Origin of the sequence: Algoriphagus antarcticus (genome assembly GCF_002150685.1) — a bacterium.
Lineage (GTDB): Bacteria > Bacteroidota > Bacteroidia > Cytophagales > Cyclobacteriaceae > Algoriphagus > Algoriphagus antarcticus.
Genome location: NZ_MSSW01000013.1, coordinates 1 through 57,671 on the forward strand (window position 1 = coordinate 1; position 57,671 = coordinate 57,671).

The 57,671-nt window shown below is 40.8% G+C and carries 53 protein-coding genes and 1 riboswitch (1 of these 54 running past the window's edge); of the genes, 28 read left to right on the top strand and 25 right to left on the bottom strand.

The window, feature by feature from the left end:
- Positions 1–228 precede the first annotated feature (228 nt).
- The 7 genes from BVH04_RS26060 to BVH04_RS07380 all read right to left on the bottom strand — a co-directional run bounded on the left by BVH04_RS26060 (position 229) and on the right by BVH04_RS07380 (position 6,882).
- Complete coding sequence (locus tag BVH04_RS26060; RefSeq protein WP_086540834.1) at positions 229–1,494, bottom strand: M56 family metallopeptidase; 1,266 nt, start codon at positions 1,492–1,494, stop codon at positions 229–231.
- On the bottom strand, positions 1,491–1,865 hold the full coding sequence (locus BVH04_RS07355) for a BlaI/MecI/CopY family transcriptional regulator (RefSeq protein ID WP_086540835.1): 375 nt from the start codon (positions 1,863–1,865) through the stop codon (positions 1,491–1,493). The genes BVH04_RS26060 and BVH04_RS07355 overlap by 4 nt, the downstream gene beginning before the upstream one ends.
- A gap of 238 nt (positions 1,866–2,103) precedes the next feature.
- A complete protein-coding gene (locus BVH04_RS07360) occupies positions 2,104–2,727 on the bottom strand; it encodes a low molecular weight phosphatase family protein (RefSeq protein ID WP_086540836.1) in 624 nt (207 codons plus the stop codon).
- 10 nt (positions 2,728–2,737) lie between these two features.
- Complete coding sequence (locus BVH04_RS07365) at positions 2,738–3,208, bottom strand: DUF6428 family protein (RefSeq protein WP_086540837.1); 471 nt, start codon at positions 3,206–3,208, stop codon at positions 2,738–2,740.
- A 47-nt stretch (positions 3,209–3,255) separates the two neighbouring features.
- Complete coding sequence (locus tag BVH04_RS07370; protein WP_086540838.1) at positions 3,256–3,594, bottom strand: ArsR/SmtB family transcription factor; 339 nt, start codon at positions 3,592–3,594, stop codon at positions 3,256–3,258.
- A 47-nt stretch (positions 3,595–3,641) separates the two neighbouring features.
- Entirely contained in the window at positions 3,642–4,478 is an 837-nt protein-coding gene (locus tag BVH04_RS07375) for a DUF4249 family protein (protein ID WP_086540839.1), read from the bottom strand.
- 1 nt (position 4,479) lies between these two features.
- The gene (locus BVH04_RS07380; RefSeq protein WP_240510866.1) at positions 4,480–6,882 is read right to left on the bottom strand and encodes a TonB-dependent receptor; all 2,403 of its coding nucleotides are present in this window, start codon (positions 6,880–6,882) and stop codon (positions 4,480–4,482) included.
- Between the two features lie 143 nt (positions 6,883–7,025).
- Between BVH04_RS07380 and BVH04_RS07385 the strand changes: the two genes are divergently transcribed.
- From BVH04_RS07385 to dprA, 13 genes are all read left to right on the top strand, one after another.
- Positions 7,026–7,991 (top strand): VWA domain-containing protein, encoded by a 966-nt coding sequence (locus BVH04_RS07385; RefSeq protein ID WP_086540840.1) that lies wholly within the window; start codon positions 7,026–7,028, stop codon positions 7,989–7,991.
- A complete protein-coding gene (locus BVH04_RS07390; RefSeq protein WP_086540841.1) occupies positions 7,992–8,636 on the top strand; it encodes a hypothetical protein in 645 nt (214 codons plus the stop codon).
- Positions 8,626–9,246, top strand: coding sequence for a hypothetical protein (locus BVH04_RS07395; RefSeq protein ID WP_086540842.1), 621 nt, complete (start codon positions 8,626–8,628; stop codon positions 9,244–9,246). The genes BVH04_RS07390 and BVH04_RS07395 overlap by 11 nt, the downstream gene beginning before the upstream one ends.
- Positions 9,247–9,339: 93 nt before the next feature.
- Positions 9,340–10,518: an acetyl-CoA C-acyltransferase gene (locus BVH04_RS07400; protein ID WP_086540922.1), complete on the top strand. Its 1,179-nt coding sequence runs from the start codon at positions 9,340–9,342 to the stop codon at positions 10,516–10,518.
- A gap of 54 nt (positions 10,519–10,572) precedes the next feature.
- The gene (locus BVH04_RS07405; RefSeq protein WP_086540843.1) at positions 10,573–11,658 is read left to right on the top strand and encodes a toxin-antitoxin system YwqK family antitoxin; all 1,086 of its coding nucleotides are present in this window, start codon (positions 10,573–10,575) and stop codon (positions 11,656–11,658) included.
- 59 nt (positions 11,659–11,717) lie between these two features.
- Positions 11,718–12,668 carry a phosphoribosylaminoimidazolesuccinocarboxamide synthase gene (locus BVH04_RS07410; protein WP_086540844.1) on the top strand — a complete coding sequence of 317 codons (951 nt, stop codon included), beginning with the start codon at positions 11,718–11,720 and terminating at the stop codon, positions 12,666–12,668.
- Between the two features lie 114 nt (positions 12,669–12,782).
- Complete coding sequence (locus tag BVH04_RS07415) at positions 12,783–13,163, top strand: STAS domain-containing protein (RefSeq protein ID WP_086540845.1); 381 nt, start codon at positions 12,783–12,785, stop codon at positions 13,161–13,163.
- Positions 13,160–14,077 carry a ribonuclease Z gene (locus BVH04_RS07420; RefSeq protein ID WP_086540846.1) on the top strand — a complete coding sequence of 306 codons (918 nt, stop codon included), beginning with the start codon at positions 13,160–13,162 and terminating at the stop codon, positions 14,075–14,077. Before BVH04_RS07415 ends, BVH04_RS07420 begins: the two co-directional genes overlap by 4 nt.
- The gene (locus BVH04_RS07425) at positions 14,074–14,865 is read left to right on the top strand and encodes a queuosine precursor transporter (protein WP_086540847.1); all 792 of its coding nucleotides are present in this window, start codon (positions 14,074–14,076) and stop codon (positions 14,863–14,865) included. The genes BVH04_RS07420 and BVH04_RS07425 overlap by 4 nt, the downstream gene beginning before the upstream one ends.
- An 856-nt stretch (positions 14,866–15,721) precedes the next feature.
- On the top strand, positions 15,722–17,503 hold the full coding sequence (locus BVH04_RS07430; protein WP_086540848.1) for a DEAD/DEAH box helicase: 1,782 nt from the start codon (positions 15,722–15,724) through the stop codon (positions 17,501–17,503).
- 78 nt (positions 17,504–17,581) lie between these two features.
- Positions 17,582–18,286 carry an RsmE family RNA methyltransferase gene (locus tag BVH04_RS07435; RefSeq protein ID WP_086540849.1) on the top strand — a complete coding sequence of 235 codons (705 nt, stop codon included), beginning with the start codon at positions 17,582–17,584 and terminating at the stop codon, positions 18,284–18,286.
- Positions 18,287–18,374: 88 nt separating this feature from the next.
- Positions 18,375–18,728 carry a MerR family transcriptional regulator gene (locus BVH04_RS07440; protein WP_086540850.1) on the top strand — a complete coding sequence of 118 codons (354 nt, stop codon included), beginning with the start codon at positions 18,375–18,377 and terminating at the stop codon, positions 18,726–18,728.
- Positions 18,709–19,827 (top strand): DNA-processing protein DprA, encoded by a 1,119-nt coding sequence (dprA, locus tag BVH04_RS07445; RefSeq protein ID WP_086540851.1) that lies wholly within the window; start codon positions 18,709–18,711, stop codon positions 19,825–19,827. Before BVH04_RS07440 ends, dprA begins: the two co-directional genes overlap by 20 nt.
- Positions 19,828–20,137: 310 nt before the next feature.
- Here dprA and BVH04_RS07450 read toward each other — a convergent pair whose 3' ends face one another.
- Together BVH04_RS07450 and BVH04_RS07455 are read right to left on the bottom strand one after the other, a co-directional pair.
- Positions 20,138–20,350 (bottom strand): hypothetical protein, encoded by a 213-nt coding sequence (locus BVH04_RS07450; RefSeq protein ID WP_086540852.1) that lies wholly within the window; start codon positions 20,348–20,350, stop codon positions 20,138–20,140.
- 112 nt (positions 20,351–20,462) lie between these two features.
- Complete coding sequence (locus BVH04_RS07455) at positions 20,463–21,314, bottom strand: hydroxymethylglutaryl-CoA lyase (protein ID WP_086540853.1); 852 nt, start codon at positions 21,312–21,314, stop codon at positions 20,463–20,465.
- A 333-nt stretch (positions 21,315–21,647) separates the two neighbouring features.
- Between BVH04_RS07455 and BVH04_RS07460 the strand changes: the two genes are divergently transcribed.
- The gene (locus BVH04_RS07460; RefSeq protein WP_140160542.1) at positions 21,648–22,169 is read left to right on the top strand and encodes a hypothetical protein; all 522 of its coding nucleotides are present in this window, start codon (positions 21,648–21,650) and stop codon (positions 22,167–22,169) included.
- Positions 22,170–22,225: 56 nt separating this feature from the next.
- Here the strand turns inward: BVH04_RS07460 and BVH04_RS07465 are convergent, their stop codons facing one another.
- The 6 genes from BVH04_RS07465 to BVH04_RS07490 all read right to left on the bottom strand — a co-directional run bounded on the left by BVH04_RS07465 (position 22,226) and on the right by BVH04_RS07490 (position 31,398).
- Complete coding sequence (locus tag BVH04_RS07465; protein WP_086540855.1) at positions 22,226–22,717, bottom strand: energy transducer TonB; 492 nt, start codon at positions 22,715–22,717, stop codon at positions 22,226–22,228.
- 278 nt (positions 22,718–22,995) lie between these two features.
- Positions 22,996–23,949: a methylenetetrahydrofolate reductase [NAD(P)H] gene (gene metF / locus BVH04_RS07470; protein ID WP_086540856.1), complete on the bottom strand. Its 954-nt coding sequence runs from the start codon at positions 23,947–23,949 to the stop codon at positions 22,996–22,998.
- 124 nt (positions 23,950–24,073) lie between these two features.
- A complete protein-coding gene (metH, locus tag BVH04_RS07475) occupies positions 24,074–26,770 on the bottom strand; it encodes a methionine synthase (protein ID WP_086540857.1) in 2,697 nt (898 codons plus the stop codon).
- 4 nt (positions 26,771–26,774) lie between these two features.
- Positions 26,775–27,827: a homocysteine S-methyltransferase family protein gene (locus tag BVH04_RS07480; RefSeq protein WP_086540858.1), complete on the bottom strand. Its 1,053-nt coding sequence runs from the start codon at positions 27,825–27,827 to the stop codon at positions 26,775–26,777.
- 66 nt (positions 27,828–27,893) lie between these two features.
- Positions 27,894–27,992, bottom strand: a riboswitch (SAM riboswitch).
- Positions 27,993–28,082: 90 nt separating this feature from the next.
- Complete coding sequence (locus tag BVH04_RS07485; protein ID WP_240510868.1) at positions 28,083–29,399, bottom strand: hypothetical protein; 1,317 nt, start codon at positions 29,397–29,399, stop codon at positions 28,083–28,085.
- 67 nt (positions 29,400–29,466) lie between these two features.
- Positions 29,467–31,398 (bottom strand): PAS domain-containing hybrid sensor histidine kinase/response regulator, encoded by a 1,932-nt coding sequence (locus BVH04_RS07490; protein ID WP_086540859.1) that lies wholly within the window; start codon positions 31,396–31,398, stop codon positions 29,467–29,469.
- 246 nt (positions 31,399–31,644) lie between these two features.
- On the opposite strand from BVH04_RS07490, the gene BVH04_RS07495 reads away from it, so the two are divergent.
- Positions 31,645–31,965 (top strand): YbjQ family protein, encoded by a 321-nt coding sequence (locus BVH04_RS07495; protein ID WP_086540860.1) that lies wholly within the window; start codon positions 31,645–31,647, stop codon positions 31,963–31,965.
- 18 nt (positions 31,966–31,983) lie between these two features.
- On the opposite strand, the gene BVH04_RS07500 is transcribed toward BVH04_RS07495, so the two are convergent.
- The 4 genes from BVH04_RS07500 to BVH04_RS07515 are packed head-to-tail and all read right to left on the bottom strand — an operon-like array spanning position 31,984 to position 34,859.
- Complete coding sequence (locus tag BVH04_RS07500; protein WP_317045489.1) at positions 31,984–32,262, bottom strand: (2Fe-2S) ferredoxin domain-containing protein; 279 nt, start codon at positions 32,260–32,262, stop codon at positions 31,984–31,986.
- Positions 32,226–33,479 (bottom strand): DUF819 family protein, encoded by a 1,254-nt coding sequence (locus BVH04_RS07505; protein WP_086540862.1) that lies wholly within the window; start codon positions 33,477–33,479, stop codon positions 32,226–32,228. The genes BVH04_RS07500 and BVH04_RS07505 overlap by 37 nt, the downstream gene beginning before the upstream one ends.
- A 56-nt stretch (positions 33,480–33,535) precedes the next feature.
- Positions 33,536–34,174 (bottom strand): NUDIX hydrolase, encoded by a 639-nt coding sequence (locus BVH04_RS07510; RefSeq protein WP_086540863.1) that lies wholly within the window; start codon positions 34,172–34,174, stop codon positions 33,536–33,538.
- Position 34,175: 1 nt separating this feature from the next.
- Positions 34,176–34,859 (bottom strand): hypothetical protein, encoded by a 684-nt coding sequence (locus BVH04_RS07515; RefSeq protein WP_086540864.1) that lies wholly within the window; start codon positions 34,857–34,859, stop codon positions 34,176–34,178.
- A 316-nt stretch (positions 34,860–35,175) separates the two neighbouring features.
- Between BVH04_RS07515 and aceK the strand changes: the two genes are divergently transcribed.
- The 4 genes from aceK to BVH04_RS07535 all read left to right on the top strand — a co-directional run bounded on the left by aceK (position 35,176) and on the right by BVH04_RS07535 (position 40,779).
- On the top strand, positions 35,176–36,903 hold the full coding sequence (aceK, locus tag BVH04_RS07520; RefSeq protein ID WP_086540865.1) for a bifunctional isocitrate dehydrogenase kinase/phosphatase: 1,728 nt from the start codon (positions 35,176–35,178) through the stop codon (positions 36,901–36,903).
- 77 nt (positions 36,904–36,980) lie between these two features.
- Positions 36,981–38,111, top strand: coding sequence for an alpha/beta hydrolase (locus BVH04_RS07525; RefSeq protein ID WP_086540866.1), 1,131 nt, complete (start codon positions 36,981–36,983; stop codon positions 38,109–38,111).
- A 20-nt stretch (positions 38,112–38,131) separates the two neighbouring features.
- Entirely contained in the window at positions 38,132–39,559 is a 1,428-nt protein-coding gene (locus tag BVH04_RS07530; protein ID WP_086540924.1) for a leucyl aminopeptidase family protein, read from the top strand.
- Positions 39,560–39,561: 2 nt separating this feature from the next.
- Positions 39,562–40,779, top strand: coding sequence for an ATP-grasp domain-containing protein (locus BVH04_RS07535; RefSeq protein WP_086540867.1), 1,218 nt, complete (start codon positions 39,562–39,564; stop codon positions 40,777–40,779).
- Between the two features lie 49 nt (positions 40,780–40,828).
- Here BVH04_RS07535 and BVH04_RS07540 read toward each other — a convergent pair whose 3' ends face one another.
- From BVH04_RS07540 to BVH04_RS07550, 3 genes are all read right to left on the bottom strand, one after another.
- Complete coding sequence (locus BVH04_RS07540) at positions 40,829–41,596, bottom strand: TIGR02757 family protein (RefSeq protein WP_086540925.1); 768 nt, start codon at positions 41,594–41,596, stop codon at positions 40,829–40,831.
- Positions 41,596–42,150, bottom strand: coding sequence for a hypothetical protein (locus BVH04_RS07545; RefSeq protein ID WP_086540868.1), 555 nt, complete (start codon positions 42,148–42,150; stop codon positions 41,596–41,598). Before BVH04_RS07545 ends, BVH04_RS07540 begins: the two co-directional genes overlap by 1 nt.
- A 224-nt stretch (positions 42,151–42,374) precedes the next feature.
- Positions 42,375–43,469, bottom strand: a complete 1,095-nt coding sequence (locus BVH04_RS07550; protein WP_240510869.1) for a LysM peptidoglycan-binding domain-containing protein — start codon at positions 43,467–43,469, stop codon at positions 42,375–42,377.
- 317 nt (positions 43,470–43,786) lie between these two features.
- Here BVH04_RS07550 and BVH04_RS07555 point away from each other — a divergent pair, with 317 nt between their 5' ends.
- The 9 genes from BVH04_RS07555 (at position 43,787) to BVH04_RS07595 (ending at position 53,946) form a co-directional block, all read left to right on the top strand.
- Positions 43,787–45,142 carry an NfeD family protein gene (locus tag BVH04_RS07555; protein ID WP_086540869.1) on the top strand — a complete coding sequence of 452 codons (1,356 nt, stop codon included), beginning with the start codon at positions 43,787–43,789 and terminating at the stop codon, positions 45,140–45,142.
- 22 nt (positions 45,143–45,164) lie between these two features.
- Positions 45,165–45,539 carry a globin domain-containing protein gene (locus BVH04_RS07560; RefSeq protein WP_086540870.1) on the top strand — a complete coding sequence of 125 codons (375 nt, stop codon included), beginning with the start codon at positions 45,165–45,167 and terminating at the stop codon, positions 45,537–45,539.
- On the top strand, positions 45,532–46,263 hold the full coding sequence (locus BVH04_RS07565) for a lysophospholipid acyltransferase family protein (RefSeq protein WP_086540871.1): 732 nt from the start codon (positions 45,532–45,534) through the stop codon (positions 46,261–46,263). Before BVH04_RS07560 ends, BVH04_RS07565 begins: the two co-directional genes overlap by 8 nt.
- Entirely contained in the window at positions 46,260–46,547 is a 288-nt protein-coding gene (gene gatC / locus BVH04_RS07570) for an Asp-tRNA(Asn)/Glu-tRNA(Gln) amidotransferase subunit GatC (RefSeq protein ID WP_086540872.1), read from the top strand. The genes BVH04_RS07565 and gatC overlap by 4 nt, the downstream gene beginning before the upstream one ends.
- A gap of 5 nt (positions 46,548–46,552) precedes the next feature.
- Positions 46,553–49,336, top strand: a complete 2,784-nt coding sequence (locus BVH04_RS07575; RefSeq protein ID WP_086540873.1) for a tetratricopeptide repeat protein — start codon at positions 46,553–46,555, stop codon at positions 49,334–49,336.
- Positions 49,337–49,412: 76 nt separating this feature from the next.
- Complete coding sequence (locus tag BVH04_RS07580) at positions 49,413–50,129, top strand: ABC transporter ATP-binding protein (protein WP_086540874.1); 717 nt, start codon at positions 49,413–49,415, stop codon at positions 50,127–50,129.
- Between the two features lie 61 nt (positions 50,130–50,190).
- Entirely contained in the window at positions 50,191–50,742 is a 552-nt protein-coding gene (locus BVH04_RS07585; protein ID WP_086540875.1) for a cob(I)yrinic acid a,c-diamide adenosyltransferase, read from the top strand.
- A gap of 37 nt (positions 50,743–50,779) precedes the next feature.
- A complete protein-coding gene (locus tag BVH04_RS07590) occupies positions 50,780–51,847 on the top strand; it encodes a branched-chain amino acid aminotransferase (RefSeq protein ID WP_086540876.1) in 1,068 nt (355 codons plus the stop codon).
- A 314-nt stretch (positions 51,848–52,161) separates the two neighbouring features.
- Entirely contained in the window at positions 52,162–53,946 is a 1,785-nt protein-coding gene (locus tag BVH04_RS07595) for an arylsulfatase (protein WP_086540877.1), read from the top strand.
- A gap of 350 nt (positions 53,947–54,296) precedes the next feature.
- On the opposite strand, the gene BVH04_RS07600 is transcribed toward BVH04_RS07595, so the two are convergent.
- From BVH04_RS07600 to BVH04_RS07610, 3 genes are all read right to left on the bottom strand, one after another.
- Positions 54,297–55,709 (bottom strand): sulfatase family protein, encoded by a 1,413-nt coding sequence (locus BVH04_RS07600; protein WP_086540878.1) that lies wholly within the window; start codon positions 55,707–55,709, stop codon positions 54,297–54,299.
- A 75-nt stretch (positions 55,710–55,784) separates the two neighbouring features.
- Positions 55,785–57,338 (bottom strand): sulfatase family protein, encoded by a 1,554-nt coding sequence (locus BVH04_RS07605; protein WP_086540879.1) that lies wholly within the window; start codon positions 57,336–57,338, stop codon positions 55,785–55,787.
- A gap of 205 nt (positions 57,339–57,543) precedes the next feature.
- On the bottom strand, positions 57,544–57,671 hold the final stretch of the coding sequence (locus tag BVH04_RS07610; RefSeq protein WP_205635815.1) for an alkaline phosphatase D family protein. It continues 2,488 nt past the right edge of the window; the window shows 128 of its 2,616 coding nt (coding positions 2,489–2,616); its start codon lies beyond the right edge, outside the window; the stop codon is at positions 57,544–57,546.

Sequence of the window (57,671 nt, forward strand, 5' to 3'; positions counted from 1 at the left end):
ACCGGAGTAAACCAGAATTTAAGGTGTCATTGAATTTTTGATCCTATAAATTTTTTACTGGCAAGATTCCGTATAATAACATTTTGGTTTAAGTATAATTTTTCATGACTTTCAAAAATCTCTTGACTCCTGGATTCTTGAAGAGTCTTTTTATATACGTGACTTGTTCAGGAACTTAGAACTCAAGTTTCTAAACGTCATTTTTATCCTTATCGTCAAGTTTAAATCTTAGTCAAGTTTAAATCTTACTGGAAGTCTCATTCTAGTATTAACAACTGTCCCATGTTGTTTACCAGGGTTCCAGTCGGGTGCATTTTCGATGATACGAACAACTTCCTCATCAGCGCCGCCTCCGATTCCTCGAAGAATCTCTATGTCAGAAAGGCTGCCGTCAGTATTGACCACAAAGACTACAATCACTGTTCCCTCAACACCTAACCTTCTGGCTTCGGCAGGATATCTCAAATTATTTTTCAAGTAGTTATTCCAACCTTCCATATCTCCCGGAGGATTTGGCTGCTCTTCTACTACATCAAAAATTACTTCCCCATCCTTAGCCATTTTTCTTGCAGTAATATCAGTGGGCCCTATCTTGGGAGCTGCTGATTCGCCCATCATGGTAGGGCCCTCGATGTCTTCTTCGGGCGTTATTTCACATGAAAACACGAAAAATAGTGCCGCCATTACGGGAATTGCAAGCAGAAATCTGCGCATTTCCTTTTTCTGAGATTGTGGTTTACTCATCATAATGATTCGTTTTTTGGTTTGAAATTGATTAAAGTTATTCATGAAGTGCCAGCCCTGTCCTCCAGTGATCATCTGCAGTAAAAGTCCTGAATACTCCTTCTTTGAATAGGTAGAAGTCACTCCCTGATCAGCTTGATATTCATGCACCTCACGTAGTGATCTTTCGAATTGATAGATCAGCGGGTTGAACCAAAAGATGATTTTGGCAAACTGAATCAACAGCAAATCCCAGCTATGCTTCAAGCGCACATGAATCGATTCATGCAGCACGATTTGCTTTTGCTCAGATCTATTCGGATCGAAATCCGGTAGCAAAATATAGCTGAAAAAGGAAGCCGGAATAAACTTAGGATGCACCGCAATCCAGTAATTCTGATAGCGCATCAATCTCGACTTGCCAAGCAAGCGCTGGGAAGTAAGAAAGCCCAAAATCAAATGAACCGTCATCACTACCACTCCAGCGAGGTAAGTATAAAAGACAATTTCCTGCCAGGAAAAGCTAACCGACTCCTGGGCAACTTCTTTGCCCACTAGAAATTCTGGGAGTAGAATCTCCCCAGTACCTATTGATGTGATCCCCACATTAAAAGACAACATAGGAATGACAAATGAAAGCATCAACATGCCGATCAATAACACACGATTCAGGGTGAAAAATGTCAATTCACTCAAGACAAATCGATAAAAAAGGACTGTGATAGCGACGCAGATACTTGCCTCGACAAGATAAATTAGGATAGCATTCATGACTCATTAGGTTTGTCCATATCATCGATCATCTTCTGTAAATCTTCAATTTCCTTATCAGAAATCTTATTTTCCTTCACCATGAAAGAGAGGAAATTTCCCACCGAACCTTCGAAATAATGCTTTACCAATTGATTCACGCTTCTTTTGCTATAGTCAGCCTGTGAGATCAATGGAAAATACTGGTGTGTGGTGCCATAAGCTTTGTGATCCAAATACCCTTTCTTCTCCAGTAGTTTGATAGAAGAAGCCAAGGTGGTATAGGGTGGCTTTGGGTCTGGCAGCTCTTCGAGTACATCTCGGACTAGCGCTTTTTCAAGTCTCCAAAAAATTCGCATGATCCTTTCTTCGTTGCTATTTAATTCGTTCATATCCCTAATGTAAAAACGAATTTTTAATAATCCTACGAATTTTTCGTATTAGTACGGTAGAAGCGTACCCTGAGATAATAGAACAAGATTGTTTGATCACTTTTACCCAGGCGTTTATGCTAAGTTTGAGTAGTATGGGCTTACAGTTTCTTTCAGCATAAGGCTAAATCATAGGCCGTGCTCTCTGTGAAAACTCAGCGTCCACCGTGGTTAAAAGATTTTTAGCACAAATCGGTAATTAAATAGTAAACACTTGCCTTACTCTGCGAAAAGCAAAAAATAACTCTGCGCCTATCTGCAATGATCTTTCTAAATATTTTTCAGCCTCTTGAGCTGTATCATCAAAAGCTTTTGGATCCTCATATCGTAGCGGAATGCGTATATCAGCACCTGGGATAAAAGGGCAATTCTCATCTGCATGATCACAAGTCATGATGGCAGCAAAGCCTTGGTGAGGATTTTGTTTATCCTCGTAAATCTTAGAAAAAACAAGGATCGGTAGTGCATCAGCACTTGAATAGATAGAATAAACTGGGTTTTGCTCTCCTTCTTTTATTATATCAAAACCTGAAGTTTCTAAAGCTTTGACTGCTCGCTCATTGAAAGCCGTTGCCTCCACACCACCAGAAAAGCTTCGGACAGGAATTCCGAAATAATCAGCAGCTGTTTGAGCCCACACCTGAGCCAATTGACTACGACGGCTATTGTGCGTGCAGATGAAATTCAAAGATAGGTTCCGGTCAGTAGTCAGCTTGTCAAGAATATACTCAACCAGTTGAATAAGTACCTCCTCCCGTTCTTTGGAAGGAGAATACTCAGAATAACTATCAATTACGGCTTCAAGCTTCGGGTATATTTCCATTGGGAATTACTTAACAACAGCCAGAGCCAGGTGTACAAAAAGTATCTTTTTCAGCCAGCGTAGCTAGTCTGATTTTTGGTTTTGACTGGGGAATCCCACACTTTTCTTTCGCTAGACAATCTGTCATCTTGGAGGTTAAGACAAAAGCCTCTCCATCAAAATCAAGTCCGTACTTACCAATCGTATCACTTTGGTACTCCACCTCTACTTCCAAATCCTCCAAGTCAAGAACTTTTTCTGAAAGCGAGATGATATCCAATAGTTTCTTTGCTCCCAGTCTATGGTCAAAATCCCCATCTTCCCACAATTGGAAAATGACAGCTTTTTCATCTCGGACGGTACCACCACAATCGATAAATTTCTTGTTGATTTGTCCCACTTCAGTAATATGGAAATGAGCAGGAACCTTTGCTCCAGAAGGCAGAACAAATTGAAGTTCTGAAAGCTCCGGAAGTTTGGATTTAATTTCTGATAGTTTCATGGCCTTGTATTTAATTGTAATATTACGATATATAATTTCAAATTTTTTTAACAGCAATCTTCTTCAGCACATGCAGATACATGCTGATCGAATAGACCATTAAACAATGTTTTGACGGATTCCCACTTTTCTGAATTGATGCAGTAACTCACAGATACTCCTTCTACAGTGCCTTGGATCAGCCCGATTTCTTTCAACTCGCGAAGGTGCTGCGAAATGGTAGCCTGAGCCAAGCCAAGTTCATGTACCAAAGTCCCGTTTATACAGGACTTCGCTGCCAGCAAATACTGCAAAATCGCTATCCGTGCAGGATGACCCATTGCTTTTGCTAGCTGTGCCAGCTCATTTTGCTGGGCGGTAAAAAGATCTGATTTTGTGATTCCCATAATTACATTGCAATATTACGATACAATTTACTTTTCTCCAAAATAAATTAATCATCTTTTGCCTCTATCAAGACAGTTTTGGCAATCACCGAGGCTACATTAAAATAGCCCAAAACATCTGAATCACCTTTTACGACGCTGATATTGGAATCCGGATTTTGTGGGGGCGGCGAGAAAAGTCCCCCGTCATTAAATAGCAAACTGACTAGTTGATTAAGGTATTCGTAGCTGCTCTTATTGATTCTGAATAATTCAAGTCTTACCCTATCTTTTTCGGCGAAAGAATAATTCAACTCCAAACCTTCCTCAAAAAACGATAAACCAAATGTATCATCGAATAGCAAATAATCACCGCGGTCATTTTTCAGTGTATCATTTTCTATCACTCTGATTCTATAATAATTATCCTCTTCAAAAGTGATTTCTCCATACACTTTTATGTAATATCCTTCATCCCGAAAAAGACGCTCTTCTTGGTATTCATAGGCGACACTATCGACTGTGGGTGGGGCCAAAAGTATTCCGGAAGACACGAATTCATTTTCATTCCAGATGACATTTAACTGATACGTCACTCCTACTTTGGCTACTTCTCCTGAATTAAGGGGTAGGTAACTTTGTGTATTTATATTGAATACAAATGGTATCTGTCGTGCAGTACCAGGTGCGGTGATAGAGACCTTGGCGTCAGAGATCACTTTAGTCTCTACTGAATCAAAATAATTTCTAGCTAGTGAAATAGTTATTTCATTGTAGAAGGGATTATCTGTCCAAATAGCTTCGATAACTGGCGTATCAGCTTCAATAACAACCAGTGGCAGGTCAACTTCCTCTTGGCAAGAAAAACTCAGGATTGCAAAAAGGACAATACTTAATCTCTTCATATCAAAACTCAAAATTATAGGTGATTGATGGTAAAAATGTAAACAAATACGTCATTACTATGCCTTGCCTTGTGGACACGACAGGACCATCCTCAGCACTATCATATCGAAAATCATTGTTGTAGATCTCTCTGAATTCATAGGCGAAAGGATTTTTCCTTCCATAGAGATTATAAACGGAGAAATTCCAGCTCCCTCTCCATTTTCTTCCTTTATCAGCATTTTTGTAGGTAACCGATGCATCCATTCTATGATAATCCGGAAAACGATCCTCGTTCCTGAAATCTGAATACAATGGAACTGCCTGATAATCCAACTCATAAACACCGATAGGAAATGAAACTGCCTGCCCAGTGGTATATATAAATGTGAGACCGGCAGACCAAGAAGGTGAGAATTCATGATTCAGCACCAGCGTGATATCATGCGGTCTATCGAATCGAGGGTTATATTTTTGCCCCAAAGAGATCCCTGGAATCTCCCTCCAAGTCCTCGAATAGGTATATGCCAACCAGCCTGTTGTCTTACCTATGTTTTTCCTCAGCAAAAATTCAGCACCATAAGCCCAACCATTACCGGTGAGAAGTTCGGTTTCTACATTATCTGTGAAAAGTACCTGAGCACCATTTCGCAAATCGATCACATTTCTCAAATCCTTGTAATATCCCTCTACAGAAAACTCCCATCGGTTTTCATCAAAATTGTGAAATAACCCGAGCGAAATTTGATCAGATCGTATTGGAGGCACATAAGTTCCTGCCAAAATCCAGCGATCTATAGGCAAACCAGCAGAGCTATTGGATGCTATTTGCACATATTGGAAATTGCGATTATAAGCTGCCTTCACAGAAAACTCCTCATTGATCAAATATCGAAAAGCTATCCTTGGCTCTAGACCCTGATAAAACTTAATATTCTCAAGCACCTTGAAATTGACGGTATCTGTGACAGGTATGTCTGGCCCTACCGTATTTCCTTCATATATATAGTCAACTCCATTTCCTATTTGATTGAATAAACCCCACCGAACTCCTGCTTCAGCACTCAGTTTAGGGGTGATTTCGTAGGTGAGCCCTCCAAAAACACTATTCAACAATCCGTTTTTTGGATTAGTATTGATTGACTCTATGCTGCTGTTTTCGGCAGGATTCAATTCTATCGGGGCAAAGTGATACAGCTGGCTTTGGAAACCCCAATAACTTTGAAAGTTATCACTCTGTAGCCATGTCCACTGAGCTTTTGCACCAGTTTCAGAAAGTTTATTTTTCCATTCAAAACCTGTATCAGGATCCACAAATTCTACGCGGTAGTTATATCGGGAATGATAACCCTGAAGATCAAAAAACACCTTGTCAGAAATATTCCTGCTCCACTGAGCTGAAGAAATCCAATTTGTCCATCCCAAACCAAATTCATCGTCAAGCCCAAGAAAATCACTTCCCTGATAGCTGGAAATAGTGAGCTTATCTTTTTCGCTGAGAATAAAAGATAATTTCGCACTCAAATCATGAAAATTAAGTTTGTTGTTTCTAAGATCTTCATCCTTTGAAAGCTTCAGAAACACGTCTGCATAGGTCCTTCTTCCGGAAATTACAAAAGTGGATTTATCCGAAAAAAGTGGCCCATCCAGCGTCAATCGCGAAGAAATACTGCCAATTCCTCCTTCACCGTGAATTTGCTGATTGTTGCCTTCCCGCAAAGTCACATCAATCAACGAGGAAAGTCGCCCGCCAAAAGACGCCGGCATGTTCCCTTTATATAGCTCCACCTGATCCAAAGCATCCGGATTGAATACTGAAAAGAACCCAAAAAAGTGAGAAGCATTGTATATGGGTGCCCCGTCCAACTGTACCAAATTCTGATCTGCAGACCCTCCGCGGACGAAAAGACCAGTAGTGCCCTCTCCAGCTGTCTGTACCCCAGGGAGCAACTGCAAACTTCTCAGCAAATCTACTTCGCCGAAAAGAGCAGGGATGTTTTTAATAGTAGCAATGGGAACAGTCACTTTACTGGTTTCCATGTTTCTGACTTGCTCATCAGGCCTTCTCTCCTGGATAATTATCTCATCGAGAGACATCTCTTCGGGTTTGAGAAAAAAACGCTGTGACTTTTCCAAATCTTTCGCAGTAATCACTCGCATGGAAGTCTCAAAACCTATAAAAGAAACTACTAAACGAGCAGGCAAGGATTTGACATCTATTTGAAATCTCCCTTCTACATCGGTTACCACTCCACTTTGCACATCTCCTTCCCAATAAACACTTCCCCCCAGGAGAGGTGACGAATCAGTTACATCAAAAACCTGAGCGGTAAAAACGCTTGTTTCCTGGGCGATAACCTTCGAAAATGATAAAAAGGAAAGGAACAGAAATATGAATTTGCTCATTCTGGCAGTAGGCCTCATGTTGCATTAATTAGAAATATAATTCCAAAGCTAGACGATTCACAAAAATTAATGTTTGTTAATTATGAAGAACATTTGAATTTAGCGTTAACACTTATCGCATTCTCCCTTTTAAAGTAAGCTTTATTTTATAATTTCAGGCAATGATTTGGGCATATCCGGACGTAAAACTCACTCTATTGCTAGCAGGCATTTTCGGTTTGCTATATTTTATCTACCTATTTCGCTATTGGAAAATCAACCATAAGTTAGAAGTAGAGAAGCGTAGGCTGTTCACTAAGGTGGTTATCAGAACCATCTACATTGTACTATTTCTCATTGCCTTTGCTGGTCCATCCATTGGCACCTCGCTGAAGGAAATTCAGGAAGAAGGTAAAGATATCTTCATCGCCGTGGATCTATCCCAGTCTATGAATGCCACAGATATAGGTCCTAGCCGGCTTCAGCGCATTAAGTTTGAGCTAAAAAACCTGACAAAAAGCTTTCCTTCCGATAGAATTGGATTGATTATCTTCAGTTCGGAGGCATTTATGCAATGCCCACTGACCTTCGATCAAAGTGTACTTCAGTTGTATATCGATGGGTTGAATACAGGTTTGGTTCCAAATTTCGGGACAGACCTGAATGGCCCGCTGAGAATGGCTGAGGAAAGATTTCTGAATGATGAGAGCCCAGAAGTAAAGTCCAAATCAATTATTCTGATCTCAGATGGAGAAAATTTCGGTGACGATCTGGAGGATATTGGATCTCAACTGAGCAGTGAAGGAATAAAAGTTTTTTCTCTTGGAATTGGTACAACGGGGGGAAGCAGCATACCAAGAGGTAATGGACTAGTGATTGATCCACAAACTGGTAAGCCTGCCCAAACTGTTCTTGACCGTGACCCTCTTCAGCAGATTGCTTCAATAACCAACGGTCAATATTTCGAAATTTCCGATGAAGTTCAGGAAATCGGAGACTTGATAGCCGCTTTGGAACGTGTAGAAGGCGGTGTGACAGGATCCCGAATCGTAGAAGCTTCCGCAAATAAGTATTTTTATTTCCTATTGGCTGGCTTAGTCCTTTCTTTGCTGGACATGATGCTACCAATCAAAACTATCAAACTATAAATGAGCTGGAGTAAGCTAACATTGGCTGTTTTTCTTCTGATTCCTGCATCTTGGACTCGGGTTTCCAGGTTGAATTCCGCCATTGATTTGGCAGAAGAAAGCTACGCCAAAGCTGAATATGAACAGTCCGTAACCAATCATCAGATACTCATAGATGAATTTGGCTACGCTTCACCTGAGCTTGACTACAATCAGGGATTGAGCAATCAGTATGCAGAAAAAGTGGATGAAGCCAGCGGGTATTTTGACAAAGCCTCTATCGCCCCAAATAAGATGTTGGCCTCCTTTGCATTCAATCAGGGAGGAGTGATATTGGGAAATAAGAAAGAATATGAACCTGCTCTCAGTAAGTTTAAATCTGCCTTGATCCAAGATCCAAATAATGAAGTAGCCAGACACAATTATGAATTGCTGGCAAGATGGTTGCAACGTGACCAAGAGCGTAAGGATCAGGAGGATAATAAACCCGATCCATCTGACTTTGCGAAGCGCAAAAAAGCAGAGGCAGATCGCATGGTGGAACAATTCCGCTTCAAAGATGCGTTGAACTTAATGAATGAAGCTCTGCAGCAAGATGAAACCGTTGCGGCTTATCAAGATTTTATCACCAGTCTTCAAGAAATCACCGAGATCGATGAAAAATAAAATTTTATTACTTCTGGGATTAGCTTTCACCCTAAGCATGGCTTCAAGTATCGCCCAAACTTCGGGTGAATTCTTTAACCGTGCAGCAAGATCCTATGTAAAAACTGAAAAAGACCTAGCCTTAGCGACCGTTAATGATGGTTTGACCAAATTCCCCGAAGATGCAAAACTCCAAGCTTTGAAAGAAAAACTGGAAAAAGACCAGGAAGAACAAGACAAGAAAGATCAGGAGAACCAAGAGCAACAAAACCAAGAGGAAAAGCAGCAGCAAGAAGATAAGCAGAGTCAAGGTGAGGACGGCGAGCAGCAGGAATCCAAGGAGGATGGAGAGAAGACCAATGAGGATAAAGCCAAAGAATCCCAAGCTGGTGACCCTTCTGAGCAAAGTAATGACAAGCCAAGCGAAAATGCGAACGATCAGATGGATGCCAATCTAGCTGACAAGCAAAAGGCTATGGAGGAATTCAAGGAAAAGCTAAAAGCTATGAACCTCACTCCCGAGCAAGCTGCGCAAATACTCGAAAGCATGAATGCTGCGGAATTACGCTACATTCAACAAAACAAGAAAAAAGCTACCGAGAGACCTAAGAGAGGCATTCCTGATTGGTAAAATGTGGGATGTTGGATGTAGGATGACCGACGAACCATCTACATCGGACATCCTCCATCGGTCATCTAACATCAACAAAACCCAAATATCATGATCAAAGAAGTATATATCGTTTCAGCTGTAAGAACCCCTTTGGGGAGTTTTGGAGGGAAACTAGCTGGACTTACAGCTATAGAACTTGGTAGCACCGCTATAAAAGGCGCTTTAGAGAAAGCCGGAGTAAAATCAGAAGAAGTTCAGGAAGTTTTTATGGGGAATGTAATTTCCGCAAATCTTGGACAGGCACCTGCTCGCCAAGCCTCTATTGGTGCTGGAATTGGCTATAATGTTCCCTGCACTACTGTTAATAAAGTCTGTGCTTCAGGCATGAAAGCCGTGATGTTTGGCGCTCAATCAATCATGCTTGGCATCAATGACGTAGTTGTAGCTGGAGGAATGGAAAGCATGTCGAATGTGCCTTTCTATGTTCCAAAAGCAAGATTTGGCTATAAATACGGCAACGCAGAATTCGTTGACGGGTTAGTAAAAGACGGTCTTTTCGAAGTGTATTATAAATTCCCGATGGGGAACTGTGCAGACAATACTGCAAAGGAAATGAACATTTCGCGCGAGGATCAAGATGCTTATGCTATCCAATCCTATCAGCGATCGGCTGATTCTTGGGCAAAGGGCTACTTCAAAGATGAAGTCGTTCCGGTAGAAATGAAAGGCAGAAAAGGCGAAACAATCGTCATCGACGAGGATGAGGAATATAAGAATGTAATGTTTGACAAAATCTCTTCACTTCGACCTGTTTTTGACAAGGAAGGAACTGTCACTGCAGCAAATGCTTCCACGATGAATGACGGGGCTTCTGCTTTGGTTTTAGTGAGTAAGGAAAAAGCTGAGGAATTGGGATTGAAACCACTTGCAAAAATCAGAGGCTTTGCCGATGCGGCTACTGATCCACTATGGTTCACCACTGCTCCTGCCCTGGCCATCCCAAAAGCAATCAAACATGCAGGCTTAACTGCCGAAGACATTGACTTCTATGAAATCAATGAAGCCTTTGCTGCAGTTGCTCTAGCCAATCAAAAAGAATTGAACCTAGACAACAATAAAGTCAATGTCTTCGGTGGAGCAGTTTCCCTGGGGCATCCGTTGGGAGCTTCCGGAGCTAGAATTATTAGTACGTTGAACTCTGTTCTGCATCAGAAAAATGGTAAAATCGGTGTGGCAGGAATTTGCAACGGTGGTGGCGGTGCTTCGGCAATAGTTATCGAAAAAATGTAATTTTCATAAATTATTAACCGCAAGGCTACTCGTCTTGCGGTTTCTTTTTTCAGAATGAACAAACTCCTCCTTCTTATCGCGTTCAGTTTTCTAGCCAATTTTGTGATGGCTCAGGATACTATTCGCACCTATTATGATGAGGAAGAAACCCTCATCAAGGAATTGTATTTCAAAGTAAATGGCAAAGCAACAGGTGAAATCAAACGATTCGACGAAGAGGGGAATCTCGTTCAAGTCGGTCAATTGAAAGATGACCTAAGAAATGGAATTTTCGCAGATTTAGACCATGAAACTGGCGACACAGTGAGAACTATTCCTTTTGTAAACAACGTCCGGTCTGGTGAATCCAAAAGCTTTTTCCCCGGAGGCAAACTAAAGCAATCCTCTACTTATTTAGACAATCAGATTAATGGTGAGGTGATCACCTATTATGAGTCTGGCCAGGTTAGTGATAAAACCACTTTCAGCCAGAACAAACCAGAGGGACTAAGTGAAACTTTTTATGAATCAGGAAAGCAAGCTTCCAAAGTTTATTTCTCTGAAGGCAGGTTTGATGGTCTTTTCGAAGAATTTACAGAAAATGGCCAGATTTTGATTACTGCCAACTATTCAGATGGAGAGCTGGATGGAAGAGAAACTCAATACTTTGAAGATGGACAAGTGCTCTCCTTAATAGATTACTCAAACGGTATCTTGGATGGAATCTATGAACTGAATTACCCTGATGGCTCACCAGAGCGAAGAGGCAACTATAAAAAAGGATATGAAGAAGGTGAACTGGTATCCTATCATCCAAATGGAGTAATAAGAGAAAAAGCTGTTTTCAAGAAAGGAATCCCTGTCCAACCTACAGAGAAGTATTATCCTTCAGGTAAAGTGGAGCAGAAAAAGAGCTTTGACAAATCGGGGAACCCCATTTTGGAAATAAAGTATTATGAAAATGGCCAAGTATATTTCGCAGTTAATTACTTAAACAATGAACCTCAAGGTGAAGTAAGAATTTACCGCGAAGATGGTTCTTTGGAAGAGATAAGAAGGTTTCAAACTGGCAAGCTCCATGGGAAGCGAGAGTTTTATGATGAAAATGGTGATCTGCTGAAAACAGAAACATATAAAATGGGTAATAAAATCAATAAATAATACATCAGGCAAGAGCGTAAAGGCAAAGCTTTTTCTATTTTTGCCCAAACAACAAAAGGATGAGTAACGCAATCAAAGAAACAGATTTTCATTTTCCAGGACAGCAGGGATTTTACAAAGGTAAAGTTCGCGATGTCTATATGTTTGACAAAGAATTGATTGTAGTAGCATCTGACAGAATCTCCGCTTTTGACGTAGTTCTTCCAAAGCCAATTCCTTATAAAGGTCAGGTTCTTAATCAAATTGCCGCGAAATTTCTTGCCGCTACGGCTGATATCGTTCCAAACTGGGTCACTTCAACTCCAGATCCGAACGTAACGATTGGTATTCGATGCGAACCTTTTAAAGTCGAAATGGTAATCCGAGGTTATATGTCCGGTCATGCTGCCAGAGAATACCAAGCTGGTAAGCGTACTATTTGTGGCGTAGAGATGCCAGATCACATGCGTGAAAATGATCCTTTCCCAACCCCTATCATCACTCCTACTACGAAAGCTGACGAAGGGCACGACGAAGATATTTCGAGAGAAGAAATCCTGAAGCAGGGAATCGTAAGTGCGTCTGACTACGAGCAACTAGAAAAATACACGAGAGCCCTATTCCAGCGAGGTCAGGAAATGGCCAATGAAATGGGGTTGATCCTAGTGGATACCAAGTATGAGTTTGGTAAAGTTGGAGATAAAATTCTCCTAATCGACGAAATTCATACACCCGATTCTTCCCGTTATTTCTATGCAGATGGCTATGAAGAAAACCAAGCGAAAGGCATTGCTCAGAAACAACTTTCCAAGGAATTTGTTAGACAATGGTTAATTTCGAATGGTTTTCAAGGCAAGGATGGACAATCTGTGCCTGAAATGACTGACGAAATTGTAGAAAGCATCTCTGATCGCTATATTGAGCTCTTCGAAAAAATCACGGGTGAGAAATTCCAAAAAGCAAACACAACAGAAATTGAGTCTAGAATCGAAAAAGCAATCCTTTCACATCTAGGCCAAAAGATCAACTAACTTATACTATGAAATCGAGCATGTCACAAGCGACACATAGAGGGATGTCCCGATAACTATCGGGATAACCCTGCGAGATTCCATGTGACCTTTAAAAAAACAACAAACAAACACATGAAATATTCAATTGATAAAAAAGAACAGTATGTCATCTTCACTCCAAAGGAGGAAAAATTGGATTCATTACTTGCTCCAATTTTAAAATCAGAATTGTTGACGATTCACGCTGAAGGCTTCGAAAATCTTGTTTTGGACATGAGCGAAGTGAAGTATGTTGATTCATCTGGACTAAGCGCTTTGCTAGTTGGAGACCGTGAATTCGGTAAAAATGGTGGTGTTTTCATTATTTCGGGCGTTCAGGATCACGTGATGAAACTATTGAAAATCTCCATGCTTGACAAAAAATTAAACTTGGTAAGCACTCTTGAAGAAGCCAGTGAAGCCATCTTCATGCATGCAATTGAAAGCGGAGAAGAAGAGGAGGAGGAAGGTTGATACCGGACTTTGAAGTCACCATATTAGGAAACACATCTTCCATCCCTGTTCATGGAAGGCATCATACTGCCCAGGTCGTTAGATTTGGGCAGGATTTTTTACTGATAGATTGTGGTGAAGCGATGCAGCTTCAAGCTCGTGCTTTCAAGATCAAAGTCTCTAAGATCAACCATATATTCATTTCCCATCTTCACGGAGATCATTATCTAGGTTTAGTTGGTTTGCTTTCCAGCTATAATCTAGCAAAGCGCGCTACCCCCCTGACTATTTTTGGTCCGAAAGGGCTCGATGAAATCATCATTACTAATTTCAGGTATAGTAATACCAGACTAAATTACCCTCTGAATTTTGTGGAAACACATGACGATGGGCTGCATTTATTGCTAGAAGATAAGCACTACGAGGTATTTAGCTTTCCGTTGAAACATCGACTTCCTACCACTGGATTTCTGATTCGTGAGAAAGCAGGACTTCGAAATATGATCAAGGAAATGCTTCATCAAGCTCCTATTCCCTTCGCCGCAATCCAAGTTCTCCGCTCGGGAAATAATTATACCGACGAAAATGGCAATCTGTTCAAGGTCAAGGACTACACTTACCCGCAAGCGCCTTTGCGTACTTACGGCTATTGCTCTGACACGATTTTCAACCCAGAATTAAAACAATACCTTAAGAATGTAGATTTACTTTATCACGAATCTACTTTTATGGAAGATAATAAGGAACGTGCTGCAGTGACATTTCACAGCACAGCAATGCAGGCAGCTGAGGTAGCCAAAGTCAGTAAGGTCAAAAAGCTGCTTTTGGGTCACTATTCTTCCAGATATGCACATTTAGAGCCACTGCTCGATGAGGCAAAAAGTGTATTTCCAGATAGTTTTTTGAGTGAGGAAGGTCTGACTTATTCTATATGAACAAAACTCAAAACTCCCGTAAGACCAATCTTTTTATTATTCTGGGAAGCATTTTCCTGACCAATGCGATTCTTGCTGAGATCATTGGCGTGAAGATTTTTTCTGCTGAGAAAACACTTGGTTTTGATCCGGTCAACTGGACTTTTTTCGGGGAATATTTATTGGATTTCAATCTGACTGCTGGTGCCGTAATCTGGCCCGTTGTCTTTATTAGCACCGATATTATCAATGAGTATTTTGGTAAAAAGGGTGTAAAGAAAATCTCATTTATAACAGCTGGACTGATTGCTTATGCATTTATCGTGATCATGATTGTAACCAAATTGGTTCCTGCCGATTTCTGGTTAGACGTAAATGCAACTACTCCTGATGGAGAAAGCTTTAATATCAGCTATGCGTTCAACACCATTTTTCGCCAAGGACTTGGGATTATCATTGGTTCACTCACAGCATTCCTACTGGGACAATTGATTGATGTCTATGTGTTCCAAAAGCTAAGAGCCGTCACTGGGGAAAATAAGATCTGGCTCAGAGCAACAGGATCTACTTTGGTCAGCCAGTTTATCGATTCATTTGTCGTACTGGGAATCGCATTCTACATTTTCGGAAACTGGAGCCTAAGTCAAATCATCGCCGTAGGAATAATGAATTACATCTACAAAATGACTGTGGCGATTGCTCTTACTCCCCTACTTTACCTCGCACATGGGATTATTGACCGTTACTTGGGCGAACGACTCGCTGTCGAAATGATGGAGGAAGCGAGTGAGAATAAGTCGTTTTTGTGAGTTTGGATTTAATCGAAAGATTTAAAGATTGAAAATTTACTCGCTGAAGAAATTGGCTAATTATTTGAATATTTTGGAATAAGGAAAACATTAAGTCTACATATCTCATGAACTGACTTGAAGAAATCACTTTTAAGTCTATCAAATGAAGATAAAAAGGAACTCTTTTTTCGAGGAATAAAAGGTAAGTAGTGATAAAGTGCTGAAACTAAAATCATTCATTGTACATCAGAAAAATCTCTAGCCAAAGATTGGCTTTTCAAAGAAGAAGATGAGAAGTGGAAGGATTTGTAAAATGTGATATCGTAGTCGTTTCTTTTACCTTCTCAGATTTGATATCCGTGTGTTCCGTTGATCTACTAGTTTTAAATCCAGATTACTGATCGTGCCTTTGGCACTCTATGCATCTTTAAAATTCTTTTGAACCCAGAATTTCATTATGGACTTTTACAGGTCTTGCCCTTGGCAAGGGTTCTAAACCATAGTTTTGTGCTTGTGCCAACGGCACAACCGGTATCAGTCCCGAATACAGCGAAGCAAAATTCAGAGATTTGGGATGATATAATAAATTTGCGAGTACCAAAGGCACGATCAGTATTTAAAATCATGTTCCTGACAAATTATTATTCTTGAAAAAACCAGACTATCTCAGCCAAACCAAATTTTTATGTACTAAAACCATCAAATTTTAACGATTATTCTAAATACTTTAGAATACAGTTTGGTGTTCTAAATTATTAATCCTACTTTTGCACCGTCAATAAGACAAATAACAATTTTTCGTGCCGTGAATTCCTTACTGTCGCTTGTCGGGATATTTATTAGGACCGAATGGCAGGGAAATTAAGGAAACATCATGGATCAAACACTCAAGTTCTCAGACTTGGGAATTTCTTCAGAAATTCTTAAGTCAGTGGAAGAGATGGGCTATACCCAACCTTCCCCAATTCAAATTCAATCAATCCCCTTTATCCTACAAGGTAGAGATGTCATAGGACAGGCTCAAACCGGTACAGGTAAAACAGCTGCTTTTGGTATTCCAATCATCGACTTAGTCGATCCGGATATGAACAAGCCACAAGCAATCATTCTTTGCCCTACTCGTGAACTTGCTGTTCAGGTAGAAGGTGAAATCCAAAAACTTGCTAAGTATCACAGAGCAATCAATTCTGTAGCTATTTACGGCGGTGAGTCTATCGATCGTCAGATCAGAGTACTTCGTAAAGGAGTTCAGATCGTAGTCGGTACTCCAGGTCGTGTGCAAGATCACATCAACCGTGGTACGTTGAAGCTTGACTCAGTAGGCATCCTTGTTTTGGATGAGGCTGATGAGATGCTAGACATGGGTTTCAGAGATGATATCGAGGCGATTCTTCAGGAGATGCCTAAAGAAAGACAGACAGTATTCTTCTCTGCTACTATGGCCAAGCCAATTATGGACTTGACTAGAAAGTATCAGACGAATCCTGAAATTGTCAAAATCGACAAAAAGGAACTTACAGTTTCTAACATCGAGCAAACATATTACGAAGTCAAAAATCCATTGAAATTGGAATTGATGGCTCGTTTAATGAACGTTCACAACATCAACCTCAGCGTAGTATTCTGTAATACGAAGAGAATGGTGGATGAAATTACCGAAGGCTTGATCGCCAGAGGAATCGCTGCTGATGCACTTCACGGTGACCTTTCTCAAGCGCAACGTGACAAAGTAATGGGCAAATTCCGTAAGGGACATTGCAAAGTATTAGTTGCGACTGATGTGGCAGCAAGAGGTATTGACGTGGAAAATGTAGAGGCAGTATTTAACTTCGACCTTCCATTAGACGAAGAATATTACGTGCACAGAATAGGTCGTACCGGCCGTGCAGGTAAAAGCGGTAAAGCTATCAGCTTTGTGACTGGTAGAAGAGATAGCTTCAAGATGAGAGATTTGGAAAGATACACCAAGGCTACTATCACGAAGATGTCCCCTCCTTCTGCTGCTGAATTGATCGAATTGAAAAAAGCAAAATTCATCAAAGACGTAACAGAGCAAGTGGAGAAAGTAGAAGACAATCAAATCTTCGAAGCAACTATCGGACAGATGCTTGCTGAAGGACTTACACTTGATCAAGTTGCAGTTGGTTTGATCAAACTAGTAATGGGTTCTTCTGTTAAAGAAATGGCAGATCAGAACTTTAGCATAGATGCATCAGGTGGAGACCGTAGAAGAGACGGTGGACGCGATGGCGGACGTGACGGAGGAAGAGATCGCTCTAGCAGAGGTGATCGTGGAGATCGTTTCGGTGGTCGCAATGAAAGAGGCGGAGAAAGAGGCGGCGAGCGCAGAAGAGAATTCGGAAGCCGTGATGGTGGATCTAGAGATGGAGGCAACAGACCGGAAAGAGTTCGTGAAGCAAATATGACTCGTCTATTCTTGAACCTTGGTTCTAAAGATAGAATCCGTCCAAATGATATCGTAGGTGCAATTGCAGGTGAAACTGGATTACCCGGACGTAGCATTGGCGGAATCGATATCTATGACAACTTCTCTTTTGTGGATGTTCCTTCCAAAGATGCCGATCAGGTAATCAATGGAATGAAGAACAACACCATCAAAGGCAAGAGTGTCAGCATGGAAGTTTCAAAAGGTTAATAGGTTATAGGTTTATATGGTACTAAAGCACATTTCCTCAGGGAAATGTGCTTTTTTTGTGTCTAAGTAATTTTGCCAATGCAGCTCTTTTTTCAAGAAAACATCACTCCTCCCCTAATCAGTCTGGAACCTGATGAATCCAAGCATCTCTGTCGTGTGCTTCGCAAAAAGCAAGGTGATAAAGTGTTTGTGACAAATGGAGCAGGCACGCTATATGAATGTGTGATCTTAGAAGCGAATCCTAAAAAAACTAGTCTGAAAGTTCTACACACAACTGAAGTAGAAGAAGATAATTTCCACATTCATCTAGCCATCGCTCCAACCAAAAGTCCAGACCGTATGGAGTGGATGGTGGAGAAAATCGCTGAAATTGGATTCCATGAACTCACACTTTTGGAAACAATGAACTCCGAAAGAAGCTATCTTAAAACCGATCGATTGGAGAAAAAAATCATTTCAGCCTGTAAACAAAGTTTGAAGTATAGAATTCCCACCCTTCACCCAATTTCACAACTGGATGAAATCTTAGATTCAGATGAATTTGAAGATTATCAGAAGTTCATCGCATACGTGGATGAAAATCATACTCATCATTTGTTTGACAGTGCAGAAGCAAAAGGCAAATACCTGATTCTAATTGGTCCGGAGGGCGATTTTGATCCTAGAGAAATTCAAAAAGCATTTGATAGAGAGTTTAAGCCAGTTTCTTTGGGTAGAGCAAGACTGCGGACTGAGACAGCTGGATTAGCTGCAGTTCAAATGCTGCAAACACTAAATCGATAAAATAATCGTTTTTTTCTTGATGAGATAAAGTTCATGTTGAGGAAACTATGGCATTTTCATTAATTTAGAGTCAAAGACAATTTTTACCGTGCCATACAAAGAGCGAGAAATAGAAAAGAAGTATCATTCCATAGGAGAAGTAGCGCAACTATTCAAAGTTGCGCCTTCGTTGATTAGATATTGGGAAGGTGAGTTTGATATCATTCGTCCAAAAAAGGATAGAAAAGGCAATCGTCGCTATACCAAGATTGACATCCAGAAGATCAAGTACATCTATCATTTGGTGAAGGAAAAAGGATACACCCTTCAGGGAGCCCAGGAAGTAATCAAATCAGGGAAAGATCAAGGATTTGATAAGGTTGAGGCGGTGCAAAGGCTCCAGGAAATCAAAGATTTTTTAATAAATATCCGGGACGAATTCAATGCAAAATCAGGAGGATGACGATTTACGATACTTTCTAGCATTAGCGCTAGCGCCAAAAATTGGTCCTGGAGTATTTAAAGCCATAATAGCGTATTCAGGCTCAGCGGCTCATTTTTTCAAACTCCCAAAAGGAAAAGTTGCCAAAACTCCAAAAGTTGGAGAGAAACTACTTGCACTTCGAAATCAAGAATCCGAATTGCTCCGCACAGCCGATGAGCTAATCAATAAGTGCGAGAAGAAGCATTACACTATCCTCACGTCACTTCATCCTGACTTCCCACAGCGATTCAAAATGCAGGAAGATAGTCCTGTGGTGATTTTTGCACTAGGCAAAACCAATCTGAACTTTGATCGAACGATTGGCATAGTAGGAACCCGAAGTGCTACAAGCTATGGGAAATCTGCGACTCGGAAGATCATTGAAGATTTAGCCATTTACCAACCTGCGATTATTTCTGGTCTTGCTTATGGTATAGACATAGAGGCGCACCGGGCAGCTTTAGCTGTTGGACTGCCTACTGTCGCTGTGATGGGATCACCAATAGATCGAATTTATCCAGCTGTACATAGAAAAACTGCGGAGTCAATTTTAGAAACCGGTGCTTTGATCAGCGAATATGCGCCTGGAAGTACGATGGTTCCAGGTAATTTCCCTGCAAGAAATAGGATAATTGCCAGTCTTTCGGATGCATTGATCGTGGTAGAAGCCGCGGAAAAAGGCGGAGCATTAATCACTGCAGAGATCGCGTACAGTTATGACAAGGATGTCTTTGCTGTGCCCGGAAATCTACAATCTCAATACAGTGAAGGCTGCAATCTGCTTATCAAGAAAATGAAGGCTAATATCTACACTGGGCCAAATGATGTGGCTGAAGCACTTTTTTGGAGCAAACCCGGAGAAGTGAAAACTCAAAAGCCCCAACTCGATTTCACAAATCGCGATGAGCAAGAGCAAGCAATTCTTACCCTTTTGCAGGCCAAAGGAGAAGTAGAAATTGATTCAATGAGCATCACCACAGAAATACCGATTGGCTTACTTTCTTCGAAACTTCTGGCATTGGAATTTGAGGGGATTGTTAAGTCATTGCCGGGGAAAAAGTATAGGTTGTTAGTTTGATTATTAGGATTAAAAACCGACCAGCTCATCTAAGAAAGAAGATGGATCTTGTCTATTATCGAAGATTGTGATTACAATAATTTTATCCTTTTCAATCTTATAAAAAGCAGATGTTTGTTTAGTAAGTACATTCTTCTTAAGCCTTTTTTCAAGGTTGATTCTTCACAAGATTCAGGAAATATTGTTAACTGAGAGAATTTCCGAGTTACATTATTCAGAAAATCCTATATCACTTTAACAGACCATTCCGCTTCTAAATAATCTAAAAGCAACTCCAGTTTAACAGCTGCCAATTTGGTCAACTCTATTTTCACGAAACTTTACTAAGGAAATCATCCCATGAAACGGTCTCTCCTCTTTCTGCTTGTGCTAGTCCTACTTCTATTTCCTTTTTTTGATTTTCAGTTAATTCATTCCAAAAATCAGATTCCTCATCTTTCAGAATGGCTGAAATTTTTCTCAACAAAACTTCATCAGATACAGAAATAATTTTTTTGATCAACTCAGATTTCAATGATTCCATAAGGATAGTATTTAGATTGATATTAAAATAGAAATTCTATTTCAAAATAAGGTGTTAATTTACAGAATTCAGAGAGTTTTGAAAAGCTCACATTTTGCTTACCCTACACACCTTAAGGATTAAAAACAAACCCAGCCAACTTCATCGCCTCTCCAAATTCAACTTTATTAAGCTTTAGATCGAAGCCCGAAGCTTCCAAAGTCTCTATCATGACCTCGGTTGCCATATTACCTACCAACTCATCATCGGCCATCGGGCATCCACCGAAACCTTTGAGCGCTCCATCAAATCTTCTACAACCCGCTTTAGCTCCTGCTCTTACTTTGGCTCCAATATCTTCTGGCCTGCTGTGCAGATGTGCTCCAAATTCTATATGAGGAAAAGCAGAAATCTGAAGGCTTAGCAAACTCGCAATCAAGGCTGGATCAGCCACTCCTATCGTATCAGATAAAGAGATTATTTTCACCCCCAACTGCTCCAATTTCTCTACAAATCCCGCAACCAATTCTGGTGAATAAGAATCCCCATAGGGATTTCCAAACCCCATACTCAGGTAAGTAACCAGCGTTTTCCCTTTTACCTCGCAGAGATTCTGGATCTCCTCTACCGTGATCAATGCCTGCTTAATGTTGGCATTCGTATTTCTCTTTTGAAAAGTCTCCGATACAGAAAGTGGAAAACCCAAGTAATCAATCTCGGGAAAATGCATAGCATCCTCAGCTCCTCGCACATTGGCAACAATTGCCAGAAGCTTACTCTTAGAATTATGAAGATCCAATAAACTCAGTACCTCAGCCGTATCGCGCATCTGGGGAATAGCCTTCGGACTCACAAAACTCCCAAAATCAATCGTATCAAAGCCTACTTCCAGCAATTGATTGATATAGGCAGCTTTGATCGCCGTATCTATAAACTCGGGAATTCCCTGCATCGCATCCCGTGGACATTCTATCAATTTAATCATAGTGCCAAGTTACCAAAGATCACTAACTCTCTTGATGATATTTCAGTGGAAGCATACAGCTATTGATGAAATCCGGTACCATTTTCTATGCTTAGGATCACTATCCTTTTTAGCCCAAATGCCTAGAACATGGAAAAGTTGGGTAATAATGCTCATAAACTGGGGAAAATAAGAAACTTCATTGTTTGCTTCAAAACTGTCTAAAAAAGGCGATTAAAGCCATTAAACGCACTTTTTACTCGGTACACACTTCTCAACGAAAGATTGGAAACAGTATTGCATGAATATGTTTGGAATAAACCACCAAAATCTTACAAACAAACCTATCTAAAAATGAAAACTAAAGCAACTTTAATTATCGGAGCAGCAGTAGTAGCAATGTATTCTTGTGATACCAAAAACTACACTGAACAAGATCGAGTAGAAGTTACCACTAACTTAGAGAACTACGTGGACAGCGTTGAGAATGCCGTTCAGATGGTTCCTGTACACAATTGGTCTATGATAGATGAACGATATGACAGCTTGGATTCCAGAGCAGAAAAGGTTTATAATGACCTTGAAGTTGAAGATGACAATCTGGAAATGATCGAAGAACGGTACGAGCTTGCTGTGAAAAACGGTAAGGCTGAAGCTGATAATTTCGATAGAACTGCCAAGATGCACATGGAAAATGTAGAGACTTGGTGGGACAAAACTTCCTCTGACATAGAAAAAGGCACAAAAAGAACAGCAGATGATATCGAAGAGGCCACTCAGGAAAGCATGACTTGGCTAGAGCAAAACTTTGATAACTTAAGTGATGATTATAAAAAGAAATATGAAGATATCACTATGAACTTAAATAAAGACTAAAAATAACTAGCTAATAAATAATTAAGGGCGCATTTAGCGCCTTTTTTTTTATGTTTTCAATCCGTTAGCTTAAACATCACTGGAAGTCTCGCCTTCCATATTTGTGCGGTTCCATCTAGCGTGAATGGAGTCCATAAATCTTTATAGTTCTTGACCGCTCTCAAGGCTTCTTTCCCAAGTGATGCATGAATTTCCTCAGGGTTTGCAACTTCTGGGTTTAAAATCTCACCATCTTCTGATAAATCAAAAGCTATTATCACTTTGCCTTCTTGATTAGCTAACCGGGCGTCTACAGGATATCGGAGTGTTTTTGCTAAATAAGCATTCCAGCCTGCAATGCCGTCTTTTGGTAAGCCCTCTCCGAGTATCGGTTTGGAAGTAATTTCTCCAGACCCCGACAAATACTTTTCTAAAACTACCTCCTCCGCTAGAGTATTTACCTCCGATTTGAGATTACCATTATCATAATACTCTTTAATTAACTCTTCATCCGTGACAAAATCTCTCTTGCAAGTATACTTTAGCTTTCCATTTTCATAAAATCTCATGGTTAGTTCTGCTTAATTCTCGCCCTTTTCGTCTTTAATCAGCGTGTATTGAGAGATTTTAACTTTATCATTTTTACTATAGGTTTGAGTTTTCAAACTGAAAGAATCATCCTGAAAAACTTTATAGTAATTGTACTCATAAAGCAAGGTATCATAGACTTGAAAAAAGTGTTTATTTAAAAACTCCAAGCGCTGAGCAGTGAGGGAATTAAAGGACAGGGCCGTAAATAAAGCAGCAAGTAAGACTAGTTTCTTATGGATAAGTATATGCCCTAAATCTAGAATATTTCCTTGGCAATTTTATACGTGGTATCTGCTTTACTCATGGTGTAGAAATGCAATGATGGCACCTTCTTTTTCACCAATTCTTTGCACTGCTGAATAGACCATTCAATCCCCACATCCTTGACTTCCGCGTTGGTTTTGCACTTTTCCAATTCATCCATCAATGGATCTGGCAAGTCCAAAAAGAATGTTCTAGGAAGCATGGTGATCTGCCCCAAAGTAGAGATCGGTTTGATTCCAGGAATGATTGGAATCGTAATACCAGCAGCACGAACTTGATCCGCAAATTCAAAGTATTTCTGGTTATCAAAAAACATTTGAGTCACTATGTACTCTGCTCCTTTATCGACTTTTTCTTTCAAATGTTTCAGATCAAACTTCAATGAAGGGGCCTCATAATGCTTTTCAGGATATCCTGCCACTCCTACACAGAAATCAGTTTGAAAACCGATTTCAGTTTCTTCATGTAAATAACGCCCTTGATTCATTTTCACGATCTGCTCTACCAACTCACTGGCAAAGCCATGACCTTCTGCTTCAGGTATAAATTTCCCTTCAGTCTTAGGAGCATCTCCTCGAAGAGCAAGTACATTTTCTACTCCGATGAAGTTTAGATCGATCAGTGCATTTTCTGTCTCTTCTTTAGTAAATCCCCCACAAAGAATGTGAGGTACTGCATCCACATGAAATCGGTTCATCATCGCCGCACAGATCCCTACTGTTCCTGGACGCTTCTTCGTGCTGATTTTCTGAAGTAATCCATTCGGGTGCTTCTTGTAGATAAACTCTTCTCTATGATAAGTCACATCTACAAAAGGAGGTTTGAAATCCATTAAAGGAGCTATTCCTTCAAGCAATTCCTTCAGACTTTGGCCTTTCAGCGGTGGTAGTATTTCAAAGGAAAACAGCGTGTTTTGAGCATTTCCTAAGTGTTCGGTTATTTTCATCTGTTACTAATTGATTTTTTATGGTTAGATAGCCTGTCCCGAACTCCTTTCGGCAGAATCTCGCAAGGTTATCCCGATAGTTATCGGGACATCCATCTATGTGTCGCTTGTGTCACGCTCGATTTCATGAAGTAGGTTCTACTAGAGTTAAGTTAGGTTGATAGGCCAGATTTGGGGACAATAAACGCTCAGCATCACGAAGAGCAATCCCTTTGCGTTCTGCATAGCTTGCCACTTGATCTTCTCCTATTTTGCCTAGTCCAAAATATTTACTTTCTGGATTGCCAAAGAAATATCCAGAAACAGAAGAAGTAGGATACATCGCATAGCTAGAGGTCAATTCTATTCCAATCTCTTTCTCCATATCCAAAAGCTGAGAAATAGTCACCTTCTCCGAGTGCTCCGGACATGCGGGGTATCCTGGCGCAGGTCTAATACCAGGATATTCTTCCCGAATCAAAGAATCATTTTCCAAATTCTCATCCTGAGAATAGCCCCAATATTCCTTCCTCACAAGTTCATGAATATACTCCGCGGAAGCCTCAGCAAGTCTATCTGCCACTGATTTGAACATGATATCATTATAATCATCTCCATCTTTTTGGAACTCAGCAAGCTTGGTTTCCATACCAGTACCTGAAGTCACAGCAAAGCATCCCATATAATCTGTCTTCTCAGGATGTAGATAGTCAGCTAAAGATCGATTGGGCACGCCCTTTCCTTTTTTGCCTTGCTGTCGCAAAAAATGAAAGTTTGCTATCTGATCACCATTCATATCAAATACTGCGGCATCATCTTCTGATCGCTGCACTGGGTAAAGTCCAAATACTGCATTCGCAGAAAACCACTTCTCCGCTATTGCCTTGTCAAGCATTTCATTCGCATCATCATAGACTTTCTTGGCTTCAGCTCCCACTACAGGATCAGAAAATATCTTTGGGAATTTACCGCTCAGCATCCAAGTACTGAAGAAAGGAGTCCAGTCGATGTATTTTCGTACAACGTTCAAATCCAAATCTTTAAGGACAGTTTTACCTAGTTTTTTCGGCACGACTGGCACATAGGAATCCCAGTCAATTTCCACCGGATTAGCTTTCGCTTGCTCGTAGGTGATTAATTGTTTCAGTGATTGTTTGGCCTCGTGTTCTACCCGAAGTTCCTTATAGATTTCTTTGTATTTCAGTCTGTAGGCTTCCTTGGTTTCCTCAGAAATAGCTTCCCCCGCGATAGGAACGGATTTACTTGCATCCATCACATGGATGACTGTCCCACTATAAACTGGATCAATCTTTACAGCTGTATGGATTCTCGAGGTCGTAGCTCCTCCGATGAGTAATGGGATCTTGATTCCCTGACGCTCCATCTCTGAAGCCACGTTTACCATTTCATCCAAAGAAGGCGTGATCAAGCCACTCAGCCCGATAATATCAACTTTATTCTTTACTGCTTCGTCGATGATTTTCTGAGCGTCGACCATTACTCCTAAATCGATGATTTGGTAACTATTACACGCTAAGACCACTCCCACGATATTCTTTCCTATATCATGGACATCGCCTTTCACAGTTGCCAAAAGGATCTTTTTAAGGGAAGATTTCTCCTGCCCTTCTTCAGGCAAAGGCATAAATGGCTCTAAATATGCCACAGCCTTTTTCATCACTCGGGCAGATTTCACCACTTGAGGAAGGAACATTTTTCCTTCACCAAAAAGATCACCCACCACATTCATCCCGTCCATCAATGGACCTTCGATCACCTTCAGCGGATTTTTAAACTCTAATCTCGCTTCTTCTGTATCTTCTACGATAAAGTCCAAAATCCCCTTCACTAGCGCATGTTCCATTCTTTTGGAAACAGGATCTGAACGCCATGCTTCATTGACAACTTCTTTCTTATCCGCTGACTTTACTGTTTCTGCAAAATCAAGCATTCTTTCAGTAGCATCTTCTCTTCTATCAAAAAGTACATCTTCTACCCTTTCTAGCAAGTCCTTTGGAATGTCATCATAGATCTCCAACATGGTCGGATTTACAATACCCATATCCATTCCGCTTTTGATCGCATGGTACAGGAAAGCCGCATGCATCGCTTCTCGCACAGGATTATTCCCTCTGAAAGAAAAACTCACGTTACTAACTCCACCACTTACTTTGGCTCCAGGAAGATTCTCCTTGATCCATTTGGTGGCATTAAAGTAGTCCAAAGCGTTTTTACGGTGCTCATCCATTCCAGTAGCAACGGGAAACACATTGGGATCAAAAATAATATCCTGAGGACTAAACTTCACTTGATCCACAAGGACTCTATAGCTTCTCTCACAGATTTCAATTCGTCTTTTGTACGTGTCAGCCTGCCCAGCTTCATCAAAAGCCATCACCACGACTGCTGCACCGAATTTCTTCACTGTTTTGGCTTGCTCGATAAATTCCGCCTCGCCGTTTTTCAGGGAAATAGAATTGACTATCCCTTTTCCTTGCACACATTTTAATCCTGCCACGATAATCTTCCATTTGGAACTATCGATCATAATCGGGATTCGGGAAATCTCAGGTTCTGAAGCTATCAGGTTTAGGAATTTGACCATCGCAAATTCACCATCAAGCATTCCTTCATCCATACATACATCCAGCACTTGCGCTCCGCCTCGTACTTGATCCAATGCTACTTCTAGCGCGTCATCATAGTTCCCATTTAAAATCAAGCGTGCAAATTTCTTTGAACCAGTGATATTGGTTCGCTCGCCTATGTTGACAAAATTGATTTCGGGGGTAAAAACCAGAGGCTCTAAGCCTGATAGTTTCATGTAATTAGTTCTTGCCATCTTCTCAGTCCAACGTTTCTTCTAATTCTTCTTCTTGTATTTTTCTAGGCTGGAAATTAGCAGCCATATTCGCCAGAGCTGTGATATGCTCAGGCGTAGTCCCGCAGCATCCGCCCAGAATATTTAGCATTCCTTCTTTCAAAAAGTCTCTCACCTGATCAGCCATTTCACTTGCTCCTTGGTCGTACTGACCAAATTCATTTGGAAGGCCGGCATTAGGATAAGCACTCACATAAAATGGTGCTTTTTGAGCCAGCACTTTCAAATAAGGCCGCAATTCCTTCGCTCCCAAAGCACAATTCAATCCAACTGAAAGTAAAGGCACGTGAGATATGGAAATCAAAAATGCTTCCGTGGTCTGTCCAGACAAGGTTCTTCCCGACGCATCAGTAATTGTCCCGGAAATCATAATTGGAATCCCGCCATCCTTTGGGTCCAATGGAATACCTCTCTCCTCATATACTTCTTGAATGGCATACAAAGCGGCTTTAGCATTTAAGGTGTCAAAAATCGTTTCCACCAAAATGATGTCTGCTCCGCCATCCAACAATCCCCTAACTTGCTCAGCATATGCCTCTGCAAGTTGATCAAAAGTGACCGCTCGATACCCTGGATCATTCACATCCGGTGAAAGTGATGCTGTTCTATTGGTCGGGCCAATAGCTCCAGCTACGAAACGAGGTTTCTCAGGGTTCTTGGCAGTGAATTCGTCTGCTACTTCCCGAGCCAGCTTCGCTGATTCAATATTAATAGCATAAGCTAAATGAGAAAGCCCATAATCGGCTTGAGCGATAGTAGTTCCTGAAAAGGTGTTGGTTTCTATAATATCAGCTCCTGCTTTGAGATATTCCGCATGAATATCCCTGATTATCTGAGGTTTGCTCAAAGACAGGAGATCATTGTTACCCTTCAGAGATTTAGGATGTGAGGCTAGTTCTGGAGTTCGAAAATCCTCCTCTGTAAGGGTATAGCGTTGGATCATGGTTCCCATGGCTCCATCGAGTATCAAGATTCGCTGAGAAAGTTGTTTAAGTAGAGGTTCCGTTCTGTTTTGCATACTAAATTTTTTGTTAATCAAAAAGCTTGTCGAGCAAAACACGGAGAGAAATATAAAGTTCTCGTCCGCTCATCTGTTCCCGAATAATCGGGATGGGAGTTAGCACCTTATTTTCAGGTTGCTAAGACGTCGTAGGGCCCTTCCCTCGGTCTTTCTCGATAAGCAACCTAAAGGTAATAGCATTTTGATAATAAAACAGGAGAATCGCTTAAAAGGACTTAGTAAAAGCTTAATTAAATTGTCAAAAGAACAAAGTCATGGCCTTATCCCAATCCCAAAACTCAAATAAGGTCCTGCCATAAAACTTGACATACTAAAATCGCCAAGTTTGTATTTGGCCAGAGGGACTTCATAGCCTGCTGCTGCTGTAAACACCAAGTCAAAAAGTTTTCGTTTAGTCATAGGGATACCATATTCAGCAAAAATCTCTGGTTTCAGCATTAGCCCACTATTTTTCAAATATCCATCAAACTCTCTCTGCTCAAATAGCTCTGGGAAATCAGGTTTATCTTCAGTCATAAGTGTATAGCGGATATTTCCATAACCAACTCCTGCTAAAGCTCCAAATCCAAAATTTCTATATTCAATCAGATTGTACCCCAAATTCCCATAGACTCTTAGGCTATTTAATGAATGCTTTTTGTCACTGCTTGCATTACCGCTCATCGCTAGGTTGTAGAGCTCTGCACCATATAGAAACTTCTCTGCATTACCCAATATCCTCAATCCCCAGTTGGAAGGGGTACCTTCTAACGGATTTAGACCTGCATCTTCCAACTTGACATTGAAGTCTTTTGCATTAGTGAAGTGAACGCCTCGAATCAATGAAATACCGATGCTCGCATCCTTGTAAAAATAATTTCGATCGGGAAGAGAGATTCCAGCACCTACTCGCACGAAAGCGCCATTCTGAGTATTATCAAAATTGATCCCGTTCATATTCCATTTTCCTGCCAACGGACTAAAAGAATAACCCAATTTGGTAATGATCTGTAGTGCTTCAGGTCTGCCAGGCAAGTCAAAATCATAACTCAACTGAAAGCCAATTTCTGTAAGGAAATTACCATAGTGGAACGTTCCTCTTTGGATATCTTTTTTCCTGAGAACAAACCCGTGTTCTGGCCTAACCAAAAATTCATCTAAATCATCTGGTCGCTCTGAAGGCAACATTTGAAAATTGAAAAAACCAACTCCCAAGGACATGAAATGGATCAGCTGAAATCGCGACTCTTCAGTAAATGCGTAACCAACATTTAACAGTGCTCGTGAGGTCCTGTAGTTAATTGAAAAATCGTCGAGCTTACTTACTCCTCCTCTATTATGTAATACATCAAGCCCAAGAACAAAATCGTTGATTCTAGCCTGATAGCCTAATCCTACAGTTTGGTATCTATTCCTTAAGCCAGATAGGCCACGGTCTTCCAGCATTTTGTCAAACTGATTGAGTTTGCCTCCAGAAGTACCCACCAAAGCATAGAATGTAGATCGCTTGGTCATTAATTGCTGAGCCTGGGCATCCACACCACTAAAAAAAAAGAAAAGGAGTAGTAAGAATCTATTAAAAAGGGGCATTGAATAGTCGATTTGTATTAAGCTGGGGAACTCAAACCTGACAGGCAAAATTAATGCTAGACCTGAATCAACTGAGATCTTTCGGATTAAGATATTCAGTTAATTTACCATATAGTCCTTCGGGAGTAAATGGTTTTTCTACAAAAGCATCAATCCCGATTTTTTCCATCTCGTCTTTAATCTCGTGATAAGAAGTAGCGGAAAGAACTAAAATCGGAACTTTGCTCTTGTTCAAATCCTTGTTTCCCCTGATCCATTTCGCTACCGCAAACCCATCTAACACTGGCATCTGAATATCCAAGAGAATGATATCAAAGTCTCCAAGCTCGAACTGATCTATTGCCTCTTGACCGTCCGAAGCAATGACAAGATTACTCACTTGCCATTTTTTCAGGAATTTCTTAATCAAGATTTGATTTACCAGATTGTCTTCTGCCACCAAGATTGAAGCATCCTGCAAGGATTTCCTTTTAAACTCTAGCTGGTGAGTATTTGAAAAAATATTTTCTTCCACACAAATAAATTTCAATGAAAACTCGAAAATAGTCCCAACACTGAGAGTCGAAGAGACTTTGACTTTCGAACCGTGAAGTTCTACCAATCTTTTTACAATAGCTAATCCCAGTCCCGTACCTCCAAATTTACGCGTGGTGGAAGTAGAAGCCTGAGTGAATGCTTCAAAAATAGAAACCATCTTTTCCTCCGAAATCCCAATTCCAGAATCTTCTATTCTAAAGTTAATTTCGCATTCATTACCCTCTCTGTTTACTAACTGCAAACTAGTTTTGACCTGTCCTTTATTTGTGAATTTGATCGAATTGGAAAGTAAGTTATTTACGATTTGACCTATCCGTATCGAATCACCCAAAAGATTTTGCGGAATTTCCCCGTCAATTTCGGTGCTTATTTTCAATGCCTTTTCCTTGGCTTGAAAACTATAAGAATGTACAATCCGATTGACTAATACCTTCAGATTAAATGGGACATTTTCCAATTCTATTTTTCCAGCATCAATTTTATTAAAATCCAGTATATCATTGATCAAGGCCATTAAATTCTCGGCAGAAAACTGCAGTGTCCTCAGATTTTCCAACTGATCGGCTCTTGGATTATCCTCCATGAGGAAATGTGCTAATCCTATTACAGCATTCATAGGTGTTCTAATCTCATGACTCATAATCGAAAGGAATTGAGACTTCGCCATTGATGCCTGCTCTGCCCTTTCTTTTGCCTTAAACAAATCCTTTTGAGCTTGTTTTAACACCGTAATATCTCTGGCAATACCCGTGTAATATCGCATATTTGTTTCGCGTTCTACTACCATTCTTCCGTTAGAACTAACCACTCTATATTCTCCATTTTTATGTTTCAGGCGGTACTCCAAATACTGATTTTCTGCCAAAAAATCACTGACATCCCCGTGCATTGATTGGAAAACATCAAAATCTTCTGGATTCAGGTAGTCAAGAATACTAGTGCCGATTACCTGTTCGGAATCATATCCTAGAAACTGCTTCACGTTTGGAGAAATGTAATTCAGCACAAGTTTATCAGAAAGTGAAAAGATAATTTCAGTGGATTCCTCTACCAGTGTTCTGTACTTTACCTCAGATTTCAATAGATCTTCTTTTGTCTTATGATCCTTCATAAATTTCTCAGAGAGAAATTTCATTTCATGAGCTCTGACTATTAAAAATCTAACGCTATAGTCCGACGGGAGATTAGTAAATGACCACTCGTATTGCTGATTATCAAAGACTTTTGGGACTAGTGAATCTAAGACAGCATTTTTAGGAACTTCACCTGTTTCAAAAAAATTATTAAGTGACTTTACCAACTCATTGTCTTTAAATACGTCCCTCCATGAATCAGAGATTGGGACGAAGTTCGCTACAAAAAATTTGTTGAAAAATATTATTTCTTCAGAATCTAAGACGAATAAAGGAGCATTTATTTCATCGAAAACATCAGAGATGTCAAATTGACTGAATTGATTCATAGGTACAAATTCTCAAGAAATTCACGACTACTATTCAGGAATTTAGGGTTTATATTCAACTCCAACATCATAAAAATTAAGATTCCATTCAAAATAGTTACCGACAGAGTTCATTCTTTTATCTCACTTCCTCCTGATACCGGCTAGACAAAAAGAGATCTATACTTCTTTTCCCACAAACCTTTTGACTTGCAAATTCGTGAAGGCTGATAATTCTATAAATTTTAAAACTACTAACTGATCGTGATGATTGTAACAACCACTAACACACTTGATGGCTACACCGTGGAGCAGTACCTTGGCATTGTTTCTGGAGAAACCATTATTGGAGCCAATGTATTTAAGGATTTTTTCGCAAGCATCACCGATATTGTCGGTGGACGCTCTTCTGCTTATGAGCGAGTACTGAGAGAAGCAAAATCTACTGCGATGGCAGAAATGGAAATGCAAGCGAGAGCATTCGGAGCAAATGCGATAATAGGAATTGACTTAGATTATGAAACAATCCGTGATGGGATGCTCATGGTCACAGCAAGTGGCACTGCAGTGAAAGTGCTAAAACACTAAAATTTGAGTCCTGAATTTTCAGGACTTTTTTATTTCCATTAAGACTTTTTCTGCAGTTGTTTTTTTACAAAAATGATCCCCCACGATCACGTTGGGTGCTGTTTTACACATATCCATGCATTTAGTTTTGATAAACTTACAGCTTCCTCTATGCGGTGCCTGAGCGGTAATTTCCTTCAGTTCCTTATATAGCTTTTTTGCTCCTGCTTTTTTACAATCGGAGCCAGTGCATATAAATATTAATTTTCTTGAATGTTTCATTATCCTGCTGAAATAGCCTGCATCATCAAACCGCATAGGTAGGCACCATAAGTTCCCGCAGCATATCCTAACACTGCCAAAAGCACACCAACTGGCGCTAGGGAAGCGTCAAAAGCCGCTGCCACAATAGGTGCAGATGCTGCTCCGCCTACATTTGCCTGTGAGCCAACTGCTACATAGAAGAACGGAGCTTTGATTATATATGCTACGATGAGCATAATTAATATATGGAAAATCATCCAAACGATACCTACGACGAATAAAAGGGGATTATCAAACACCGCTCCCAAATCCATCTGCATACCAATCGTAGCTACTAACACATATAGTAATACGCTTCCCATGCGAGAAGCTCCCGCACCTTCTAACTTTCTTGCTTTAGTAAACGAAAGTAAAAGTCCGGCAGTAGTAGCGATCACTACTATCCAGAAAAAAGGTGAATCCAGCGAATATTGTTTTAAGCTGGGATAATTTTCCCCGATAAAAGGCGCAATATAATCTGCTATAAGATGTGCAAATCCAGTCACGCCAAAGCCAACTCCAAGTATAATCATGGTGTCGGACAAACTTGGAATCTTCATAATGCCCTTTCTGAATTCTTCAATCCTATCTCGCAGTTCATAGATTTTGGTACTATCAGCATTGAATAGCTTATCTATCTTCTCAGGCTTGGCCGCCCAGTAAAGCAAGACCGCCATCCAAAGATTTGCCACCAACACATCCACCGCGATCATCTGACTGAAAAGTTCCGGGCTGGGACCAAATACCTCCAACATAGCAGTTTGATTTGCTCCCCCACCTATCCAAGAACCCGCAATGGTAGACAAACCTCTCCATACTTCATCTGGTCCACTTCCTCCCAATAAATCAGGAAACACAAATCCAACTGTCATCAACGCCAAAGGCCCTCCCAGCATAATACCTACAGTCCCTGCCAAAAACATGGTCAGTGCCTTCGGTCCAAGCTTCAAAATTCCTTTGATATCAATACTGATCGTAAAAAGAACCAGAGAGGCTGGAAGTAAATACCTGCTGGCTACTTTGTAGAGTGAGGAACTCTCTCCCGAAATCAATCCAAATGAATTGGCGAGTGCGGGAATGAAATAACATAGAAGTACGGTAGGAACTACCCCGTAGAATTTCTTCCAGAATGGTTTGTCACTTGCTGAAGTGGCAAAAATGACAGCCAGAATTGCCATAAGCAATCCAAAAACTACAGCATCATTTGTTAGTAAAGGGGTATTTTCTTCCATTATATCCGGGGTAATCGACTGCAACAATACCAACAAAAGGCCAAAAAGCCCAAAGTCTAAGCCTTTCCGTTTTCGAGAATTTGCAGCAATTCACTGAGAATCATCGCTGTGGCACCCCAGACCATTTCTTTGTCAACTTCAAAATATGGCGTGTCCAAGCGAAAATTATTACTGAATTCCAAAATTTTTTGCTTACGAATAGTAGGTTCATAGAGAGTACTGACGGCAGTTTGGATGATTCTCGCGACTTCTTTTTCTTCTGCAACAAAATCCGGAATCACCTCAGAATATCCCAGAACTGGAGTTACCAAAAAATTACTCGCTGGGATGAACAAATCACTCATTCGACCTATCAGTTTGACCTGTTCAGGCAAAATCCCAACCTCTTCCCATGCTTCCCGAAGGGCAGTTTCTATTTCATCTTCATCTTCCTCCTCCATTTTTCCCCCCGGAAAAGCAATCTGTCCACTATGAACTCCAGGGTAAACAGGTCTTTTGATCAGTGGGAAAAACGCCTTGTCTCTGTCGGGATAAAGTAGAATCAAGACTGACCCTTTGCGATGGTTGTCAGGAAGTTTTGAGTCAAATCGCCTCATATCCACAGGACTGGGCGACATGGAAAGTTGCGCTTCTCTGCCCGGAAGTGGGTATTTCATTCCGTTTTCTAGCAAATTCAAAACGCTTTTGAAATCCATATTAGCTCAAATCTACCTGCTTGATTTTCGAATTAAGGTAGGACTGCGGTTCATAAGATAGTGAAACTTTTGCAAGTCGAAACTGCTTCAATTTATGCTCATTTACATTGATGAGCCAAGCCATCGGTCTATATCCTGCCTCTTCCTGAAAAAAGCCAAACACTAGGAATTCTTGCTCGTTCAGCCACATTCCTTCTTCAAACATCCCAGAAGGTCCCATGAAAAGCAACCTTTCTTTCATACCATCTTCTTTATACCAAACTACTTCTGAATCAGGATTGAGAAAAGGTTGATCAATAGCGTCTTGTGCTTCGATCTTATAACTATAGATATCTATGGTTCCATTTCCAGTTGGGTGAGGAAACTGATAGGGAAAAAGTGGATCTCCTTTTAGGATCGGATTTCGCTCAGGCATTTCCATCGGATCGATAGAATCGGTCATCACCAACTCAAACTGAGACGCATCAAAAATCCCAAGGTCATTACTCCAGTGTGTATGCCAATTCTTATTTTGTGCCAATCCCAGATCAAGCTGAGCTTTGTTCCGAATCAATTCTTCATCATCAATTGAGCTATCTCCAACACGCTCTTCTGCTCCTTTCTCCTTGCTTTCACAGGAAAAAAACAAGCAAGAAGCAACAATAACTGCGGCAAAATAAGTAAAAGTGAATTTTGGGCTCCTCATGTAAGTTTTAATTGAGAAGGTTAAGCTAAGTCTTGGCAACTAAAAAACAAAAAAGGTTGGGACATTGACCCAACCTTTTCCTGCTCTCAAACCTATTAAACCTATTGTAGATATTCGTTTTATGAATACCTCCGAAAATTATAAAATGTTTTCATATACTCCAAACAATCGATTGCGAAAGATTTTCGAAATTATATTTCCCCATAGATTTTAAACCATAAACCCTTAGAAATCAATGAAATTAAATTTGAGCAAACTCGAAAAATATTTCAGGTCAAATTTTAGCTTTTCGTTAAGTTTGGGTGAATAAACTTTTATGGATTCAACACTTACATTTCTACTAGCACAAAAAATTAAAACTGGCTTCATTACTTACATGGAGCTTTTCAGCACCTACACTCGTCTCGCGCCAAAATATTTCAGGGAAAAAGCATGGCATGCCACACATCTCAACAATAAACAACGACTTCGACTTTACAAGGATTTGCTCTTCCCCCTAGCTGCTGAATGCTCTCAAATGCTGGGAGACAAAGCCGCTGATTCGGCTAGCTGGATAAAGATTAAATCTGAGTACCAATTGCTTATTTCTAAAAGGCCTGACCAGGAATTGGCAGAAACTTTTTTCAATTCAGTGATCAGGAAGGCTTTTCCAAAGATGACTGTAGATGAGGATTTGATGTTTGTCATGGAGGGTTTTGATTCATGCACAGTCAGAGAATCCGATGCACTTCTGAGAACTTACCCTTCATTCTTAGGCTTGGAAAAAAATGTTCGGCAGATTCTTGATGATTATGACTTTGGCGCTCCATTTATGGACAAAGAGCAGGACATCAAATTTCTGATAGCAAGTGTTCGGAAGGTAATTTTGACACGATATAGGGTTGGCCCTGATACTAAAACGCAGATTTTAAAATCAGTTTTCTATCGGAACAAAGCTGCCTACCTGATCGGAAGGACGTTTTTGGGACATAAATGGATGCCTTTCATCATTCCTGTACTTCACGGTGACAAAGGTGTATTCGTAGATACGCTGATTTTTGACCCTAATCTAATGAGCAGCATGTTCAGCTTTACACGCTCGTATTTTATGGTCGAGGCTGAAGTACCCTCATTAGTGGTAGGATTTCTCAACTCGGTAATTCCACACAAGAAAATCCACGAGCTTTACAACGCCATAGGATTCAATAAGCATGGCAAAACTCTTTTCTACAGAGATTTTCTTCATCACTTGGACTCTAGCAATGATCAATTCGAAGTGGCGGCTGGGATTAAAGGAATGGTGATGACTGTCTTTACTTTGCCGTCTTTGAATATAGTTTTCAAAATGATTAAGGATCATTTTGAACCACCGAAAAATATGACCCGCCAAGAGGTCCGTGAAAAATACAAACTAGTTTCTCTCCATGATCGAGTAGGAAGAATGGCTGATACGCATGAGTTCGAATACTTCAAAATCCCCATAGAACGAATCAGTCCTGAACTGATGATTGAACTTCGAAAGACTACCAATTCAATGTTGAAGATTGTAGAATCTCATCTTATTATAAAGCATTTATATACAGAGAGGAGAATGGAACCTTTAAATCTATTCTTAGGACATTGCAGTACAGAAGAAGGACTAAGAGCAGCTGAAGACTATGGTAGAGCTATACTTCAGTTGGCGCAGGCAAATATTTTCCCTGGAGATATGATGACCAAAAACTTTGGTCTGACGAGACAAAAGCGAGTGATTTTTTATGATTACGATGAGATTGAATTTTTGACGGACATGAATTTCCGGGTAAAACCAAAAGCAGAAACCTATGAGCAGATTTATGCTCCAGAGCCTTGGTATTCTATTGCAAAAAACGACGTGTTCCCCGAAGATTTCAAGCGGTGGATGATTGGCCGAAAAGATCTCAAAGATAATTTCCTGGATTATCATAAAGACCTTTTTGATCCGCTTTATTGGCAGGAAATCCAGCAAAGAATTGCCGCTGGCGAACTCATTCATGCCTTCCCATACCCGGACGAAATCCGCTTCCGACCTGAGGAAAAGATTTAAGTTCAAAAGTTTATTTCTTAGATACGGCTGCAACCGTTATTTTTGCATTCTGGGTTTAGCCCATAATCACCCCATGAATGAATTCTGAATCACAACCAAATATATCTCCCCCGCAAGTCAAAAAGACTAAAACCATATTTCTGAATACCTCCGAAGATGATGACAGACCTGTCTACATCTCAGGTAATTTCAATAAATGGGCCACTCAGGACCGTCGCTTTCAGATGAAGAAAATCGCCATTGGAAAGTATGAATTTACTTTTCCAGAAGGTGAAGAATTCGAAAACGAGCTTATATATAAATTCACAAAAGGTGATTGGTCTGAAGTAGAAATAGATCGCTACGGTAACCGCTCACTTAATCGGCATTGGAACAACGACAAAGAAACTAAGACTGAAAAAGTAGCAAAATGGCGTAAAAACTGGCTACCCTATCGCCCAAGTCAGTTACCTAAAATTCATTTGATTTCTGAGGAATTTGAAATTCCACAACTCAATAAGACTAGAAAAATCTGGGCTCTTTTGCCGCATGATTATGAAACAAGTGATGAGCAATACCCAGTTCTATATCTCCATGATGCTCAAAATCTTTTCAACGAAAATGCCAAATTCGGTAACTGGCAAATAGACAAGAAGCTTGCCGTGATGTCAGACTATGGCATTGGCAAAATCATCATCATAGCTGTGGAACATGGAGAATCTGAGCGACTACAAGAATACAATGTTGGAAAAACTGTGCTTGGGATAGGAAGTGGTAAGAAATACATTCGCTTCATCACCGACACATTAAAGCCTTTCGTGGATAAAACTTTTCGCACCAAAACCGAGCGGGAATTCACCGGAATCGGCGGAAGCTCCATGGGTGGTTTGGTTAGTATTTTCTCAGGTCTCATTTATCCAGAAGTTTTCGGAAAATTGATGGTTTTTTCACCGTCACTTTGGGTAATCCCAAAAATCAAATTTGGTTTTCTGGATTTTTTCGAACCTCTGGAGACGCGCCTTTACTTGTATGCAGGAGGGAATGAAAGCGAAACGATGGTAAAGCACGTCACCAAATTCCGTAAGCGCCTTCTCAAAAGAGAAAGTCTGAATGGAAAAATGAAGATCCGTCTCAGCATCAATGAAGAAGGTAAACACAACGAGATTTATTGGAGTGACGAGTTTCCAAAAGCCATAGAATGGCTGTTTTTCAGTACCAAAGAAGACTAAATCATCGAAAGCGACACACTATGCAGTTCAAGATCTATACAGAAAACAATGATAATTCATTACTTCTGATCATCCCTTTAGTAGGTTCAAACACAGCAGAAATCCTAAAAGAAAAACTCAATGGCTATTCGGTTAACGCCTCGCTTTTCTCTGGAAAAAAAGATACTTCCTACCAACTCGAACTCAATGGAAGGCTGATATTGCTGATAGGCTTAGGAGAAAAAACAGATTCTAGCAGTATCGAAAAGGCATTTCGAAGAGTTCTTTCAAAAAATAAAGAATTGGTTGACAAATCAGTTTCCATTGATTTCTCACCCGAATTCTCATCCGAATTAATCGAAAGTGCTTTAGTTGGTTTTCAACTTGGTGATTACAACATCGGTTTTTTCAAACAAAAGAAGGAAGATCAAAAAGACTTCACTGACTTAGAAGTCAATATCCTTTCTTCCATATCAGAACTAGCGCAAACCATTAATCGAGCTACAAAAACTGCTTCCGCCAAAATTGAAGGATTCAAATTGGTTGACCTTCCTCCCAATGTGATAACACCTGAATATTTAGCTAGCTGGGCCGAAAAGCAAGGTAAAACACATGGTTTTGATGTGAAGATTTTTGATCAGGAAAAGGCAAAAGCTGAAGGTCTAGATGCTTTTTTGGCTGTAGCCCGCGGAAGTGCAAAAGCACCTAAGTTCATCATCATGGAATACAGACATCCTGATGCTAAATCTCACCTTGGCCTCGTCGGGAAAGGAGTCACTTTTGATACTGGAGGATTGAATATCAAGACGCAGGGCATGGTGCACATGAAATCCGACATGGGCGGTGCTGCTGCCGTGCTGGCTGCGACGCAGTTAATTGCTGCACTTAAACTCCCAATTAATCTCACATCCATAGTTCCCGCAGTGGAGAATTCTGTAGACAAGGATGCGTATCTTCCTTCGGAAGTCATCGGATCTCATGCTGGATTAAGTATAGAAGTGATCGATACGGATGCTGAGGGACGATTAATTTTGGCAGATGGCTTGTCTTATTTGGTGAAAAACTACCAAGTAGATCAACTGATTGATTTGGCAACTCTGACGGGAAGCAGTGTTGGTACCTTTGGTTATGAGTGTGGAGCACTTTTCTCTAATTCCGATGCTATTTCAGATGCGCTACGTGAGGCTGGAATGCAATCTGGCGAAAAAGTCTGGCCACTTCCCATGTGGGAAAACTATCGGTCTGAGATGGACTCAGAGATAGCAGACATCAAAAATTATCATGGCAAACCTATAGCCGGAGCGATTACAGCTGCTAAATTTCTGGAAGCATTTATCCACGAACATCCTTCTTGGGCGCATTTGGATATAGCGGGGGTAGCATTCGGAGATAGTGAATTTTCAAAAACCAAATCAGGGACTGCTTTTGGAGTCCAATTATTGCTTAAATTCATCGAAAATCAATTGTAATTATGGGTGATCAGGGCAAGACCTTTCTTTGCATTTCCAACTTTTTTAAGGGAAATGCTTTTTTGATAGAGCTAAAGAAACAAGGTAATCGAGTGTTTTTGATTACCTCCGAAAAGCTTAAGGACAAGCCTTGGGCATTCGAATATATTGATGAAATTTTCTATATGCCTGGTCAGGATTTGGACTGGGATCTGGAGATACTGATGAAAGGTGTCGGCGGATTGATGAAGCAGCATAAAATCGAAAGCATCGTCGCACTAGATGATTACGACGTGGAAAAAGCTACTTATCTCCGAGAGTGCCTTAGAATCCCAGGCATGGGACAGACTACAGGAAGATTCTTTCGCGACAAACTTGCCATGCGTATCAAAGCACATGATTCATACATAAAAGTCCCAGCATTTGCGCCGCTCTTCAACGACGACGACATTAATCAATTTGCTGACCATATCCCTGCTCCTTGGGTTCTAAAACCACGATCCGAAGCTTCAGCTCATGGAATAATCAAGGTTCATGACAAAGAATCGCTCTGGGAAAATATCCATCAATTGGGAGATAACAGGTTGTATTATTTGGTGGAGCAATTCAAACCTGGAGATGTGTACCATGCAGATGGATTGATGATTGATGGTAAAAATCTTTTCTGCTCTGTTTCGAAATATTTATCCACTCCTATGGAAATATCTCAGGGCGGTGGGATTTTCCGATCGGCAAATTTGAAGTACGGATCTAAGGATGAAAAGGCTATTAAAAAAGCAAATGCTGCTGTCATGAAGGCTTTTGGTATGAAATCAGGGGCTTCGCATACTGAATTTATCAAATGCCGTGAGGATGGAGAAATCTACTTCCTAGAGACTTCCTCGCGAGTAGGCGGAGCACATTTAGCCGAAATGGTAGAAGCAGCCACTGATATCAATCTGTGGGCAGAATGGGCGAAAATAGAAGATTCTCTTGCTAAGAAACACAATTACCAACTCCCAAAAGTTGCCAAAAATTATGCTGGAATCTTGCTTACTCTTTCCAAATACGAGCATCCTGATTTGAGTAGTTTTAATGATCCCGAGGTTTACTTTAGAGTGCCGTTGAAATACCATGCTGGCTTAATAGTGAAGTCAACCAAGAAGGATCGTGTGATGCAGCTTTTGGATGATTATGCAGTGCGAATCGCCAACGAATTCTCTACAGTGGCAGATGCTCCTGAACTTAAAAAGTTTCATTAAAACCTCTATTCAGATTGAATAATCTGGTCTATTGACGCTCCTCTACTACTCAAAACTTCTCCTCTACTCCCAATCCAAATAGTGCAAAGTCGTATTTGACCGGATCATTCGCATCAAATTCCCGAAGTTTCTGAGTCAATTCCAGCGCAGTAAGCCAATCGGTTTGCTTTCTGGTGATCATACCAAGCTTCCTCCCCACCCGATCTACGTGCAGATCACAGGGGCAAATTAATTGAGATGGCGAGATGCTTTTCCAAAGCCCAAAATCAACACCCATCTCATCATCTCGCACCATCCAACGCAAATACATATTGATTCGCTTGCACGCCGCCTTGCGGCTTGGCGTAGCAATATGCTTTCGTGTCCGGGGAGGAGAATCAGGAAGGGAAAAGAAGAATTCCTGAAACCTCGTCAAAATAGATTCCATAGAATCTACATTGTCCGTTTGACCAATTAGAAAGGCTTCCTCAAGAGAACTATGATTTCTGTAAAACCAACTCAAAAAATGGATAAAATAGAGCGTATCCACATCATTGAAGGTTCTATGTTTGAAATTTAGGAAGGGTTTCAAATCCTCATCTTGATGATTCAGCAGAAAATCATGAGGGGAATCATCCATCATCTGTAACAACTCTATACACTTATTAATAATCGTCTTTCGCTGACCCCATGCCAAAATAGCAGCGAAGAAACCAGAGATCTCGATATCTTCTTTCTTAGAAAATCTATGAGGAATCGAAATCGGATCAAGAGTAATAAATTCTGGGCGATTGTACTGCTCGACTTTTTCGTCTAAAAAATCCTTGAGATTATGCATCAAAGCGCGACCTTAACTTCTCCGCCCTGTGTCCCATCAAACCATTTGAAGGAAAGTTCATTATCTACTTTTTCAGACACATGCCAATCGAAACATTTGATATTCGTAAGTGAGCGGAGGGAATCTTCATCCGGATCATACAAGCAAATGTCGAAATCCGGCAAATCCTTAGATTCAGTAGTATTCCACTTTTCCAGAATAAATCCTTCTTCGAGCACGCGTACTTTTTTTCCAAAAACAAAATCTGAAAGAACAGACGGCACACCATCTTTTCTTCTAAACTTGAATCCGGAAGGCCCAAATACAATTTGCTTGATCAATTTAGCTTCTAGCAAATTACCTGAATGAGGCAAATCCTCCCATTCCGACTCTTTTAAAACAACTGTCTTTCCTTCTGGGCGAAGTCTATTCAGGAATCTAGAGACCAATGAAAACAAGTAAGTCACGCCAATGAATAGCACACCGAAGCTCGCCAAAATCGGATAGGAAACAACAAAAATCAAATTCCAAATAAATCGGAAAATGTGATGGAATATAAGTTGGACTTTATTCATAGCTCGAACGCAAAATTAGCTTTGGCTTTGCGGAAACCAAAATTCCCTCTTAAAACCTAAGGTGCAAACTATAGGTTCAAAACAAAAGAAGACCGCCATTTCTAACGGTCTTCTTTTTTTAAGATAATACTTACAACTTTTTCTATCTGTAAAAAAGCTTCATAGAATTTGATGAGCACTAAAAATTAGGTTACGTCGGTCATCCTACATCGGACTTTCACTCTTTAATACATCACCTCTACAGGGAATCGACCATTGACAGCTTTCAGCTGATCGAAGGCTGCCTGAGAAAGCTTGATCACTAACTTGCTGTTGTCACCTGTTTCAGGAAGTGTACCAACCACTCTAGCAAAAATCGTCACATCATTCTCCTCATTCTTCACCCTCATGATGGTGCCCACTGGAGCAGTTCTGTGAAGAACCAAGTATTTCTTGTGTCCGCCAGTTCCTTGGATTAACTCTGCCTGGCCGGTTTCCTTGATATTCTTAAATCCACCAGAAGTATTGGCATCTGCTGGCTCCACCATCATTTCATCTACACTAGAAACCACCCTTGGCGTACCAATTACCGGCACAGTAGATTCTTGCATAGCACCACGACCTACTTTGAGAACTTGACCTTGTTGTAGATTATTTGAAGTCAAAGCATTCCATGTAATCAGATCTTCCACACGCGATGAATATTGACTGGCGATAGAAAAAAGAGTTTCTCCCACTTGCACAGTATGTGATCTCCATTCTCCAGGAACCATTGGTTTGCTGGTTTCTACAGCAGCTTCGGAAGTTGCAGATTTAATCGCCTCAGGTTTCGGAGATGGAGTTACCTTCTCTTTTACCTTTGGAGCTTCTTCGGTTTTCTTAGCTGGCTTCTCTTTGCCCTTAGTCTTAGTTATCTCTGTCGTCGAAGCAATTGCCACAACTGGCTCTTTCTCCACTGCTATTGGCACAGCTGGCTCGATAATTAACGATTGACCCACACTAAGATCATTTCCCTTCAAGCCATTTTCCTTCATCACACTTTCTACGGGCACTCCGTACTTTTTGGAAATGGAGAAAAGCGTCTCACCAGGAACTACATTATGCAAAACCGAGCCTGCTGGAAGTTCAGCCATTGATACAAAAGGCACTTTGATCGTCTGACCTATTTTCAACCCTTGTTTCAAGACAGGGTTTGCCTCTATAATTTCACTAACAGGTGATTTGTATCTTCGAGAAATCCCGAAAAGCGTTTCCTTTGGATCCACTTCATGCAAAATAAAAGACTGATCTCCTATGCGCTGAACACCCACCGAATCGATAGATACTAGCTCAGAAGCCATTGACAATGAGGATGAAAGTGAAAAAACAAGAAGAAAGGACCAGAAAAACTGTGATCTATTATTCATAGGGATGTGCTGAATTGGGAGTAAACGAATTAGAAATGCAAGATTAATTTCCAAAGTCACGAGGCGCAAGAATTATGCTAGAAAAGAAATGGGCTGATCGAGATCCTGTAATCCCTGCAAAGATCGAACAATAGTCCAAGAATCGGAATTTAACACTGGAAAATACATTAACAAATCTCAGCTATCTAAAGAAAAGAATCAGTTATTACGCGTATTTCGTATCTTTTATCATTCGAACATGCCTTCCTAAAATGAAAATCTATTTCAGCTCCTTACTCATTTTCCTTGTACTTTCTTCGCAACTAGTTCTAGCCCAAACGGATACTGGAATTGATAAGAAGGTTTTTACATTTAAGATCGACACCGATATTGATCCCGCCATGACACGTCGGGTGAAATTGGCTCTGGAAAAAGCGGATGAAATCGATGCAGATCTGATTATTATTGACATGGACACTTATGGCGGCGCGGTAAATGACGCTGATGAAATCAGAACTATGATTTTGAATTCTACGATACCGATTTATGTCTTTATCAATAAGGATGCAGCTTCTGCAGGCGCGCTGATTTCCATTGCTACAGATAGCATCTATATGGCACCGGGTGCAAGCATAGGAGCAGCCACCGTAGTAAACGGCACTGACGGGGCAGCCGCTCCGGATAAATATCAGTCGTATATGCGTTCAATGATGAGAAGTACCGCTGAAGCGCAAGGTCGTGATCCAAAAATCGCAGAAGCGATGGTGGATGAGAAAATCGAAGTAGAAGGCATCTCTGAAGCTGGTTCAGTGATTACATTCTCCGTTTCTGAAGCTGAAAAATACGGTTTTTGCGAAGGTCAATACGATTCGATTAAAGATATTCTTGAGTCGCAAAATCTCGGTGATGCTTCAATCATAGTCTATGAAACCAGCTTATCAGAAAAAATAATCGCCTTTTTCTTAAGTCCTGCTATTAGCGGGTTTTTGATTTTGATCATCATCGGAGGGTTATATTTTGAACTACAAACTCCAGGGGTTGGCTTTCCCATTCTCGCTTCTATGGTAGCAGTATTGCTTTATTTCACGCCGTACTATCTCAATGGACTGGCCGAGAACTGGGAGATCTTAGTCTTTTTTATAGGAGTGATTTTGCTGGCTGTGGAACTTTTTGTGATACCAGGTTTCGGCATATTCGGTATCCTGGGTATCATCGGGATTTTGACAGGCTTAGTCCTTGGGATGATTCCAAATCAAAATTTCAACTTTGATTTTGTTCCCGCAGCAGATCTTTTCGGAGCTTTGCTTACTGTTATAATAGCTGCAATTGCCTCAGTTGGCTTAGTCTTTTGGCTTACTCCAAAAGTGAATGAATGGGGAGCATTCAAGACTATCACACTAGCCTCTACCCAACAAAGTAGCGAAGGATACACATCATCTTTTTATGCAGATACTCTCAAAGGCAAAACAGGAGTAGTCCATTCACGACTCAGACCAAGTGGAAAAATAGAAATAGACGGAGATATCTATGACGCCTATTCCCGAGGAGAATTCATAGATCAGGGAGAAAATATCATTGTCATCTCCACTGAAGGCACTTCGCTGAAAGTGAAAAAATGGGAGGCTTGATAGAAATTGGTAAGTTTGCGCCATGAACACCTCTCAGACGATATACGACCTGATCGGGGAAGCAAAGATCCGATTACTTAGCAAGTATTTCTATCAGGAAGTTGCGAGAAATGAAGATCTCAAAAAGCTTTATCCTGAAAATTTGGAACCTGCGGAAGACCATCTATTCCTTTTTTTGCTTCAGGTATTCGGAGGTCCTGAGACTTATTCAGATCAGCGAGGTCATCCGCCCCTGAGAATGCGTCATGCCAAATGGAAAATCGATGCTGATATGCGAGATCACTGGATGAATGCAATGCTTGTCGCTTTGGATCAACTTCACGTCGACCCTAAAGTCAGCAAAGCCATGATGAATTACTTCGTCAAAGCAGCAAATCATATGATCAATCATGCGTAATCTTATCGCTAGGCTATATTCGATTTATGCCACACTAGTTTTCGCGTTGAGCTTTCTGCTTATTTTTCCATTTATATTGATTTGCATCTGGATTCCCGGATGGCAAAAATATGGGCGAAAAATCAACCGCTACTGGGCAAGAGGATATTTCATCGGTATCTTTCTTCCTGTGAAGATTCAGAAAAGCCAAAAGATAGAAAAGGACAAACCTTACATCTATCTCGCAAATCACTTCAGCTACTTGGACATAGCTATGATGGGATTTATTCCCGGTGATGTCATGTATGTAGGGAAAGCCTCTATTCGCAAAGCGCCACTTTTCGGTTATTATTTCAAGAATCTACATATCGCCGTGGACAGAGATCGACTGAAAAGCAGAGCTGATACCATGAAACGCACTGATCAAGCACTAGTATCTGGGACTTCGGTGATCATTTTTCCAGAGGGGGGAATCTTCACCAAAAACCCGCCTGAGATGATTCCATTCAAAAATGGAGCTTTCCGAATGGCCAAAGACAAACAATTCCCGATTATCCCTGTCACTTTATCTTTTAATCATCTAATTTTACCCGACGACGGAAAATTACTGTTTCATTGGAGATCAGCCAAAATGGTTCTCCACGAGCCATTACTTCCTGAAGATTATGATTCTGAAAATGCTTTGAAAGAGAAATGCTTTCAAGTAATTCAAAACCAACTCAACCTTGATAATTCTATATCATGAAAATAGACACCAATTCAATTAAGAAAATTGCTCATTTGGCAAGACTGGAATTTGACGAAAGCAGTGCCGAGAAAATGTCGTCAGACATGAGTCAAATCCTCGATTGGGTGGAGAAATTGAATGAAATTGATACTGAAAATGTAGAACCGCTTACTACGATGTCATCTGAAGAAAATGATATGCGCGAGGATAAAATCGCCCATCAGCTAGATCACGAATCCGGAATGAAAAACGCACCAAAGAGAGACTCAGATTACTTCCGCGTACCGAAAGTAATGGAGTAACGCACGTGAAAAACACATTAAATACCTCAACCCTCTTTAAAATTACAGCCCTCCTATTTATCATTTCGGGAGGGCTTTTTGCGCTGTATTATCTCATCTTCGATCCTCAGCCCTATGTCAATATTCAGGCTGCATCGTTTTTAGATACCATTCCTATTCCTTTTGACTGGGTACAGATTGGCCCGATTTCCTTCCCTATTCAAGTTGATAATTTTCTGGTTTTTCAAGAGTTCAAAGCACTTGCTCCAAAAGTTTATCTCACCGAATCGTACATTTATGCTGGCATTGTCTGGCTTGGGGCTGTTTCTGTACTGACCTTGCTCTCAGAGTTTAAAAAGGCATATTTCATAGTCGGGGGTATTGCTTGGATCGCACTTCTCACTTTTAGCGACTTCAATGGACTAAACATCGGAGGACAAAGTGCCAATTACCCTTTAATTATACTTTTAAGTGCAACACTGATTCCCCTGATGTATTTTCATCTCTGGGGACAAAAAATCCATTTGGTAATCAAATGGGTAATTTTCTTTGTTGCGACATTCTCCGCTTTGGCAATTCTCATCACGGTAAGTCCAATCACAAGTCCGGAGATTCACCTTGCTGAGCATTCGTTGACTATAGGCTTTTGTCTTGCACTTGCTTGGGTTTTCTGGAATGGACACGGGGTTCTTTCCGGTGTTTACATTTTGCTGGCTAGAGCCAATAGAAATCTCAACTTGAACATAACTGTTCAAATCAGCATCATAGCCTTAATTTATATTGGATCACTTTTCTGTCTCCTGCTAGACTTGCAGGGAGAGTTAAATTTCCCATTCCCAGCATTCTCTCCTTTATTTCTTCTTTTGCCTCTTGGGTTATTTGGATGGATTTCTGTTGGAGAAAAAGTTGAGCAAAGTGATGAATTAGTATCTACTTCCGCAGTCATTAAGGCACTATATTTAATAGGCTTGGGCCTTTCATTATGGCTGGTCTGGAAACTTAAACTTTCAGGAAATCAACCTGCTGAAGAGCTTTTCAAACATCTCCTGGTGTATTCCCAAATTGGCTTTTCCTTATTCTTTTTCATATACCTCTTGGCAAATTTCATGTCAATCATGAACACAGGCAAGGCTGTAGAGAAGATCCTTTACAAGCCTTATTCCCTTGTCTATTATCATATTAGAATAGGTGGACTAATCGTAATTCTAGTACTCACCACCTATACCGGTGGAATAGTAGGAGTCCAAGCCAGTGCCATGACCAGTAATATTCTAGCGGATTATTACTACCAAACTGACAAGAAACTTGAAGCGAGTATCCTGTACGAAAATTCCTGGATGCGTTACCGCAAAAACCCCAAGGCCAAGTTTGCAACTGCACAATTGCTTCTAGACCTTAATCAGCCTACTTTGGCAAAGCAGCATCTGGAAGAAAGCTTTACTGAAGTTCCTCAAGTAGATAATATCTTACTTTTAAGCGATAGGCTGCATCAGGAAAACAATGTTTTCGAGGCTATTTATTACCTGGAAAGAGGCCTTTCTATTTTCCCAAACGAGCCACATTTGCTCAATAACCTGAGTTTGCTCTATACCAAAGTCAACAAGTCAACTGAGGGATTGGAGCTGATGAAAAATGCTGCAAGTGCTAATCCGGTTTTGCATTCGAATCTCACCGCACTAAAAACCAAGCTTGGTCAACCTGAAGCCGATCCAAATCAATCGTTGGATCTGATCTCCCAAATTAATGAGCTTGCTGCTTCCAATGCGCTAGCAAATGTTCCTTCTGAAGAGCTTTTGCAATCCATTAAAGTCAACTTGCAAACTGAAGATTCTCCCATGCTTATCAATGCTGGATGGAGAAACCTACTTTCTGATGTGAATAGAAATGATCCAAGTGCGGATTTGAAGATGCTAGATAGTTTGGGACAAAATCCTGAAATGTTGAACTATCTGATGTCACTTCAAGAAACTGCCGTGATTAGGAGTTTGGCGGCGGGAAGAGTGACTGAAGCAGTAAAGAATCTTAATGGTTTGGCCTTTCGAAACCCAAATGACGCAGGATATTACTTGCAACTTTCAGGAAGTATTTTGGCTCAAAATCTGGACTTTCAAAAAGCTGCGAATGAGTTTATCGCCGCTGAAGAGAAAGGTTTTCAAGGATTCAGCACGCATCACTGGAGCATTTTTGGTTTGGCAGGAATGCCGGAGAAAGCAGTAGAAATTCGGGAAAAGTATCAAATCCGTCTTCCTGCTTATCTGAATAATGAAGACTCTGCAATTTCCGAGTATTTGAAAATAATTGGCCAAATCCACCAAACTTCACCCCAGAACCTACTGTCTCAATGGCGGGCACTTCCCGAAAGTGAATTGAAAACGGACATAGCCATTCGCCTAATTGCTTACAAAGCACATGGTCTAGCCATAGAAGATTTAAAAGAATTAGAGAAATTTATTTCCGATAAAATAGGCCCGCAACCAGAACTTAAAGCATTTGTAAACAATCCAGATCTTAAGAATAAAGATGCAGTCAAATCCTTCATATCCTGGATAAAAGCAAGTGATGAACTAACAGCCAATCCTTACCTTAGCCCACTGATTATCAGTGCAGTAGAAATAAACACCGACCCTCTTGCTCAATATGAAATTTTAAATGCTTCCACAGAATTCAACCGTGACCCTATATTATGGATCAAAAAAATCAAGGCAGCAAGAGCGAGCGGTTTGGATAACTATGCGGAAGGTTCATTGGAACAATTAAAAGAATGGATAAGTGAAGAGGAACTAGAGAGGCTCCAGAATTTAAACTATTGATTCCTATTACCGTTTTTTCTGTAAGCGGAAATATATTTCCCCACCCAAAATAGTAACTTTAGCAAAATCCCCAACCATGACAAAAATTATAGAAACCCACGAAATCAACAAAACCTATAAAATGGGCTCTGAAATTATTCAAGCCCTCAAGTCTGTTTCCATTTCAGTAGATAGAGGGGAATATGTCGCTTTCATGGGGCCTTCGGGTTCGGGTAAATCAACCTTGATGAATATCATTGGCTGTCTGGACACTCCTACCTCTGGGACTTATGTCTTGAATAATAAAGATGTTTCGGACATGACCGAGAATGAATTAGCAGAAATTAGAAATAAGGAAATTGGATTCGTATTTCAGACTTTTAACCTGCTACCGCGAGCAAGCTGCTTAGAAAACGTTGCGCTTCCTTTAGTATATGCAGGGATGAATAAATCTGATCGTGAAGAAATCGCTTTTCAGACATTGTCAAACGTAGGACTGGGTGACAGAACAAAGCACCGTCCAAATGAGCTTTCCGGTGGTCAGCGCCAGCGTGTCGCTATTGCGAGAGCCTTGGTAAATACACCAAGTATCATTCTTGCCGATGAGCCTACCGGTAACTTGGATTCAAAGACATCCCACGACATCATGGAGCTGTTTCATGAGTTGCACTCAAAAGGCAACACGATCATCATGGTAACGCACGAAGATGAAATTGCCCATTACGCGCACAGAATCGTGAGATTGAGAGATGGATTGGTAGAATCGGACACAATAAATCCGAATCCTACCCGTGGAATTGCAATGCACGCCTAATCACACCTTATAATTTCAAATAGATTCTTATTTTTGTCCTAAGAGAATCAAGGGCAAAGACATGAAAATCTATACCAAAACAGGCGATCAAGGAATAACATCATTGTTAGGAGGTTCACGGGTACCCAAATCCGACTTAAGAATTGATGCCTATGGGACAGTGGATGAACTCAACTCGTACATCGGCTTACTTCGTGATCAAGCGGTAAACGAAAAAAGAACTGAATTCTTAAAGGAAATTCAGGATCGATTATTTACCCTTGGTGCAGATTTGGCCACAGCTCCCGGCAAAGACAAAGTGAAAAAACCAGACTTACACCAGGAAGATGTAGAGCTTCTAGAGCAGGAAATGGACCAAATGCAAGAATTACTCCCACCTCTCGCCGCTTTTATAGTGCCTGGTGGGCATCAATCCGTTTCATTTTGTCATCTTGCACGTACAGTCTGCCGACGTGCAGAGCGAATCGCAGTTGAACTGACTTCAGTAGAGCCTGTTTCTGATCTAGTCATACAATATTTAAATCGCCTCTCAGATTTTCTTTTTGTACTTGGCCGAATGATGGCTCATGAACTCAAAGTGGATGAAGTAACCTGGAATCCCAGAAATAAATAATTAGCTACCTGGCTCAGTCAGATTAAAGGCAAAACCAATGAAAACACAACTTGCCCTACCGATAACTAAAGTTCAGAACTCTAGATTACCGGAAATAGATTTTTCAAACTTAGTTTTTGGACGCACGATCAGTGACCACATGTTTGTGGCGGATTACAAAGATGGTGAATGGTCTGACCTTAGAATTGAGCCGTATGGTCCATTAAGTCTAAATCCTGCCAATGCCACACTGCATTATGGTCAATCAATTTTCGAAGGCATGAAAGCCTACAGAAATGATGATGGCAAGATATTGGTCTTTCGTGCTGAGGCAAACTGGAGGCGACTGAATGAATCAGCAGAGCGTATGTGTATGCCTGAGCTACCGGAAGAAATCTTTATGGAGGGACTTACCCAACTGATCGATTTGGACAGAGATTGGGTTCCATCTGCGAAAGGCGCGTCTTTATATGTGAGGCCATATATGTTTGCTACGGATGATTACATCGGTGTAAAACCTTCTGAAACATACAAATTCATCATTTTCACCTGTCCTGTGGGCAATTATTACAGTAAGCCTGTCAGCGTAAAAGTAGAGACCAAATTTACCCGTGCTAATGAAGGAGGTACTGGTGCCGCAAAAACAGCCGGCAATTATGCTGCTTCTCTCTACCCTGCACTACAAGCTCAAAAAGCCGGATACGATCAACTTCTCTGGACTGATGGAAAATCGCACAGCAAAATCGAAGAAAGCGGGACGATGAACGTCATGTTCAAAATCAACGGAAAGCTGATCACTGCGCCTACGAATACTGGGACAATTTTGAAAGGAATCACTCGAGATTCAGTCATTCAATTGGCTAAAGAATGGAATGACCCTTTGGAAGAAAGATTCCTGACTGTATCAGAACTGGAAACAGCACTGATAGACGGAACGCTAGATGAGGCGTTTGGAACTGGTACCGCAGCTACTATCGCACATATACAGCGAATCAATGTAAATGGAAAAGACTACATTCTTCCTGCAAAATCTGAAGATGCATTTTCTTACAGAGTACTCGCAGAACTAGATGGAATCAAATATGGCCATGCGGCCGATCAGCATGGTTGGATCATTTCGATCTAAAAATCAACTTGTTATTATTTAGAGAGGCCGGGAAATCCCGGCCTTTCTCGTTTAAAATTTTTATTGATAGAAATGATTATTCTTCCCTACTTTTCATTCCTCACACTGCCGAAAAATTAACCTATTTCCCATTGACAAAAGCTAAGAGATTTTTGATAACCTTGAAATAGAGTTGGGGAAAGTATAAATTGAAATGTTAAGAGCCAGTTCTGTTCAAACCTGAATACGATGATCATGATAAGAGCTGTGAACTTTATTAAGAAATATGAATTCTATAAAATCTTGCTGTAACCCACTTAACCTCCACTTGAACAATGTACTTTAAGCCCAAAAACTTTTTTTACCTGATTATTGTAGTTGGAATAGGACTCCTTTTTGTCCAATCCTGCACCTCTAATGCACAAGAAAGACCCAAACCAAACATTATCCTCATCGTCACAGATGATCAAGGCTGGGGAGATCTAGGCATCAATGGTAACCCAAATGTACATACTCCGAACATTGACAAACTGGCAAAAAATGGGGCTCAATTCAGCAGATTTTATGTAAGCCCTGTTTGTTCTCCTACCCGAGCTGAGATCTTGACTGGCAGATATCATCCCAGAGGCGGAGTTTATTCTACATCCACAGGTGGAGAAAGATTGGATCTCGACGAAAAAACCATAGCCGAAATCTTCCAATCAAATGGATATAATACAGCTGCTTTTGGCAAGTGGCACAATGGCTCCCAACCTCCTTATCATCCCAACAATAGAGGTTTTGACGAATTCTATGGCTTCGCATCTGGACATTGGGGCAATTATTTCAGCCCTATGCTAGAGAGAAATGGTGAGGTGGTAAAAGGTGAAGGTTTTATTATTGACGATCTGACCAATAATGCACTGGAATACATTGAAAATAAAAGTGACGAGCCATTCTTCGTTTATCTGGCTTATAATACGCCACACAGTCCTATGCAAGTGCCCGATGAGTGGTGGAACAAATACAAAGACGCCGTCATTGACTCCACACATCGCTATGGGGACAAACAAAAAACAGATAAAACGAGAGCTGCCTATGCCTTGTGTGAGAACCTAGATTGGAATGTGGGCAAAGTCATGGAGAAACTGGATAGCCTACAACTCCTAGAAAATACGATAGTAATCTATATGTCTGACAATGGCCCGAATGGATGGAGATGGAACGACGGGCTGAAGGGAATCAAAGGAAGCACTGATGAAGGTGGCGTACGCTCTCCTTTCATCCTATATTGGAAAGACCAATTGAAACCACAAATCATCTCCCAACTAGCGAGTGCGATAGATATTTTGCCTTCTCTGATGGATCTCGCAGATATCACAAATCCATTCGACAAACCCATAGATGGTGTTAGCTTAAAACCCCTGCTTATGGGATCTATTGAAGAATGGAAAGAACGGTATGTTTACAGCCAATGGAGTGGTAATGTCAGTATCCGAAACCAGCAATACATGCTAGATAAGGATAACCAACTTTTCGATTTAAACGCCGACCCAGGACAACTTCATCCTATAGAACAACCATCTGAGGCTTTATTGTCAGAACTGGTCACAGCAAAAGAAGAGTGGAAAAACTCGGTGTTAGCAGAACTAGACCGTGATAGAGAGGAAGTGTTTCCTGTTGGATTTGAAGGCAGCAAATACACCCAACTTCCAGCTAGGGATGGTATTCCGCATGGTGGGATAAAACGATCCAGCATACATCCAAACTCCTCGTTTTTCACCAATTGGACATCCACCACCGACAGCGTCACCTGGGATACGGACATCCTCACTTCAGGCAAATACAAAGCAACTGTCTATTATACCTGCAAAGCTTCGGCGGTTGGTTCCACACTTCTATTGAAGCAGGGACAACATGAAGTAAAAACAATCATCAAAGAAGCCCATGACCCAGATTTTGTAGCAGTGGAATTTGATCGCTCTGTTCGTGATGAATCCTACGAAAAAGATTTTAAACCCCTGGAAATGGGAGTAATAGAGTTGGAAAAAGGACGGCATCCTATTTCAATGAAAGCAGGAGAAATTAAAGGAGCAGAATTTATTGATATGCGGTTGCTTGTCCTAGAGCGGGTGGAATAGAAAGAGTTTTAGGTTGGATAGCATGGAATATGAAAGAGAGTGGACTAGCGTAGCCCTTTTTCCGTCTAAGGCAGACTCGAAGAATTCGCTGTTCGAGATTTGCAATCTCGAATACTTATCAAGTGATTTAAAATCCAAGCAAATTCCTAGCTGGCTATGTAACCTAAGTTCACTCCCCGTAGACAAAGATGCGATTAGAGATGCATCCTTTCGTTTTGGTGTAGCGTTTTCTCCCCAATTGATATTCATTCGGTCAAAAACACAAAATTCCCATTCATTATACTATCCTCGGGTTGAAACCTGGGTCTTTAAATGTGCCGAACCTATGGTGCTTTTATTATTCTCTAACTTTACTGCGTTACACTTACAATCCTCTTCTCCAATTGCGTTTCCCCAAACACCATTTCTGCTGCGTGCTTCTTGGCAATTTCCATGATTTCTTCCACGATCTCAGGATGCTGATCTGCCAGATCAAAACGCTCAGAAGGATCATGCCCCAAATTATAGAGTGTCAACTTTTCAAGCTTCTCGATTTTCGCGGGATATCCAGCGGGATTATTACTGTAGAAATAGAGTTTGAAATCACCTTTTCGGACAGCAAAAAGACGATCTCCGTGGTAGTAAAACATCTCATCTCTAGGAGTAGCTTTTTCGCCTCTTAGTACCGGACCCAAGTCAAATCCATCATATACACGATCCTGAGGCGTTTCTGCACCTGCTAGCTTGGTAATGGTCGGTAATAAATCAAGCGTACTTCCCATTTTGGAGATTACTCCTGGCTTCACATTTCCAGGACCCCAGATTACCGTGGGAACCCGCACTCCACCTTCATAGCTAGTGCCTTTTCCACCGAAAAGGGAACCTGCACTCCCACCCTGCTCATTATAAACCAGCCAAGGCCCATTATCAGAAGTGAATATCACATAGGTGTTTTTGTCAAGCCCATTATCCTTCAATGCCCCCAAGATCTCTCCAACGCTCCAATCAATTTCCTCTATCACATCCCCATACAATCCGCGCTCGCTTTTCCCCTTGAAATCACCTAAAGCAAAAAGTGGGACATGAGGAAGAGAATGCGCCAAATACAGAAAGAATGGCTTTTCCTTATTGGCAGAAATGAATTGGACAGCCTCCTCGGCGTATCTTTTGGTAATGGTATTTTGATCCGCAGGTCGCTCAATGATCTCCGTATTTCTCATCAAAGGCACGTTGAAATATTCGAATTTAGGATCGCCAAAAGCTTCCTTGGCGGTAACATCATTGATGCGATCCATGTCATTGCTGTAGGGAATTCCAAAATAGGAATCGAAGCCATGACTGGTAGGTAAATATTGTGGCAAGTGTCCCAAATGCCATTTCCCAATGGCAGCAGTGGAGTAACCAGCCCCTTTGAGCAGCTTAGCAATTGTATTTTCGTATGCAGGTAATCCTCCATCTGAATCAGGAAATAATACCCGACGGGTATTGCTATACATTCCTGTTCGCACAGGCAACCTTCCTGTCAAAATCGCTGATCTACTCGGAGTACAGACATTGGCCGCTACGTAGAAACTCGTCCATTTCTGTCCCTCCACAGCCATTTGATCTATATTGGGAGTTTTGATCGTAGGATGACCAAAAGACCCCAAGTCTCCATACCCTTGATCATCGGTGAAAATGATGATAAAGTTAGGTTTGGATTTATTTTGATTTTGGGCAAAAAGCTGCGTGGCAGAAAAGAACAATGCAACTATTAGCTTGAGGTAATATATGGACTTATACATAGTATGTGAAAGTTAACATGAAAGACTCGACACTATGCTGTGTCAGAACCTTTCATATAAATTACAGAATTTAGCTTACTTCAACACGACATCCTTAACTGTAGAATTCGCATCACCACGAATAGCAGTATAAGCAGCGACCATTTCTTCCAACTTATCAGGATTTGATTGTGCCAGATTATCTGTTTGTCCTATATCTTGGTTGAGGTTATATAACTGATAGCTTGGTTCATTGCCGGTCTCTATGTTAACCGATTCAATCTTAGCCGCGCCTTTGTACGGAGGGATCATAATCCACTCCCCTTTTCTTATCGCTGTTCTGCCTGTAGCTTCCAGAATCAATTCAGATCTACCTACTTTCTCCTCGCCAAAGAAAGCTGATAATAGGTTCTCGCTATCCTCTTTCGTTTCAGTACTTCCTGTCAAAGAAGCCAGAGAACTGAGAAAATCCACCTGACACACCAAGGCATCAGATACCTGAGGCTGGATTTTTCCTTTCCAGTAAACCATAAATGGCACTCGGGTTCCAGCTTCAAAAAGGCTATATTTCCCACCTCTCAGAGTTCCAGCTGGCGTGTGATTACCTAGCTTTTCCACCGCGTCATCGTAGTATCCATCATTCAGAACCGGACCATTATCACTTGTAAAAATTATCAACGTGTTCTCTAGTAAGCCTTCATCTTCCAGCGTTTTCATAAACTCTCCTACCATCCAATCGGCTTCCAAAATCACATCTCCTCGTGGCCCCATACCTGATTTCCCTACAAATCTAGGGTTCGGAGTTCTTGGCACGTGTGGCTGCTGGAATGCATAGTAAAGGAAGAATGGACCTTCTTTATGCGACTTCACATAACTTTGGGCTTTCTCCAAAAAGTGATCTGCCATATCCTCATCCACCCACTTGGCAGCTTCTCCACCTTTCATAAATCCAATTCTAGGAATACCATTCACGATACTGTTGTTGTGTCCGTGATGCCACTTCATCGTAGTCAATTCAGGGTTGTCCTTTCCAGTAGGTTCTCCTTCGAAGTTTGTATCATAATTCACTTCGATCGGATCATTTGGATCCAAGTTTACCACATTGCCATTTTCTATATATACCGTAGGTACACGATCTTGCGTAGCCGCCATAATGTAGCTGTAGTCGAAACCTACTTCGTTTGGACTTGGGCTGATGTGCTCATTCCAGTTTACGTTGCCGGCTCCAAGTCCTAGGTGCCATTTTCCTACCACTCCAGTTTGGTAGCCTTGACCTTTTAGCATTTTGGGAACAGTCATCTGAGATGTGCTGATCAGCAAAGGTGCTGTGCCGGGAAGGATTTTAGCATCCTTATTTCTCCATGGATACACCCCCGTCAGTAACGCATATCTACTCGGTGTACAAGTAGCAGAAGTCGCATAGCCATTGGTAAAGCGAATACCGCCATTCGCCAGCTTGTCCATATTCGGAGTGGAAAGCTCCGTAGCTCCATAGGAACTCAAATCACCATAGCCCAAATCATCCATATAGATGATGACAATATTAGGTTTGGTAGCTTCAGTTTCGGCAGTTCCGTTTTCTGAAGAACTACATCCCCAAAACAAGGAAACAGATGTTAGTCCAAGTAGGATCTTACTCTTGATGTGCATTATATTCTAATTTTGTTAAATCTTATTTTTCTTGAAACTTCGAGATTATTGATTCATCATTCGGCGCTCGTTATTTTTTTAATTTCGAATGTAGAATGATGAATTTTGAATAATGAAGTATGCGTCAATCGGCACTTCATCGTCATTGCGAGGAACGAAGCAATCTGTTAGAACAAAGGGCTCCAACAGGAACCTCAAACATCTTTTATTCAGCCAAATATACCTGAATCATTCCCTTTTGATCTTTCTCTATCGCAAGTCCGGCATACGTTTTCACCATTCCCCTATTCTGATCTCTTACTTCTACTCTGTGCTTTTCAGTTGAAAAGACCT

What these genes read in the sequence shown, in the direction of transcription:
- BVH04_RS07375 (WP_086540839.1), bottom strand. Translation starts at nt 4,478, where the DNA reads ATGAAGAGATTAAGTATTGTCCTTTTTGCAATCCTGAGTTTTTCTTGC.
- BVH04_RS07500 (WP_317045489.1), bottom strand. Translation starts at nt 32,262, where the DNA reads ATGCGGTTTGATGATGCAGGCTATTTCAGCAGGATAATGAAACATTCA.
- BVH04_RS07495 (WP_086540860.1), top strand. Translation starts at nt 31,645, where the DNA reads ATGATTGTAACAACCACTAACACACTTGATGGCTACACCGTGGAGCAG.
- BVH04_RS07370 (WP_086540838.1), bottom strand. Translation starts at nt 3,594, where the DNA reads ATGGGAATCACAAAATCAGATCTTTTTACCGCCCAGCAAAATGAGCTG.
- BVH04_RS07405 (WP_086540843.1), top strand. Translation starts at nt 10,573, where the DNA reads ATGAACAAACTCCTCCTTCTTATCGCGTTCAGTTTTCTAGCCAATTTT.
- BVH04_RS07595 (WP_086540877.1), top strand. Translation starts at nt 52,162, where the DNA reads ATGTACTTTAAGCCCAAAAACTTTTTTTACCTGATTATTGTAGTTGGA.
- BVH04_RS07380 (WP_240510866.1), bottom strand. Translation starts at nt 6,882, where the DNA reads ATGAGGCCTACTGCCAGAATGAGCAAATTCATATTTCTGTTCCTTTCC.
- BVH04_RS07600 (WP_086540878.1), bottom strand. Translation starts at nt 55,709, where the DNA reads ATGTATAAGTCCATATATTACCTCAAGCTAATAGTTGCATTGTTCTTT.
- BVH04_RS07355 (WP_086540835.1), bottom strand. Translation starts at nt 1,865, where the DNA reads ATGAACGAATTAAATAGCAACGAAGAAAGGATCATGCGAATTTTTTGG.
- BVH04_RS07505 (WP_086540862.1), bottom strand. Translation starts at nt 33,479, where the DNA reads ATGGAAGAAAATACCCCTTTACTAACAAATGATGCTGTAGTTTTTGGA.
- aceK (WP_086540865.1), top strand. Translation starts at nt 35,176, where the DNA reads ATGGATTCAACACTTACATTTCTACTAGCACAAAAAATTAAAACTGGC.
- BVH04_RS07455 (WP_086540853.1), bottom strand. Translation starts at nt 21,314, where the DNA reads ATGATTAAATTGATAGAATGTCCACGGGATGCGATGCAGGGAATTCCC.
- BVH04_RS07390 (WP_086540841.1), top strand. Translation starts at nt 7,992, where the DNA reads ATGAGCTGGAGTAAGCTAACATTGGCTGTTTTTCTTCTGATTCCTGCA.
- metF (WP_086540856.1), bottom strand. Translation starts at nt 23,949, where the DNA reads ATGAAAATAACCGAACACTTAGGAAATGCTCAAAACACGCTGTTTTCC.
- BVH04_RS07430 (WP_086540848.1), top strand. Translation starts at nt 15,722, where the DNA reads ATGGATCAAACACTCAAGTTCTCAGACTTGGGAATTTCTTCAGAAATT.
- BVH04_RS07605 (WP_086540879.1), bottom strand. Translation starts at nt 57,338, where the DNA reads ATGCACATCAAGAGTAAGATCCTACTTGGACTAACATCTGTTTCCTTG.
- BVH04_RS07425 (WP_086540847.1), top strand. Translation starts at nt 14,074, where the DNA reads ATGAACAAAACTCAAAACTCCCGTAAGACCAATCTTTTTATTATTCTG.
- BVH04_RS07485 (WP_240510868.1), bottom strand. Translation starts at nt 29,399, where the DNA reads ATGCCCCTTTTTAATAGATTCTTACTACTCCTTTTCTTTTTTTTTAGT.
- BVH04_RS07560 (WP_086540870.1), top strand. Translation starts at nt 45,165, where the DNA reads ATGAACACCTCTCAGACGATATACGACCTGATCGGGGAAGCAAAGATC.
- BVH04_RS07410 (WP_086540844.1), top strand. Translation starts at nt 11,718, where the DNA reads ATGAGTAACGCAATCAAAGAAACAGATTTTCATTTTCCAGGACAGCAG.
- metH (WP_086540857.1), bottom strand. Translation starts at nt 26,770, where the DNA reads ATGGCAAGAACTAATTACATGAAACTATCAGGCTTAGAGCCTCTGGTT.
- BVH04_RS07535 (WP_086540867.1), top strand. Translation starts at nt 39,562, where the DNA reads ATGGGTGATCAGGGCAAGACCTTTCTTTGCATTTCCAACTTTTTTAAG.
- BVH04_RS07515 (WP_086540864.1), bottom strand. Translation starts at nt 34,859, where the DNA reads ATGAGGAGCCCAAAATTCACTTTTACTTATTTTGCCGCAGTTATTGTT.
- BVH04_RS07580 (WP_086540874.1), top strand. Translation starts at nt 49,413, where the DNA reads ATGACAAAAATTATAGAAACCCACGAAATCAACAAAACCTATAAAATG.
- BVH04_RS07435 (WP_086540849.1), top strand. Translation starts at nt 17,582, where the DNA reads ATGCAGCTCTTTTTTCAAGAAAACATCACTCCTCCCCTAATCAGTCTG.
- BVH04_RS07450 (WP_086540852.1), bottom strand. Translation starts at nt 20,350, where the DNA reads ATGGAATCATTGAAATCTGAGTTGATCAAAAAAATTATTTCTGTATCT.
- BVH04_RS07585 (WP_086540875.1), top strand. Translation starts at nt 50,191, where the DNA reads ATGAAAATCTATACCAAAACAGGCGATCAAGGAATAACATCATTGTTA.
- gatC (WP_086540872.1), top strand. Translation starts at nt 46,260, where the DNA reads ATGAAAATAGACACCAATTCAATTAAGAAAATTGCTCATTTGGCAAGA.
- dprA (WP_086540851.1), top strand. Translation starts at nt 18,709, where the DNA reads ATGCAAAATCAGGAGGATGACGATTTACGATACTTTCTAGCATTAGCG.
- BVH04_RS07530 (WP_086540924.1), top strand. Translation starts at nt 38,132, where the DNA reads ATGCAGTTCAAGATCTATACAGAAAACAATGATAATTCATTACTTCTG.
- BVH04_RS07510 (WP_086540863.1), bottom strand. Translation starts at nt 34,174, where the DNA reads ATGGATTTCAAAAGCGTTTTGAATTTGCTAGAAAACGGAATGAAATAC.
- BVH04_RS07415 (WP_086540845.1), top strand. Translation starts at nt 12,783, where the DNA reads ATGAAATATTCAATTGATAAAAAAGAACAGTATGTCATCTTCACTCCA.
- BVH04_RS07550 (WP_240510869.1), bottom strand. Translation starts at nt 43,469, where the DNA reads ATGGCTTCTGAGCTAGTATCTATCGATTCGGTGGGTGTTCAGCGCATA.
- BVH04_RS07555 (WP_086540869.1), top strand. Translation starts at nt 43,787, where the DNA reads ATGAAAATCTATTTCAGCTCCTTACTCATTTTCCTTGTACTTTCTTCG.
- BVH04_RS07590 (WP_086540876.1), top strand. Translation starts at nt 50,780, where the DNA reads ATGAAAACACAACTTGCCCTACCGATAACTAAAGTTCAGAACTCTAGA.
- BVH04_RS07480 (WP_086540858.1), bottom strand. Translation starts at nt 27,827, where the DNA reads ATGCAAAACAGAACGGAACCTCTACTTAAACAACTTTCTCAGCGAATC.
- BVH04_RS07565 (WP_086540871.1), top strand. Translation starts at nt 45,532, where the DNA reads ATGCGTAATCTTATCGCTAGGCTATATTCGATTTATGCCACACTAGTT.
- BVH04_RS07460 (WP_140160542.1), top strand. Translation starts at nt 21,648, where the DNA reads ATGAAAACTAAAGCAACTTTAATTATCGGAGCAGCAGTAGTAGCAATG.
- BVH04_RS07540 (WP_086540925.1), bottom strand. Translation starts at nt 41,596, where the DNA reads ATGCATAATCTCAAGGATTTTTTAGACGAAAAAGTCGAGCAGTACAAT.
- BVH04_RS07525 (WP_086540866.1), top strand. Translation starts at nt 36,981, where the DNA reads ATGAATTCTGAATCACAACCAAATATATCTCCCCCGCAAGTCAAAAAG.
- BVH04_RS07365 (WP_086540837.1), bottom strand. Translation starts at nt 3,208, where the DNA reads ATGAAACTATCAGAAATTAAATCCAAACTTCCGGAGCTTTCAGAACTT.
- BVH04_RS07465 (WP_086540855.1), bottom strand. Translation starts at nt 22,717, where the DNA reads ATGAGATTTTATGAAAATGGAAAGCTAAAGTATACTTGCAAGAGAGAT.
- BVH04_RS07490 (WP_086540859.1), bottom strand. Translation starts at nt 31,398, where the DNA reads ATGAATCAATTCAGTCAATTTGACATCTCTGATGTTTTCGATGAAATA.
- BVH04_RS07545 (WP_086540868.1), bottom strand. Translation starts at nt 42,150, where the DNA reads ATGAATAAAGTCCAACTTATATTCCATCACATTTTCCGATTTATTTGG.
- BVH04_RS07385 (WP_086540840.1), top strand. Translation starts at nt 7,026, where the DNA reads ATGATTTGGGCATATCCGGACGTAAAACTCACTCTATTGCTAGCAGGC.
- BVH04_RS07395 (WP_086540842.1), top strand. Translation starts at nt 8,626, where the DNA reads ATGAAAAATAAAATTTTATTACTTCTGGGATTAGCTTTCACCCTAAGC.
- BVH04_RS07360 (WP_086540836.1), bottom strand. Translation starts at nt 2,727, where the DNA reads ATGGAAATATACCCGAAGCTTGAAGCCGTAATTGATAGTTATTCTGAG.
- BVH04_RS26060 (WP_086540834.1), bottom strand. Translation starts at nt 1,494, where the DNA reads ATGAATGCTATCCTAATTTATCTTGTCGAGGCAAGTATCTGCGTCGCT.